Source organism: Nonomuraea sp. NPDC048881 (assembly GCF_040649795.1).
GTDB lineage: Bacteria > Actinomycetota > Actinomycetes > Streptosporangiales > Streptosporangiaceae > Nonomuraea.
Map to the genome: position 1 here is coordinate 1 of NZ_JBEZGC010000019.1, position 56776 is coordinate 56776.

The window sequence follows — 56776 nt, forward strand, 5'->3', positions numbered from 1 at the left end:
GCTCCACCAACGCCATCGAGAGCGTCAACGCCCGCATCCGCAAGGCCGTCCGGGCCCGCGGCCACTTCCCGAACGAGACCGCCGCCCTGAAGTGTACCCCTGCCAACCTCTGAACAATTCAACAACCAAGATCAGCCGTTTAGTTGACACTCCCATCACGAACGATGCGGCTCTGCTGAAGTGAGCGGTTCCACGAGTGTGGGCCTCGTGGGTGTGCCGAAGTTCATGCGCCAGCGAGGAACTTCGGGGATGTTTGGACCGCATCTCTTAATGTGAGCGATGAGGTGCAGAACGATCGGTTCCGGCATCTGCCGGAGCGGCCCGACCCGGCCACGTGGCGGTCCGGCGTAGACGAGGAACCGCTGCCGCAGGTCATCCTCGAGCCGGCGGAGGCGGAAGACATCGGCCTGCGCTGGGTGGCGCCCGAACTGGAAGCGGCACGGCAGATCAGCGACGCGATCGTACGGCGCCGCAATTCCCATGTCTGAACCGGACAAGATGTAGCTCGTTTCAACGACTGAAGCGATCAAGCCCCTGCTCGGTGATGGTCTCCTCCAGCCGGTTATGGGGCAGCGTCCCGGTCTGCGCATCGGTGAGGTGTCCGATGAGCCAGTTGAGTGCGTTCTTCGCCTTTGCAAAGACGTCAGCCTTCGCCTTTGCAAAGACGTCAGCGGATACCTCGGGTCCTCCTCCATACGACCGGCGACGCACGATCGCCCAATACGCACGGATCGGCTTCCCCAAGCCTCGACCCCGGCCTTACGAAATCCGCCTCTTGTGAAGATCCTTTACGCCCAGAGAAGCATTGAGCACTGGGCGATCCAGGCCCGCTTGAATCACCGCCTTGCAGAAACCAACCCGCTCTCGTACGCCGCGATGACCAACTGCGCTCTGTCACGAGCATCCAACTTCGCGAGCAAGCGGCCGATATGTGTCTTGACGGTGGCCAAGCTCAACTGCAAGTGATCAGCGATCTCCCCGTTGGACAGCCCACGAGCGATCAACAGCAGCACTTCCCTCTCGCGCTCCGTCACCCTGTCCAACCCCTGTGGCCGCTGCGCCACAGGGGTCTTCGTGAACTCCTCGATCAAGCGTCGCGTCACCGTTGGCGCCAGCAAAGCCTCACCGCTGGCAACCACACGAACAGCAGCGAGCAGGTCAGCAGGCGGCGTGTCCTTAAGGAGAAATCCGCTCGCACCCGCCCGAAGCGCGTCGTAGACATACGCATCCAGGTCGAACATCGTCACCACAAGAACCCGAGAGACATCCCCGATACGCCGAGTCGCCTCGATGCCATCCATGTGCGGCATGCGAACATCCATCAACACCACATCGGGTCGATGCTCTAAGACGACCGCCACTGCATCAGCACCGGTTGACGCCTCGCCCACCACTGTCATGTCAGGCTCGGAGTCGACCAGCATCGTGAAGCTCCCCCTGAGCAGAGCTTGATCGTCAGCAACGACCACCTTGATCACGACACCTCCTGATACGGCAGACGCGCGAAGACACGAAACCCTCGTCGAGGCAGACTCGCCGCCTCAAAAACTCCGCCGTACATCATGACCCGCTCCCGCATCCCGATCAGTCCGTGGCCGGAGCCGTCCCCGGGCGACACCCGTCTTGCTGGGCCCTCGTCAACCACCTCGATCCGCACCTCGCCTCCGTCCGTCACGACAGAGACCTGACAGCGAGTCGGTGAGGCATGCTTGACCACGTTCGTGAGCGCCTCCTGCACGATGCGATACACGGACAGCTCGACGCCATCGGGCAACCGTCTTGCCTGCGCCGGACCCCCTCCTCGTCGTCCCCCCACTTCATTCGCGGCGACGGCTCCTCCGAACAAGCCTTTATCCGGCACACGGTCACCGGTCCACGGCATGGCCTGTTCCCCATCAAGAGGCCCACCTACTTCGCCAGGCCCCGTTCTTGGCCGTCCCCGTGGCGTGCTTTCAGCCTGACCCCGCAGACCTGGACTTGCCTGGCCGGCCCCATCTCCACCGATCCGGAGATCAAGGTCGATCTCGACCCCAGCTTGCCTGGCCTGCTCCACCAAACCCTCCAGGCCCGCGATACCCGGAACGGGAACAAGATCTGGCAGTTGGGTCGAACGGAGCATGCCTAGAAGATGGCGCATCTCCACCAGAGCACTCCGGCTGGCGGTCTCGATCACACGCAAGGCGTCGTGTGCTTCTTCAGGCCTGTTCGCCAGCACATGATTGGCTACGCCTGCCTTGACCGCGATCAATCCCACGCTGTGAGTCACGACGTCGTGCAGTTCCCGCGCGATGCGTAACCGTTCCTGCGTCACTGCATGCTCAGCCATTCGCTCGGCCTCACGAGCGGCGTACAACCTGCGTTCCCGGACGGCCCGACCGATGGTCCAGGCTCCGCCGAGCGCCGCGATGCCGACCAGCGGTTGATCGATGTGCACCAGCCAAGCTGGCGTGCCCCCGCGCGGCGCGCCGCCTGCGACCACCAGCCCGAAGACACTAATCATGCTGACCACACCGATGGCCGAGGACGGCAGCACGGCCCCGAACCTGTCGGACATCGCCACGATATAGATCGCATAAGCCGGTGCGATGCAGGCGTACCCCACCACGTCAACTGCAAGTGCGAAGACAGCGAGCGTCAGGGTGAAACAGAAGACGGGCACAGGCCACAGCCTTCGCACCGCCAAAGGCAGGCCCAGCCCGCACGGGAGGGCTATCTTCAACCACGGCGGCATCCCAGGCGCGGTGACCGCTGCTGTGACGAACACGAACGCAAACCCCAGCCCCGCTGCCAGATCGAGCACGATCAGCTGACCGCGGCTCCAACGCCTGGCGAAGAAGGGATGGTTCTCGTTCACGCGTTGAACGGTAGCCTCTCGCCGAGCCGAGCACGTCAGCCCAGGGTCTGACCTTCAAGTTCGAACCGTGGTCTGATGCGCCGCCGGCCCGGCATGCCGCATCTTCTTCAGCGTGATCGAACTTCAGCACCTCACCAAGCGCTACGACGCCACGGTCGCCGTGGATGATCTGTCTTTCAAGGTCGAGCCGGGCCATGTGACGGGCTTCCTCGGCCCCAACGGCGCCGGCAAGTCCACCACGCTGCGCCTGATTCTCGGCCTGGACGCGCCGACCTCCGGCCAGGCCCTGGTCGACGGCCGACGATACGCCTCCTTGCGCAAGCCCATGTTCGAGGTGGGGGCACTGCTCGACGCGAGTGCGGTTCATGGCGGGCGCAGCGCCTTCAACCATCTGCTCTGCCTGGCCGCCACCAACGGCATCGGCGCCACACGCGTGGCTGAGGTGCTTGAGCTGGTCGGATTGGCGAGTGTGGCACGAAAGCGCGTGGCCGGCTTCTCCCTCGGCATGAAGCAGCGACTCGGCATCGCTGCTGCGCTGCTCGGCGATCCTGGTGTGCTGCTGTTCGACGAGCCCGTCAACGGCCTCGATCCCGACGGGGTGCGCTGGATCCGCGACCTGATGCGGTCACTGGCTGCCGAGGGCAGGACCGTTCTGCTCTCCAGTCACCTGATGAGCGAGATGGCCTTGACCGCTGAACGCATCGTGATCCTGGGCCGGGGGCGGTTGGTCGCGCACTCCACGGTCAACGAACTGACCGCACGCTATCCCTCGTTGGAGGACGCCTACATGGCTCTGACGGCGAGCAGCGTCCAGTTCGGAGCAGCGAGATGAGGGCGGCCATGCTGGCCGAATGGCTGAAGCTCCGGTCAGTGACGTCCACCTGGCACGCGATGAGCGCGGCGGCTCTCATGGCGGTGCTCGGCGTGGTCTGGACGCTCTACGTCAGCGACCTCGCCGAAGATCGAGGGACGCTGCAGGCAGCCGCGCCGGAACAAGGATTCCTGCCCCTCCTTCAGATGAGCCTCACCGTGCTCGGCGTGCTGGCGGTCACATCCGAATATGCGACAGGGATGATTCGCGCCAGTCTTACCGTCGTCCCGCGGCGCAGCACCTTATTTCTGGCCAAGGCCGTCGTCGTCGGCCTGGCCACGTTGACAGCGGCTCACGTCATCCTTCTGGTCACCTATTCGGCGAGCCGTCTGATCGCCCACGACCACCGGCTGGGCTTCAACGAGACTTCGCTGGCCGACGACGTGCCGATGCTGCTGGCTGCGGCGATCTCGGTGACTGCGCTGGCTCTGGTGGGGCTCGGCCTGGGCATGGCCACGCGGTCGACGGCTGGCGCGCTCATCTCGGTCGTGGCCTTGCTGTTCGTCCTGCCCGGTGTCGTCGTTTACCTACCTGCGCCGTGGAACACGCGTGCCGCATCACTGCTGCTGCCGAACCTGGTTCCCCAACTGGTCGGCGATCGCCTGTCGTCCCGACTTGGAGACGGCCTTCTTCCGCCTTGGGCCGCGCTGCTGGTCCTCCTGGCTTACCCGGTAATCACGCTCGTTGCCGGTTTCATCTCACTCAAGCGGAGGGACGTATGAGTGTTCTGGCCTCGGAGTGGCTGAAGGTCCGTTCGGTCCGCTCTTCCTATCTCATCGTCGGCGTCAGTCTCGGCACGATCCTTCTGGGCCTTGCCTTGGCCTCCATGGCAGCCGGCATGTACGACGACGCCCCCGTGGAGCAGCGTCCGACTGCCCGGATAGCGGATCTGGAGGAGGTTCTGGTGATCGTCCCGCAGCTTTGCGTGGGCATCCTGGGCACATTGGCCGTCACATCTGAATACGCCACCGGCTTGATCAGGACGAGTCTGACGGTCGTCCCTCGTAGATGGCCGCTTCTCGCTGCGAAGGCCGCCGTGGTCGGCGTATTGAGCCTGCTCATTGGCCCGATGGCGGTGTTCGGGACGTATTTCGTCTCACGTTGGGTGCTTGGCGACCGATTCTCCGGCGCATATCTGACCTCGTTCGCGGACAAGCTTCCGTTCCTGCTCGTCACCAGTTCCACGGTGGTCGTATTCGCGCTGCTCGGCTTGGGATTGGGCGCGCTTCTGCGTTCCGCCACCGGTGCGATCGCCTTGTTGGTGGGTCTGGTCTACGTCATTCCGATGATCGTGGGCAACATCCCAGAACCCTGGAGTGAGCGGCTGGGCTCGATCATGATCGGTGCACTTCCCCGCGAGATCACCGGCGACATCATCACCACGTCGGTGTACGGGGCACTTCTGTCTCCGCCTGCGGCCGCCACCGTGCTGGTGTTGTACGCGGTTCTTCCCCTGCTGGCCGCCATCTGGCTCATACGCAGGAGGGACGCTTGAAATGCCCACCCCATGGACCTTGTTGCGATGCACCATCTGCCGTCTCGTTCCACAACTGCGGGTACGGCAGGCTCAGGTGCCTGCCGTACCGCTCAGTGGCTCAGACTTCGAGCACGACGGGAATGATCATGGGTCGACGGCGGTAAGTGTCGCTGACCCAACGGCCGACCGTGCGGCGCACGACCCGGCGGATCTCCTGCATGTCGACCACGCCGTCCGCGGCCTTGTCCTGAAGAGCTCTTTCGATCTGCGGAATGAACTCCTCGAACTGCGCCGGATCAATGCCGGAGCCTCGTGCGTGGATCTCGGGGCCGGCGGTGAGCTTGCCGGTGGCGGAGTCGACCACGACCACGACCGAGATGAACCCCTCGTCGCCGAGAATCCTGCGGTCCTTCAGCGAGGTGTCGGTGATCTCGCCTACCGAGGTGCCGTCGACATAGACGTACCCGGCGTGAACCGCTCCCACGATCTTCGCTCTGCCGTCGACCAGGTCCACCACGACGCCGTCCTCGGCGATCACGATGTGGTCATCGGGAACACCGGTGAGCGCGGCGAGCTTGGCATGCGCCCTCAGGTGCCGCCATTCGCCGTGAACCGGCATGAAGTTCGAGGGGCGAGTCAGGTTGAGGACATAGAGCAGCTCGCCTGCGGCCGCGTGGCCGGAGACGTGCACCTTCGCGTTGCCCTTGTGCACGACACGAGCGCCCCACCTGGTGAGCCCATTGATCACCTTGTTGACCGCGGTCTCGTTCCCCGGCACCAGCGACGACGCCAGCAACACGGTGTCACCCTCGGCGATGCGGATCGGATGATCGCGATTGGCCATCCGCGACAGCGCCGCCATGGGCTCGCCCTGCGATCCGGTGCAGACGAGCACCACATCCTCCGGCGGCCACTGCTCGATGTCGCGCGAGTCGACGATCAACTCCGGCGGCACCTTGAGGTAGCCCAGATCACGAGCCACCCCCATGTTCCGCACCATCGACCGGCCCACCAGGGCCACCTTGCGGCCGTGCCTGGCCGCGGCATCCATCACCTGCTGGATGCGGTGCACGTGCGAGGCGAAGCTCGCCACGATCACGCGCTGCTCGGAGGTGCGAATCACCTCGTCGATGACCGGCCCGATCTCCCGCTCGCTGGTGACGAAGCCCGGCACCTCGGCGTTGGTGGAGTCCGACATCAGCAGGTCGACGCCCTCGGTGCCGAGCCTGGCGAAGCCGCCGAGGTCGGTGAGCCGGCCGTCGCTCGGCAACTGGTCCATGCGGAAGTCGCCGGTGTGCAGGACGATGCCGGCGGGCGTCCTGATCGCCACGGCCAGCGCGTCGGGGATCGAGTGGTTCACCGCGAGGAACTCGCAGTCGAAGGGCCCGAAGATGTGCCGTTCGCCCTCGACGACCTCGACCTTGGCCGGCTGGATCCGGTGTTCCGTCAGCTTGGCCTCGATCAGGGCCAAGGTGAGTCTGGATCCGATGAGCGGAATGTTGCGCCGCTCGCGCAGAAGGTAAGGCACCGCCCCGATGTGGTCCTCGTGGGCGTGGGTCAGCACGACGGCTTCGATGTCGTCGAGCCTGTCCCTGATGTATTCGAAGTCGGGCAGGATCAGATCGACGCCCGGCTGATCGGGCTCGGGGAACAGCACCCCGCAGTCGACGATCAGCAGCCGGCCGTCGTATTCGAAGACGGCCATGTTCCGGCCGATCTCCCCCAACCCGCCGAGCGCGACGATGCGCAGGCCACCGTAAGGCAGCTCCGGCGGGGGGCCAAGCTCAGGATGCGGATGGCTCATGCCCGGCCCCCATGGTCAAATCGTGTTCTCAAAACTCCCGGTTCCTCCCCGTTCCTATACGTCTGTCAACTTCACCCCGCCGGCCACCAGGCAAGCACGCAGCTCGGCGATTTGCTTCTCTGTCGCGGCCACGAGCGGCAGACGTACCGGTCCCACCGGCACACCCACCAAGCTCAGCGCCGCCTTGGCCATGATCGCGCCACCGGCCTTCAGCATGATCCCGTCTACTACAGGGGCCACCTGGCCGTGTACCTCCAGCGCTTGCTTCACGTCACCGCTCCTGTGCAACTCGATCATGCGAGCCAGTTCGGAGCCCACGACATGTCCGACGACGCTGACGAACCCCACGGCACCGAGGGACAGCCAGGCGAGGTTGAGCAGGTCGTCGCCGGAGTAGAAGACGAGATCGGTCGCCGTCATGACCTGGCTCGCGGCAAACAAGTCGCCCTTTGCGTCTTTCACTGCCACGATGCGGTCGTGCTGCGCCAGGCGGATCAAGGTCTCGGTCTTGATCGGCACGCCGCTGCGCCCAGGAATGTCATAGAGCATCACTGGGAGCTCGGTGGCGTCGGCCACGAGGGTGAAGTGCTGATAGAGCCCCTCCTGCGGGGGCTTGCTGTAGTAGGGCGTCACCACCAGCAGCCCGTGGGCACCCACCTCCGCCGCCTGCTTCGCGAGCTTGACGGTGTGGCGTGTGTCATTCGTCCCCACCCCCGCCACTACGGCGGCGCGGTCGCCAACGGCCTCCAGGACGGCGCTGACGATCCGTCGCTTCTCATCGTCCGAGGTGGTGGGCGACTCGCCTGTCGTCCCATTGACGATCAGGCCGTCGTTGCGCTGCTCGTCCACCAGGTAGGTGGCCAGGCGTCGTACGCCTTCGTAGTCGACGTCGCCGTCAGAGGTGAACGGCGTGACCATCGCGGTCAGCATGCGACCGAAGGGCGCTTCGGCGGTTCCAGTTGGCGATGCCATAGTGCGAACGCTACCTGGATTCGGAAAAACGTTGGACGTCGCCACCCCGCTTTGCCTGCCCGACGGAGCCATTTGCCCTCATTCGCAGGCATTTGGAGGAGCAAGGTGACAGGGATGACCGCATGGGGTAACCCGATCTACTTCGCTCGCGATCACCTCGCCAGCAGCCGAGACTCCATCATATCCGCCCACGCCCACCTTTCCCTGGGCGGGGCCGAAGAGGGAAGATCAGCCACCACCCGGCGCCCCCTACTGGGACAGTTCGATCTGGTACCTGATGAAACCTCTGTTCTCGGCCACCTTGTCATACAGGCGGCGCGCGGTGCTGTTGGATTCGTGGGTGTTCCAGTAGACACGGGAGCAGCCGCCATCCCGAGCCCAGTCCGCAACAGCCTCGATCAGTTTGCGTCCCACTCCCTTGCCTCGGACATCGGGAGCGGTGAACAGATCCTGGAGGTAGCAGACGTCGGCGTCAGGGGCCGAGGTGCTGGCATGGACCAGGAAGTGGGTGATGCCGACGAGCCGCCCGTCCAGTCTCGCACCGAAGGCGTGCATCCGAGTGTCTGCCTGGAACTCCTGCCAGGCCCGTCCATACATCTCGTCGGGTTCGACTCTCTGGTAAAAGTCGATGTACGCCCGGAACAAGCTCTCCCACGCATCCCGGTCGGACGGCATGAGCTTGCCAATGCTGATCACGTGGTCTCCTTACAGGCACGGCCTCAGACAGCCGAGCCCAGGGGATGGACCGGGCCGACAACTAAGACGAAGGCGGAGCTCACAACCTAGGGAGAAGGTGGCTCTCTACGACACGGCCACTTCTTCGGGATACCAGAAGACCACTCTTCCTGAGCCGACCACAGCCGAGGGGTATGCGGCACGAAATCCCGCCGCTCTCACCAGCCATCAATCCAGAGAGGCACTCCGACGCTGCACCGCCGCACAACCCCTCGGCGAGAGCACTGAGCTGTGGGAGATCCCGCAGACTGACAACTCCTGCCGGCGCTAAGGCTCTACAGGCGCTTATGGCACTGGAGTGCTCCTGATGACGTTGCGCGTGTTGATGACCTTCTGGGCGTTGGTGGCCCTGCGGGTGCCAGGGGCCTTGCGGGTGCCAGGGGCCTTGCGGGTGCCAGGGGCCTTGCGGGTGCCAGGGGCCTTGCGGGTGCCAGGGGCCTTGCGGGTGCCGGCGGCCTTGCGGGTGCCGGCGGCCGGTGCTGACGGCCGTGCGGGTACCGATGACCCTACGGGGGTGAGCGCTGTCCTCGGCTGCTCTCGGCCACTGAGCACCACAGCTGGGACTCCTGCCGGGGCCGATCACGTGCGCCCGTTCAGCCCGTCACTCTCCGCGATTGCGGGCACGCGCGGCTGCGGCGGTCTCGTGGTCGCGGGCAGGGACAGGGCAACTGGGTGCTGTTTCCGTTCCCATCCGACAGGTTCTTCTCTCAGCGCTCGGCTGTTGCGCGTCCCCGCCGTCCATCCGGCAAGTTGGGTGGGGCATGCCATGAAAAGACAGGAAGCGGAGCTCGACGTACTGAATGAGCTGCGCAAGCGTGCCTCGACGGCTGCATCTGAGTGCGCGCACTGGAAGAGGCCGCCGATATGTGCTCGGGGGTACACACATCGACGACCTCTACCGGAAAATCGGTGTCCCTTACATCAGCGTTACAGGGTTTCTCCGATAATTTTGCGCCATCGCAAAGTTGGGGCTCCAGCAGTCATCGATGACGGTCGGTTACCTGTCGAATACGGCAACATGGGGCAACGCCTCACACGAACCCCCAGGGATGGACTAGTGGCCACCTCAGATCCGGTCTACCTGCGTGTCGTCGAAGACATCCGGCGGCAGATCCTCGACGGCACCCTCCCCCCAGGCGCGCCCATTCCCTCACGGGCGCAACTGACCCGTAAGTATCAGGTCGGTGAGACCGCTGCCCGTCACGCTCTACGCGTCCTTGCGGGCGAGGGTCTCATCATCGGCCGTGTTGGTTCAGGCCATTACGTCAGGGACCGTCCAAATTTGACCCCCTTGCATCGGTGGCGCTTCCTGGACCACCCCGCGCCGTTCGCGTCCGACCTGCAGTCCCAAGGCAGACGCGTGACGTGGGATTGGCACAGCGAACCGGCTGACGCCAGCCCCGACATCGCCAGACGTCTACGCATCGACGAACATTCCACGCTGACCAGAACGCACTACGTCTTTCGCGGCGACGGCAAGCCGATCCAACTTGTCACCGCCTACGAGCCGATGGCGTTCGTCGCCCACACTGAGGAGGAACGCCGTAGCTTGGTCGCGAGAATGTACGCGCATGGCATAAAGATCACCGAGGTCGTCGAGAGCATCCACACCCGGGTGCCCCAACCGGCCGAGAGCGATGCGCTCGATCTGGCGGCAGGGGTTCACGTTCTGCATGTCGAACGTACGCACTGGGCCGGCGAACGTCCTGTCGAAACGAGCGACATCGTCATCCCGGGCGATCGCTTCAGAGTGATGTACAGCATGCCCGTCTGACCGGTTCAGGGCTCCGGGTGGCGCCGCGCCTCGCCGCCTGGAGCCTCATGTACCCACACAAAGGCCCCCTGGGAAGCGACACCTTAAGGAACCGAAGGACCGCAGGCCGGATCGCTATCCGCCTAATAGCTGGCCGCAGGGCACGGTAAGACTCGCCCTGCCCCACCGCCCTCGTGGAGCCCCACATGGGGACTACGCGCCATGAGGCTCCGATGTTCCGGTACTCGGTCGCCTCACAACGAATCCTCTTCCGGCCGCAAATCACCTCCGGCTTTGGCGTGAGGATCGCATCAGACCACGTCAGAGCCCCGCTGCAACCTGAGCCGCGGATCATGAGTCTCGCCTGCTTGTGATCAGCATTGGTGACGGGCCTCCGCGCCACTGCACAGGCTCATTGTTCGTAGATCAAGTCCGGCCATCCGTCGTAGATGGCGGCTTGTGCCTGCGGGCGAGGAACGCCTCACTGCTTGCCCCGTCAGTGCTCGGTGTCCTGCGCAGCCGCCGGGCAGTGGGACGCGATCAGCCGCGCAGCCGCACGCGAATAACCTGGCGACGTCGGTGGTCATCCTCGCGATAATGGCCGACGTGGAGCAGATCGAGGTCGTCGTCGCGCATAACGAGCGCGCGACCCTGCGTGCCGGGGACGTGTTTCTGAAGATCGACGCCGACCAGACGCGCACTGACGTCGAGGTCGAAGCCATGGCCATGGCGCCGATCCCGACGCCGGAGGTTCTGTGGCGCAAACCGCCCGTGCTCGCGCTCGCCACTGCTCCAGGGACGGCACTCGGTCGCCTGGGCGAGCCGTCCGTCGCGTCGCCGGCGGCATGGGCCGCGGTGGGTGCCGCCGTGCGGATTCTCCACGACGCACCCCTGCCACCATGGCCTGGTCAGAGCTTGGACGCGGTCACATCGCGTCTCGACGCCGAATGCGAGTGGCTCGTCACGAATGGTGTCCTTTCGGCCGATCTGGTCACGCGCAATCGCGAGGTGGCCGCGGCTGCGCTCCGGCCATGGAAACCGGTGTTCACGCACGGCGATCTGCAGATCACGCACGTGTTCGTCGACGGCGACGAGGTCACCGGCGTGATCGACTGGTCCGAGGCTGGCCAGGGCGATGCGCTGTTCGACCTCGCCATCTTGACGCTCGGACATGAGGAGCGCCTGGGCGACCTGATCGCCGGCTACGGGGCCGACGTCGACCTCGACGTGATCCGCGGGTGGTGGTCCTCGCGAAGCTTGCTGGCGATCAGATGGCTGATCGAGCACGGCTTCGACCCGTTTGCGCCAGGCTGCGAGGTCGACGTGCTGAAAGCCCGGATGTGAGCAGGACGAGCTGACGGCCAGGAGCGCCGTTCCGCCGCGTCGAGTGAGGCGTATCCGCAAGGGCGTCGTCTTCCTGGCCGACGATGTGATGGCCTCGATGACGGCTAGCAGGCGGTCAACGACATCGGGCTGCCGAAGCACGACTCGAGGCGACGATACGCCTCGACTGCCGAAGGCGTGGGTCGCGAACATGCCCGCGATGAAGCCTCGGGGGTGGTTGGTATGGCTCGCGCTCGGCGGGATCTCCGAATCGACGCTAATGAGGCTCACTGCCCTGTATCGGAATCAGCGCGATAATCACCGCTTCGGCGAGCGAGCCTCCAACGAAGCCATCAACACGGCCCCTGGAACCATGGGCTTGAATGACAGAAATCCGGATATCAGACCTATTTCTTCTACATAGAATCTGATGTCCGAGCATTCTGTCACTTTTCCGGACGAACAAGAGCGGTCGAGAGCAAGCGGTAGATCGTAAGTGGCGCTGCCGGGCGCCCCGGGGCGAGCGCCTAGAGCACCCACCAGCGTCAATGGTCCCAACATCGACGCCGCCGCGTGTTCCAGCTGGCGACCATGCGGTGGCTGGGGAACAGCTCTCTTATCATGCCACGCAAGATCACTCGCTGGCTGGCTCGATCTGCGTCACGGCATTGCGAAGACGGTCATTCTTCGCATTCGTGGATCGCGGTTGCCATCAACGTAGCTCAAGCGCGATATATCCGCCCACTGCGTCCTTATCGGCCCTGGATATCAGAGCCTGAGATTGTCGGTCCTCGTTGATAGAACGGGTGCGGAGGTTGCGAATGCGAGTCAAAGATCTGTGCGAGCGCGATCGGCCGCGAGAAAGGCTCATGTCGAGCGGCGCGGCGGCGCTTGCCGACCGGGAGTTGCTGGCCGTTCTGCTCGGCTCCGGCTTCCGCGGGGCGAGCGCGCTGGAACTGGCCAGTCAAGTCATCGAACACTGCGGCGATCTCGATGCGCTCGGGCGCGCTGATCCGCACCGGCTGCTCAGACTGCGAGGCATAGGGCCGGCCAAGGCCGCGCGCGTGGCGGCGGCCTTTCATCTCGTACGACGTGCGGCGTCGGAACCTGCGCGGATGCGCATCGCCAGCACATCCGACCTGGCGAAGGTCTGCGCCCCCTTACTGCGTGGCCTCGGGCATGAACGCTTCGTCGTGGTGGTGTGCGATACGCGCGGTGGTGTGCTGAAACGTTCGGTGCTGACAGAGGGTGGCGCCGATCACACGACGGTGCCCGTGCGGGAGACGATCTCCCTTGTGCTCACCACCGGTGGCGCCATGTTCGGCGTCGCCCATAATCACCCTGGAGGCTCTCTCGATCCCAGCGAGGCCGATCTGGAAGTCACCGCCCGCCTCGCCGAGGCGGCCCGGACAGTGGGGCTACGTCTCCTCGACCATCTCATCATCACGGATGCGGCTTGGAGGCGGATCTCCATGTGAATCATTTCATCCAGGACCTCCGCGGACGTATTAACGCGGGGCGCCCAAAAGGCCCCTTCCTCCGGCAGTCGAACAGGAGAAACACATGAGGCGGCCATGAGAGCCTAATGGCACGAGTTGCGGCCGTAATGGACGTCGGCCGGCCAACACACTCATTCAGGCGTGGTCCCGCACAGCCGGGAGAGCACGGGACCACGTTCTCCTTTCTTGCGAATAGATTTCGTGGGGCGAGAGGTCGGCGGCAAAGAAGGGACCGCGGCCCCTGAGTCTGCTCGATGGCTGGCAGCACACGGAAGCCTGCACCTGCACCCGTCCGTCCGTCAGTCCGCCAAGGAAGCCTGACGGGTGGCGCCGGGAGAGATCGCATGTCCGAGGCTCGCTTGACTACTCAAAGGACATGGGCCGGATTGTCCATCATCTCTAAAATGGTGACCGTTCGGGTTACAGGTTACTGTTGAGCGCAAGACGGTAGTCATGAGGAAAAGTCGTTGATGGCCTACGTCCTCGTCACAGGTGCTCGAGAATTTTGGCCAATCCTTGCCGATCTGCTGCGCTGGCCATGACGGAGAAGGCACACTGGTTCCTGCGGCCATTGCGGGCCTCCTTCACCCCTTGAATCGTTGCTATTCGAAGGAGCTTGCGATGGCCGTCCTTATTGTCCTGGTGACGAGGGTGAGAGCAGAAAGCAGCCGAGGATAGGGATAAATGCGCCATACGGACCTGACGAATGCGGAGTGGGAACGGCTGGTGCCGTTGCTGCCTGACGGCGACGTTGGACGCCGGCGGCACGGAGACCAGCGAACGCTGATCAACGGGGTGCTGTACCAGGCGCGAACCGGGTCGCCTTGGCGCAGCCTCCCGGATCGGTTCGGATGCTGGATCACGGTCTACAAACGGCAGCGCCGCTGGGCGGCGGACGGAACCTGGGGGCGTCTGCTCAGGGATGTGCAGGCCGCGCAAGGCTTCGGCAGGCACGTGAACGGGGATGTTGTGGTGCACCCTGGCGCTGTGGTGACTTACGACATCGGGCCGTCGGCTGGGGCTGCTCGCGAGCCGGGGTCCGGATCGGTACAGCAGAGAGATCCGGTGTTGGCGAGCTTGGAACTCCGGCTGACCGAGGTGATCAAGATGGGGAAACGTAAGGGTTGATGTGAGGGCGCTGGTGCCGGCAGGCGCCTGTTGGTTGTCTGGGAAGGGGCCTGCCGTCCCGACTTGATCGGCTGTGTGATCAAGGGGCGGCGGAAGACTCGGTGTGGTGCTTCGCCTATGGGATCCATCCAGCCCACGGGCAAGTATCAAGCGTCCGGCTGATCATCGCCTACCTCCGCTCGGAGGGTCACTGGTGGGGGTGAGCGAGCTTGTTCAGTTGCTGACAGGTCGCGCCAATGCGGACAAGGGGCGCGGCGAGTGCGGTGGCGGCCTGGGCGCCTCGGTCGTGGCTTTGGGCGCCGAGCGGCGCGGGGGGCCGCACTCGACGAGGCGGCGAAGACCTCGTGACGTCCTGGTCGACGGTCACTTTGTGTGCAAAATAGTGATCACGAATATTGTGTGTAGCAGTCCGGGCGAGACCCAGCTTCCGCTTTTTACCAACGGCTCGCCTGTACGTCGGGAGGTGGGCCAGACAGCAGGGTGTGATGCCCACGCATTTAGCCAATTCTGCGGTCCCTGTTTCGGGAGGCTGCTATCTCATATCCAACTATATGCCAGGCATGGCAGGACATGACGGTGCTACGTCCGCACTTCTGCGTGCTTCTACAGGCGGGCGAGCGAGGCTGAACGATGGCGTACCTTCGATCTGGCTGCTCATTTAAGCGCTCCGGCCCGACTGCGGCCCTTTGCCGCGGGCGGCGGCAGATTGATCCACCTTATCTAGGTGGTCTTATTTCCCCCGACAAGGCGGGCGGATGGGGATGTTCACTGGAAAAGCGTCGGTGGGCGGAGGAAGAAAACCACTCCGGGGCGCTTGTCGGGGATCGCTTCAGGCAGGGACGTCTTGCCAATATGTGCTCGCAGCAAGTGGGGGCCGGCCGCTGTGGGAGGGCTCCCTTGTCGACCGCTGGTAGGGGGTAGGGGTACTTGAACGTTGAGGTGGAGATCCTCGATCTGCAACTCCGTCTGCAGGCGCTGGAGGCTCGCTCGTGCACGGGTGGGCGGGATGCGGTGTTGGCAGGGCTGGCTACGGCGAGGGCGGAGATCGTCGAGGTTCGCTCAGGGGTCGGTCGTGACTTTGAGATCCTCAACTTCGAGATCGCGCGCCTTCGCGAACGGTTCGACGAGAGCTGCAAGGCCAGCCTGGCGGAGACGTTGACGATGCTTGAGAGGCTACGGTTCCAGCTCGATGATCTCGGGCTCAGACTGGATCGCCTGTTGGCGAAAGATAATGCCTGAGCGGCCTTGAGCCCCCCGGTCTGAGTCGGAGGCTCTTTGTTGGGGTCGCTCGGCTGCTCCAACATTTGATGGCGATGATGCTGGAGGTCATCTTCAGAGCTCGTTTGGACCGGATCGGCCAGGAGAGGCGTCGGGAAATGGTGACGGCCATCCCGTGCTCCTTCTAGGGCCTTGTCCGAGAACGAAGGAGCCAACGTGATGGCCGCGAGGAACAGTGTGCCGTCTTCGAGATGGCGTGCAAAGCCGTTTCGAAACTGTGGCTCCTACTTCTCTCTTCTCGGCCTAGCTTCGGACGGAATGCCAACGCGTCCCTATTAGTCAGGAAAATCGGGCTTGAGTGACAGCTTGTTGGCGAATTGCAGTACAGCGACCGGGCCGTTGAACGTTGCCCAGGATGGCGCATGAACATCTTCAGGGGGCAAAGGGTCTCGGCAAGCCCTGGTGTGCAACTGCAGGCTTGTAGAGGTGCCGCCATCGTGGTTGGCCGGCGCTGCCGGCCAACCAGACAACCGCACGTAAGTAGACATTGTTCGTGTCGCGAGACGAATAGGTCCGCGGGGGCCTACGCAGGGCCGCAGAGCCGCGCTTGAGCGGCACAGGGAGCCTTGGGGGTGCGTTCGAGCGGGAGGGCTGGTTTTGTCAGGCTCTCCCGATAGGTTGCCTCAGGTAGCGAACAACGCGGGGTTCGTGCTGCTGCAGGTAGCGACTCAGGGGCGGGGGCTTCTCTACGCCTAGAGGATGAGCCGAAGGTGAGTGCTGGTCTGGCGCGTGCCCGGGCTATCGGGCGTTGCCGGTCAGCAGACAGTCCCAGAGCAGCTGGGTTCTGAGGGCGGAGCCCCGGAAGGTCTCCTCCAGGATCGGGATGCTGCCATTCTTGCGGGCTCGGCGGATGAAGCGCTGCCCTCCGATCTGGCAGAGCTCGTAGATCATGGGCTCGCAGTGGCAGGTGTATGCCCGGACCCGTACGCGTTCGTAGGGGGAGCGGGTGGGATACCAGCGGATGGCTGTGCGGCCTGGGCGGGGTTCTGGGAGGTGGATGCCCATGCAGGGTTCGTAGTCCAGGGAGAGTACGGCCATGACCGGAGAATACGTCTGGTTGTATCCGATCGTCTATTCAGAAAGATGACTCTGTCTGAGTAGGCAGGAGGATATGGGAGGGCTCGTACACCTTCGTCTATGTTGCCGGTGTGCTGGACTACGACGGCGACACCCACATCTACGTACAGATCGCGGAGATCCTTCGACGGCGGGTCGAGGGGCTCGTGTCTGGGCATCCCGTGCCGAGCGAGGCCGACATTCAGCACGAGTTCGGGGTCGCCCGGACGACGGCCCGCCGGGCCATCCACGTGTTGCGCGAGGAAGGGCTCATCTACACGGTCCAGGGCGAGGGAACGTTCGTCGGCGCGCCTGATGAAGCACCGCGTAAGCAGCGGAAAGTGCCGCTCTATCGGCAGATCGCTTCCGATATGGCCAAGCAGATCAGGGCGGGGCATTTCCAGCCCAAGCGGGCGATCCCGGGTGAGACAGCGTTGGTGCAGCAGTACGACGTGGCGCGGGAGACGGTGCGGCGGGCCATGGCGTTGTTGCGAGAGCAAGGGTGGATCTACACCGTGCCGCAGCGTGGGAGTTACGTGTCGCCGGAAGAGTCGTGGCCCCAGGATTGAGATTCACTCATCTGCTTGTATCCAGACGTCTAAGGTATGAGCATGCTCGACCGAGACGGCCCTGTGCCGATCTATGTGCAGATTGCCGAGATGATCGAGGGTCAGATTCTGAGAGGTGAGCTGCTGGCCGGCGAGGCGGTGATGAGCGAGCTGGCCATGGAGGCCGAGTTCGACGTGGCGCGGTCAACCGTCCGGAACGTGGTGCGGGAGCTGCGTCGGCGGCAGCTCGTGCACACAGTGGCAGGGAAGGGGACGTTCGTCGGAGGCGCCATGGATGGGGTGTGAGACGACGGCACAGGGAACGACGGCACAGGGAACGACGGAGGGGGAAGTACGCGGGAGTTGGGCGGGGCGGTTCGCTGAGGGCGCCGGTGCGGGGTGACGGCGGCGCGAGTTGTATCGCCTTTGCAGCAGGGCTTGAGTCCGAGGGCCTGCGAATGCGTGCCTGGCGGGAGGCGGATGCTTGGCCGGGAGTGGATGCTCGGTCCCAGGGGCGGATGCTTGGCCGAGGGGCGTGGTCGGGGTCTGAATATAGGTGGTTGATGGGCGCGCTCCTCCCAAGCGTGGGTTGAGGGGCGGTGCGGTTGGAGGTGGTTGTTCAGGGGCTGGTTGTGTTTGGGGGCTTCGTGTTTTTGGGCGCGGGGGCTAGGCGGGGAGTAGGCGGTAGTGGAGGCAGACGATTGTGGAGGTGTCGTTCACCTCGTGGCCCAAGGATGACCAGTAGCGCTGGTGGACGTCCCGCCAGTGCTGGATCGAGGTGAATCCTTCGCCTTCCGCCTCGGCGAACTCCCACGGCACTTCGGCGAACGGCACCAGCGCCACTGAGGTGATCTCGATCGTGGCGGCCTTCTCGCCGGCGTCGTTCACGAGGATCAGGTGTTCGCCGACGTGTTCGACCTCTTCGCCCTCCGCCCCGTAGTCGAGGGGCAGGAGACCGGCGGTGGCGGTCTTCGCGCCTGAGAGGGTGAGGTCGGTCAGCAGGGTGCGCACCTTGCCGGGCGTGCCGAGGGCGAGGACTCTGCGTCCGTCGATGCGGGGCCACATACGCGCATTCTAGAAGACGGGGATGATCTCCTCCGGGTCGATGACGTTCACCTCGACGCCTTCCAGGTCCAGTTCGGGAATGGCGGGGAAGGCGATGCCCCATCGTTCGACGATCGCGCGGACCTTCGCCATGGCCACGCGCCAGTTCTCCTTCTGTTCCTCGTACGACAGCACGCCCAGTCCCGCTTCCCTGGCGTGGTCCATCAGGACGCGGTGGTTGTCGAGGAAGTAGGGCGGGAGTTCCCAGAAACCTTCCGGAGGCTCCCAGAGAATCATGGAGAGGAACACGAAACCGGCCCGCAGCTGGCGGGTGATGAGGCTGCGGGTCTCGTCGGTGAGGCCCGGCCATTCGTTCTCCAGAATTGTCATGCAGATTTGCAGATGACGGGACTCGTCGAGGCCGATGCGCTGGAACATCTCGCCGAAGACCGGATGCCGGGTGCCCGTGGCCATGCCTCTGAACAGCGTGGAGGCGGCCATCTCGCCCATCATGAAACTCGTGAACAGGACCGGTAGCGAGTATCTTCCGACGGCGCTGGTGTAGCCGTTCCAGTAGCGGCCGCCGTTGTGATAGAGCCAGCCGATGTTGTTGTGGGCGGCCTTTTCGAGATCGTCTTCGGGGGTCCAGTTCAGGGGGCCGCCGGGCCACAGCCGGGCTATGGTGCGCTGGCAGCACTCCTCATGGTTCATCTCGTCGCGGGTGATGGAGAAGAAGCACTTCCGGACCGGGTCTTCCTCGTGTTTCTCGAAAGCCTGGATGGTTGCGCGGGCGAACACGGCCGGGCCCGAGGCGTCGAAATTGGCGAGGACGGCGAACCAGTACATGATGCCCAGGCGCTGTTCGCGGGTGAAGTCGTCCGGGTCGAGGCCGTCCCATGGGAGGTCGGCCGGGTTCCAGAGTTTGCGCTTGGACTTCTCGTAGATGGCCGCGAGTTTCTCGGTCTCCACGCGCCATTCCATCGGATAGATGTTGGGCTGCGGGATCTCCGGCGCGGGCCAGAAGCCGCCTTCCGGGATCGTGAGGTCCGCCATGGTTGTGACACCTCCCCTGCCATCCTGCGTGGCGGCGTCACGCCATGCAAGCTTCGCCGCGGCCCGGTGCGCACGTCGTCGTGCCAGGCCTTTCCCTACGAGCGGGTGCGCTGCGTGACCGCGACGCAGGCCAGGACGGCGAGTGCGGCGGCCACGGTGGCCGGGCCGAAACGTTCGCCCATCAGGACCCAGGCCCAGATGAGGGTCAGCAGCGGCTGCGCCAGCTGGGTCTGGCCGGCTCTGGCGATGCCGCCTCTGGCCAGGCCGGCGTACCAGGGGATGAAGCCGAGGAACATCGAGATCAGCGCCACGTAGGCGAAGCCGGCCAGGGCGGGGGCGGTCGGCGTGATGGGGGTGGTGAGGGCCAGGACCGCGGTGATCACGGCGGTCAGCGGGAGGGAGAGGACGAGGGCATGGCTGATCACCTGCCAGCCGGGGGTCGTCCTGGTCAGGCGGCCGCCTTCGGTGTAGCCGAGCGCGGCTGACAGGAGGGCGCCGACCAGGAGCAGGTCCGGCCAGGCGGCGCCGGCCTGGCCTCGGGTGAGGGTGAAGGCGATGATCGCGGCGGCGCCGGCGGCGCAGGCGGCCCAGAACAGGGGGCGGGGGCGTTCGCCGGCCCGTACGACGGCGCAGGCGGCGGTGGCGGCGGGGAGCAGGGCGATGACCACGGCGGCATGGGAGGTGCTGGCGCCCAGGTCGAGGGCGAGGCTGCTGAACACCGGGAACCCGAAGACCACGCCCAGGGAGATCACGGCGTAGGAGGGCCAGTGGCGGCGTGGCGGGAGGAGGGGCAGGCGGGCGGCCTTGAGGCAGACCAGGGCGATGAGGCCGGCGACGGCGGCGCGGCCGATGGCGACCAGCCAGGGGTCGAAGCCGCGCATCGCGTAGACGGTGCCGGGGAAGCTGCCGGAAAAGGCCAGGACGCCCAGGAAGGCCAGCATCGTCCCTTGCCGGGCGCGGGCGGCTCCGCCGGCGCCCTTCAGGGCGTCGCGAAGGGTGGGGGCGCCGTTGGAGGTCCCGGCGCCGTTGGAGGTCCCGGCGCCGTTCGAGGTCGCAGCGCCGTTCGAGACCCTAGCGCCGTTCGAAGTGGCGGTGCCTTTGGAGATCTCGGTGCCGTTGGAGGTGGCGGTGCCGTTGGAGGTGGCGGGTCCCTTCAAGAGGGCCGGAGAGAAGGCGGGAGGGGCGGCGGGCTCCAGGGCAGGAGCTGGGGAGGGGGAGGGTGAGGTGCTGGTCCTGTCGGACGGACTGGAAGAGGTGGCCGGGTTCTGAGGGGCGACCGGCTGGTTGTGGGTGGCGGAAGAGCCGGGGGCGGGAGAGCCCGGGGCGGGAGGTGGGGTGGGGGTTGTCTTGGGGCGAGGGGTGGGTGGAGGTGCTACTGCGTTTTGGGCGGTAGCGCTATCCTTATCCTTCATGACCAACGATAGCAGTATCGCCCAGATTGCTGCGATACTGCGGGAAGAGGCCGCCCGTCTGGGGCCTGGTGCGCGGCTTCCGTCCAGCCGGGAGATCATGCGGCGGCACAACGTCAGCCCCGTGACGGTCTCGCGCGCCATCGGCCAGCTCGCCGCCGAAGGGCGGGTGGTGTCGCGTCCGGGAAGCGGCGCGTTCGTGGCGCCGCGGCAGGTGGTGCGCGGTCAGGACCCGCTGGACCTGTCCTGGCAGACGGTCGCCCTCGGCGACCGGGTGGTGGACGACGGGTCGGTGGCGGCGCTGCTCGCGCAGCCGCCCGAGGAGGTGGTGCCGTTGACCGGCGGCTACCTGAACCCGGGGTTGAGGCCGGACAGGCAGCTTGCGGCGGCCGCCGCGCGGGCGGTGCGCCGTCCGGACGTCTGGGCGACGCCGCCGTTGAACGGCCTGCACGAGCTGCGCGGCTGGTTCGCCCGCCAGGCCGGGGGCGACGTGACGGCGGCGGACGCGCTGATCGTCAGCGGCGGCCAGGCGGCGCTGACGCACGCGTTCAGGGCGCTGGCGGCCCCCGGGACGCCGGTGCTGGTCGAGACGCCCACCTATCCCGGAGCGCTGGCGGCGGCCAAGGCGGCCGGGCTGCGGGCGACGGCCGTGCCGATGGACCGCGACGGCGTACGGCCGGACCTGCTCGCCGAGGCGTTCGCCGTCACCGGCGCGCGGGTGTTCTTCTGCCAGCCCACCCTGCACAACCCCACCGGCGCGACGTTGCCCCTGGAGCGGCGCGCGCAGGTGCTGGAGGTGGCCAGGGCGGCGGGGGCGTTCGTGATCGAGGACGACTACGCCCGCTACCTGTCCCCCGCCGCTCCCCCGTCGCTGGCCTCCATGGACGCGCACGGCACGGTCGTCAACGTGGGCTCGCTGACCAAGATCCTGTCCCCCAGCCTGCGGGTGGCCGCGGTCGTGGCCCGTGGGCCGGCCGCGCACCGGCTGCGGGCCAGCCAGCTCGTCGAGTCGTTCTTCGTGGCGCGGCCGTTGCAGGAGACGGCGCTGGAGTTCGTGGGCTCGGCGGCGTGGGGCAGGCATCTGAACACCGTGCACGCCGAGATCGCGACCAGGCGGGACGCGCTCGCCGCGGCGCTGGCGGCCCACGTTCCGGGGGCGGAGGTGCATCTGCTGCCGATCGGCGGTCTGCACCTGTGGCTGCGGCTGCCCGCGGAGGTGGACGAGAACACCCTGGTCGAGACGGCCCGGCGGTACGGGACGCTGGTGAGCCCAGGGCGGATGTACTACCCGTCGGAGCCGCCGGGCCCGCGGATCAGGGTGACGCACATGGCCGCCGCCAACCTGACGGTCCTGGCGGAGGGGGTGCGGAGGCTCGGGCGGGCGCTGGACGCACAGGTCCGGTGATGGGACGCCCGGTCCGGTGATGGGACGCCCGGTTCGGGCGACACGGGCGCGCCCGGCCGCGATCACCGCCCCACGGGCCGCCCCGCCTCAGTCGGTGGGCGGGGATCGACACGCGCGATCGACACGCGCGGAAGAGCGGACGCAGATGGGCGGACGGCTGGCGGCGGCGGGCGGGCGGAGACCGTTGGAGCGGGTCGTCGTACGGGTGGGGGAATGTGTCGGCGGGTGTTCAGCGATGTGTCCGGGAATCGTTCGCGCTCATGGTGTTCGATGCGGGTATGCGGTGACAACACCAAGACACGCGCATACCGGGCGTGGAAGCGGGGTTCGCGTCATCTCCAAGGCTCAAACACCGATACGGTGTAACTCGTGCCTTGTGGCACGAACGGCAGGCGAAGGAGCGGGCCGAGATGGCAGACGTAGGCGTCCGGGCGGCCCGGCGCGAGGATGTTCTCCAGGTTGCGAATACTCAGATCCGCGCCTGGCGCTACGGATATCGGGAGTTCCTCCCGGAAGGCCCACTCGAGCAGATGACGGGGCCGGCGGCCGAGAAGATGTGGCTGCGTCAGTGGGACGAGGCGATCGTCGCCCCGCCCGGCCCCTCGTGCCGGGTGCTGGTCGCGGTGGAGACCATCCTCGACACCGAGGGTTTCCCCGCGCTGGGTGCGGGCGGCAGCGCGGCGCTGACGACCCCGCGCGGCGGCGAGCGGGTGGTGGGGCTGGCCTCGCACGCCCCCGCCGAGGATCCCGACCTGGATCCCAGCAGGGTCGCCGAGATGCTGACGCTGCTGGTCGATCCCGACTTCGTCCGCCGCGGCCACGGCAGCCGCCTGCTCAACGCCACCGTCGACTACCTGCGCGAGGACGGCTTCCGCCAGATCGTCACCTGGGTGTTCGCCGACAACTACGCTGTGCTCGGTTTCCTGGAGTCGGCCGGCTGGGGCGAGGACATGGCCGAACGCGTCCTCGACATGGGCCGTCCGATCCGCATGGTCAGGCTCACCACGGATATCAGCTAGAGGTTCGACAGCATGGCAACCCCCGGTCAGTGGATCGCAGGCGCGCGCCCGCGCACGCTTCCCAACGCCGTAGTCCCCGTCATGGTCGGTACGGGCGTGGCGATCGGCGACGGCGGATTCGTCTGGTGGCGCGCGGTCCTGGCGCTGCTCGTGGCGCTGTCCCTGCAGATCGGCGTCAACTACGCCAACGACTACAGCGACGGCATTCGCGGCACCGACGACCAGCGCGTCGGGCCGATGCGGCTCGTCGGCTCGCGGGCGGCCACGCCCCGGCAGGTCCTGACGGCGGCGCTGGGCTGCTTCGCGGTCGCGGCGGTGCTCGGGCTGGTGCTGGTGGTCGTGACGCGGGCGTGGTGGATCCTGCTGGTGGGGGTCGCGTGCATCGCGGCGGCCTGGTTCTACACCGGCGGCAAGCGGCCCTACGGCTACCGCGGCCTGGGCGAGCTGGCGGTCTTCGTGTTCTTCGGCGTGGTCCCGGTGATGGGCACCGCGTACGTGCAGACCGAGCAGCTGAGCTGGACGGCGTTCCTGGCCTCGATCCCGGTGGGGTTGTTGTCCTGCTCGATGCTGGTGGTCAACAACCTGCGCGACGTCCAGACGGACGGCACGTCGGGCAAGCGCACGCTGGCGGTGGTGCTCGGCGCCGAGCGCACCCGGGCCTTGTACGTGTTGTGCCAGGTGGTGCCGTTCGTGGTGGCGCTGGCGATGATCGCGGTCACGCCGTGGGCGGCGCTGGCGGCGCTGGCCGCGCCGCTCGCGGTCACGCCGATCAGGACCGTGCTGGGCAAGGCCGTCGGGCCGGCGCTGATCGCGGTCCTGCAGCAGACGGGCAAACTGCAGATGGCGTACGGCCTGCTGTTCGCGGTCGGCCTGGCGATCACCCTGTAGCCAGTCACAGCGGTCGGCCTGGCGATCACCCTGTAGCCAGTCACAGCGGTCGGCCTGGCGATCACTCTCTAGCCAGGTACGGCGGTTGGCTTGGCGATCACTTTGTAGCCGGGGCACAACTGGCTCCCAGCACGCTCGTATGTCCCGATAACTCACCAGGTCACCCCCCTACGGTTCACTGTGTGCGCACACACCCAGCGACCCTCAGGAGGGGCCATGGAACAACGCGGGATCGAACTGGTCTCGGCCGGCGAAAGGTACGGCCGCCCGCGTGACCTGCTTTTCCTCTGGTCCGGGACGACGATGGGCATCTTCACCCTCGTCTACGGCATCACGATCGTGGCGGCGTTCCAGCTCAGCTTCACGCAGGCGGTCATCGCGATCGTCATCGGCAACCTGCTGTCGTTCCCGCTGGTCGGCCTGACCAGCCTGCAGGGCCCGGCCACCGGCACCTCCACCATGGCGGTCTCCAGGGCCGCCTACGGCCCCAAGGGCGCCCGCGTGCTCAGCTTCTTCGGCTGGCTCAACATGGTGGGCTTCGAGGCCGGCGGCATGGTGCTCATCACGTTCGCGGCGCTGTCGCTGCTGGAGCAGGCGGGGGTGAGCGACCAGGGGCTCGGGCTCAAGGTCGTGGTGATCCTGGTGGCGGCGGCGATCCAGCTCGTGCTGCCGCTGATCGGGCACGCCGCGGTGATGAAGGCGCAGAAGTACTTCACCTGGGTGTTCGTCGTGCTGTTCGGCCTGATGGCGATCCTGATCGCGCCCAAGGTGGAGCTCGGGGGCGGCGGCGGGTCGGCGGACTTCGCCACGTTCACGATGGCGATCGCGATGATCATGTCGGCGGGCGGGCTGTCGTGGGGGCCGCTGGGCGGCGACTACTCCCGCTACCTGCCGGCGAACTCCTCCAGGAAGGCGGTCTTCGGGTACGCGGCCCTGGGCGGGTTCGTCCCGTACGTGCTGCTGATGACGCTCGGGGCGGCCGTGGCGACCGTGGTCAAGGACAACACCGACCCGATCTCGGGGCTGCCGGGCGCGCTGCCGCAGTGGTTCGTGGTGCCGTACCTGCTGCTGGCGATCGTGTCGCTGTTCGCGGTCAACACCACCGACCTGTACTCCTCGGGGCTGAACCTGCAGGCGGCCGGGATCAAGGTCAAGCGCTGGGTGGCGGTCGTCGGCGACCTCGTGCTCTGCGTGCTCATCACGTTCGTGGCGGTGACCTCGAACAGCTTCAACACCATGCTCAACAACTTCCTCGCGCTGCTGATCATCTGGCTGGCGCCCTGGGCCGGGGTCTACATCACCGACTGGCTGCGCAGGAGGGGACGCTACGACGCCGAGGCGCTGTTCGACGAGCAGGCGCCCGGCCAGGTCCGGTGGCCGGCGATCATCGCGCAGGTCCTGGGCATGGTGGCGGCGGCCCTGTGGATCAACTCGGCCGTCTTCGTCGGGCCGCTGTCGGCGGCGACGGGCGGCAGCGACTTCAGCATCTTCGCGGGCTTCCTGGTGGCCGGCGCGGCGTACGCGCTGCTCGTGCCGCGGCCCGCCGTACGGACTGTGGAGGCATGATGGACCGCGACCTGCTGGACGTGGCGTACGGGCGGCGGCCCGCGGACACGATCATCACGAACGGCACGCTCGTCAACGTGCTGACCGGCGAGCTCTACCCGGCCGAGATCGGCATCGTGGGCGGCCGGATCGCCGCCGTCGAGCCGGTGCTGGAGCGCGGCCCGGACACCGAGGTGATCGACGCCCGCGGCGGCTACCTGGTGCCCGGCCTGATCGACGGGCACCTGCACATCGAGTGCAGCAAGTTGTCGGTCACCAGCTTCGCCGACCTGGTGGTGCCGTTCGGCACGACGAGCGTGGTGTCGGGGCTGGACCAGATCCTCGTGGCCGAGGGGCTGCCGGGCGTCCGGCGTTTCCTGGACGAGTCGGCGGCGACCGGCATGCGAATCTGGTGGGGTGCACCCGCCAAGGCGCCCTACACCGTGCCGGAGTCGACCGTCGGGCATCCGTTCGGTCCGGCTGAGCACAGGATCGCCCACGAATGGCCGGAATGTGTGGGGATCTGGGAGACCGTCCAGGAGATGGTGGAACACTCCGATCCTGCCGTCATGGAAGCCCTCGACCTGGCTCGGGAGCGGCGCCTGCCGGTGTTCGGCTGCGCGCCGCTGTCCGACCCGCGCCGGATCAGCGGGCTGGCGGCGGCCGGGGTGCGGCTCGACCACGAGTCGTACTCGCACGAGGAGATGCTGGAGAAGCTGCGCCGCGGCATGTACGGCATCATCCGCGAGTCCTCCGTCGCCCACTTCCTCGACGAGAACATCAAGGCCGTGGCCCTGGCCGGCGCCCGCAGGCTGGCGTTCTGCACCGACGACGTGCACGCCGCCGACGTGCTGGCGGGCGGCCACATGGACAAGCTCGTCCGGATGGCGGTCGCGGCGGGGGTCGACCCGGTGACGGCGATCCAGATGGCCACGGTGAACTGCGCGGAGATGTACCGCGTCGACCACCTGGTGGGCAGCCTGTCCCCCGGCCGGTTCGCGGACGTCCTGATCGTCGACTCGCTGGCGGACTTCCGGGTCCGCGAGGTGATCGCCAACGGCGTGCCCGCCGCCCGCGACGGCCGGATGGTCACGCCGACGCCCGCCCCCGAGCGCGGCCCGGTCCGGCCGTTCCCGATCGCCCCGGTCACCGCCGGCGACCTGGTGCTGCGCGCCGAGGGCGAGCAGGCGACCGTGCTGACCCTCGGCTTCACCGAGCAGGTCTTCGTCCGCAGGAGGCGCGACGTGACCCTGCCGGTGAGCGACGGCGTCGTGGAGCCGTCCGTGGAGCAGGACGCGCTGCTCGTCACGGTCGTCGAGCGCTACGGCAAGACCGGCAACAAGCCGGTCGCCATGGTCAGCGGCATGGGCCTGCGGGCCGGCGCGATCGCCACCAGCGCGGCGCCCGACGACAACAACATCATCTGCGTGGGCGCCTCCCGCGAGGACATGGCGCTGGCCGTCAACACCGTCGCCGAGCAGGGCGGCGGCCAGGCCGTGGTGGTGGACGGCGAGGTGCGGGCGCTGCTGCCGCTGCCGGTCGGCGGCATCGTCTCCGACCTGCCGGCCGCCGAGATGGCGGTGCTGGAGGAGCGGCTCGACGACCTGGCCCGCGAGCTGGGCTGCACGCTGCCGGCGCCGCTGATGTACCTGTTCTTCCTGTCGATCACCGCGATCCCCGACTACGCCGTCACCGACCTCGGGCTGGTCGACTGCGTACGGCTCGAGGTCGTCGACCCCATCCTCACGGAGGTTTGATCATGAAGGACTTCATCGCCGGTCTTCCCAAGTGCGAGCTGCACCTGCACATCGAGGGCACGCTGGAGCCGGAGCTCAAGTTCGACCTGGCCCGGCGCAACGGCATCGCGCTGCCCTACACGTCGGTCGAGGAGATGCGGGCCGCCTACTCCTTCGACGACCTCCCCTCCTTCCTCACGGTCTACTACGAGGGCATGCAGGTGCTGCGCACCGAGCCCGACTTCTACGACCTGGCCATGGCCTACCTGCGCAAGGCCGCCGAGCAGAACGTGCGCTACGCCGAGATCTTCTTCGACCCGCAGGCGCACACCTCGCGCGGGGTGCCGTTCGACGTGGTGATCCGCGGGCTGCGGCGGGCGCTGATCGACGCCGACCGGCAGCTCGGCGTGCGGGCCCAGCTCATCATGTGCTTCCTGCGCGACTTCCAGGCCGAGTACGCGATGGCGACGCTGCTGGAGTCGCTGCCGTACAAGGAGTGGATCGTCGGCATCGGCCTGGACTCCGACGAGAAGGGCAACCCGCCGGCCAAGTTCGCCGCCGTGTACGAGCGGGCCCGCCAGGAGGGCTACCTGCTGACCATGCACTGCGACGTCGACCAGGACAACTCGATCGAGCACATCCGGCAGGCGATCGAGGAGATCGGCGTCGACCGGATCGACCACGGCGTCAACATCCTGGAGGACCAGCGGCTGGTGGACCTGGTGCTGGCCCGCGGCATCGGCCTGACCTGCTGCCCGATCTCCAACGGGTACGTCACCGACTCCATGAAGGCCGAGGGCATCCGCAAGCTCATGGAGCTCGGCGTGCGGGTGACGGTCAACTCCGACGACCCGGCGTACTTCAACGGGTACGTGGGCGAGAACCTGGTGGCGCTGCAGGAGGAGCTGCAGCTCACCCGCGAGGAGCTGGCCCGGCTGGAGCGCAACGCGTTCGAGATCACCTGGCTGCCGCGGCACCTGAAGGACGCCTACCTGGCCGAGGTCGACGCCTACCTCGCCTGAGAAGTCCCGGGAAACCTCCGGCGGGGGCCGCTTAGAACCCCGCTGGAGGGGCAGGCTGTCTGGTCGCAGGCGTGAGCCGCAGCCGAGCGCGAGGGATTTGTTGAACAGGACCGCTGTTCCGGCCGGAATCGACGAGTTCGAACGGGCACTGGCGCGGAGCGTCGTCGTCGCCGCCCGTGCGATGCCCGACTCTCCGCTGGTCAGCGTGACGTTGTGCACCGAACGCGGCATCCGTTCGGCGGCGTGCGCACACGCCCGCGCCGGGATGCTCGACGGCATGCAGTCGGCGGCCGGGCGGGGACCGAGCTTCGACGCGATCGAGGCCGGGCGCGCGGTCACGGCGGCCGGCCTGGCGGCCGGCGACGCCCGCTGGGGGTCCTTCTGCCCGCAGCCGCACGGGATCCTCAGCCTGCACGCCGAGCCGCTGACCTCCCAGGGGCGGCTGCTGGGCACGCTCAACCTCTATTCGGCGGGCGCGGGCGGCTTCGCCGCGCGGACGCACGTCGCGGCGCAGGTGAGCGCCGCGACGATCGGCGTGCTGTTCGACGTGGCGATCGGCGCGGCCCGTACGCGGGAGGTGGCGGCGCAGCTGAAGGAGGCGCTCGGCACCCGCCCGGTCATCGACCAGGCGATCGGCATCGTCATGGCGCAGCGCCGGTGCACCGCGCACCAGGCGTTCGAGATCCTGCGCAACGTCTCCCAGGACCGCAACCTCAAGGTGCACCACGTCGCGGCGACGATCGTCCGGTCGGTGAGCGGCGGCCCGCCGCAGCGGCCGCGGTTCGAGGATCCGCCGCCCGACGACCACGGGCACCCGGCATAATCGCCCCATGCCCTCCTTTCTCGCCCACGACGGGACCGAGCTGGCCTACCACGTATCCGGGACGGGCGAGCCGCTGGTGTGCGTGCCCGGCGGTCCGGGCCGCGCCTCCCGCTACCTGGGCGACCTCGGCGGCCTGCCCCGGCGGCTGATCCGGCTGGACGGCCGGGGCACCGGCGACTCGGCGATCCCGGCCGACCCCGGGACGTACCGGTGGGACCGGCTGGCCGAGGACGTCGAGGCGCTGCGGGAGCACCTGGGGCTGGATCGCATGGACCTGCTGGCGCACTCGGCGGGCGCGAACGTGGCCGTCCGGTACGCCGGGCTGCATCCGGCCCGCCTGAGGTCGTTGTGCCTGGTCGCGCCCTCACCGGTCGCCGTCGGCTTCATGGCGACCGAGGAGGACTGGCAGGCCGGTCTGGAGCTGCGCGCGCACGAGCCGTGGTACGCCGCCGCCCTGGCGGAGTTCCTGGCGGACGAGGGCGTGGAGCGCCACCGGTTCTTCTACGGCCCCTGGACCGAACGCGCCGCGGCCCATTCCGCCAGTGCCGAGGAGGAGTGCGTCGAGGCCGCGGCGGACGGCTTCTACGCGCCGTCCCCGGTGACGCCCGAGGAGGTCGGGGCCGGGCTGTCCGCGCTGGACGCCCCGGCGCTGCTGCTGACCGGCGACCTGGACGTCCACCCCTGCCGCCTCTACGCGCGGCCCTTCGCCGCCCTGTTCCGCGACGCCACGCCGGTGACGCTGCCCGGCGCCGGGCACTTCCCGTGGGTGGACGACCCGGGCGCGTTCGTCTCCGCGGTGTCCGGTTTCCTGGACAAGACGGCCTGACGCGCAGGGCATGATGGGGGTGGACGCCGGGACAGGAAGGACTCACCACGTGCGGCAGGAACTCGCGGTCACCAACGGGCAGGCCGCCGGGGTGCGCGGCGCGCTGGCGGGCAACCTGCGGCGCACGCGGCTGGCCCGGGGGTTCAGCGTCCGCGAGCTGGCCGAGCTGACCGGGGTGAGCAAGGCGCTGATCTCACAGATCGAGCGCGGCGTGGCCAACCCGACGATCGAGGTGCTGACCCGGCTGGCGGGGGCGCTGGAGCTCACCTTCGCCGAGCTGACCCGTACCCGGCTCGCCGAGCCCGAGGTGCTGCGCAGGAGCGAGGGCCTGCCGGTGGCGGTGGGCGACACGACTGTGCGCGGCCTGTTCGCGGCGGCCGACCGGCGGCGGTTCGAGCTGGCCGAGGGCGAGTTGCCGCCGCTGACGCGCAGCGCCAGGAGCGCCCACGGCCACGGGTCCGTGGAGCACGCCTACGTGGTGTCCGGCGAGGTGACGGTCGAGAGCGACTCGTGGTCGGTGCGGCTGGGCGAGGGCGACGCGGTGCGGTTCGGGGCCGAGGTCGACCACGTCTACTCCACCGGCGAGCGCGGCTGCCGGATGCTCACGCTGATCTCCTACGACTAGCCGGGCCAGCGGCTGCTTCCGTCGGGCACGCTGGCCAGCAGCTCGCGGGTGTAGGGGTGGGCGGGGGCGTCCAGCACCCGGTCCACGTCGCCGGTCTCGACGCATTCGCCGGCCCGCAACACGTACAGGCGGTCGGCGAGCTGGCGGACGACGGCCAGGTCGTGCGTGATGAACAGCAGGCCCATGCCCAGGCGTTCCTTGAGCCCGGCGAGCAGGGTGAGCACCTGCGCCTGCACGGAGACGTCGAGGGCGGAGACGGGCTCGTCGCAGACCAGCAGGCGGGGCTCGCCGGCCACGGCCCGCGCGATGGCCACGCGCTGCCGCTCGCCGCCCGACAGGCCGGCCGGGCGCTTGTGGGCGAGTGCGGGGTCGAGGCCCACCAGGCGCAGCAGCGCGCCGACGTCCGTGGGGCGTCCGTCGGCGGCGAGCGCCTCCTTGAGCGTCGCACCGACGGTACGCGCCGGGTTGAGCGTCGAGTACGGGTCCTGGAAGATCATCTGTGCCGTCCGGCGGGCCTGGCGCACCGCCTGGCGGGACATGCGGCTGGGGTCGGAGCAGTCGAGCCCGTCGAGGGTGACGACGCCCGCGTCGGGGCGTTCCAGGCCGGTGACGCAGCGGGCCAGCGTGGTCTTGCCCGACCCCGACTCGCCGACGACGGCCACGACCTCGCCCGGCGCCACGGTCAGGTCCACGCCGGCCAGGGCCGGCCGCGACGCGCCCGCGTACGTCTTCCGCAGGCCCGTCACCGCCAGCAGCGGCGCGGCGGCGGTGCGCGGCGGCGACGGCACGCCCGGCGGGGGCGGCGGCGCCTCGGGCAGCGCGGCGGCCCGTACGCAGGCCGACAGGCGAACCTCCGCGCCCGGCACCGGAACCAGGGCCGGCACGCCCGCGCGGCACTCCTCGCCCGCGTGCGCGCACCGGTCGGCGAACCCGCAGCGCCCGGCCACCGCGTCGTGAGCCGGCACCGAGCCCGGCACGGACGGGATGACCGGCAGCCGCCGGTCGGCGGGCGGCTCTGCGGCCAGCAGCGCCCGCGTGTACGGATGCCGCTGCTCCTTGCGCAGCTCGGCGGCGCGCCCGACCTCCATGACCCGGCCCGCGTACATGACCACGACCCGGTCGCACATCGAGAACGCCAGCCGCAGGTCGTGGGTGATGAGCAGGAACGTCATGTCCCGTTCGCGCTGGATGCGGCGGATGAGGGCGAGCACCTCGCGCTGCGTGGTGGCGTCGAGGGCGGTGGTCGGCTCGTCGGCCAGCAGGATCCGCGGCGCGGCGGCCAGCGCGCAGGCCAGGCCCACCCGCTGCCGCATGCCGCCGGAGAGCTGGAACGGGTAGCGGCCCGCCACCTCTCCCGGCAGGCCCACCTCGGCCAGCAGCCGCGGCACCTCGATCTTGGGGTCGGCGCCGTCCGGCAGGCCGTCGGCGATCTGCTTTCCGGCCCTGCGCAGGGGGTTGAGCAGCGTGAACGGGTCCTGCATGAGCAGCGAGACCGTGCCGCCGCGCTGCCGCCGCCTGGCCCTGGGGTCGTCGTCGACCCGTCGCCCGTCGATCTCGACCAGGCCGGTGGACTCCAGCCCGGCGGGCAGCAGCCCGAGCAGCGCGCGGACGGTCAGCGACTTGCCCGAGCCGGACTCGCCCACGATCGCCACCGACTCGCCGGCGGCGACCTCGAAGGACACCTGCGACAGCAGCGTACGGCCGGTGTCCGGCTGCCGTACGGTCAGGTCGGCCACCCGCAGCATGGTCACCGGGCCCTCCGCTCGAAGCGTTCGTGCAGCCAGTCGCCCACCAGGTTGAGCGCGGCGGCGGTGACGATCACGGCCAGGCCGGGCGCGATGACCGCCCACGGGTTGGCCAGCAGCTGGGTGCGGTTGTCGGCCAGCGTGCGCCCCCAGTCGGGCGATCCGGCCGGGACGCCCAGGCCGAGGAAGGACAACGACGACAGCGAGACCAGGGCGAAGGCGAAGTTCAGGAAGGCCGAGGCCAGGCTGACCGGGACGATGTTCGGCCAGATGTGCCGGGTCATGATCCGCCAGGACGACAGGTTCTTCAGCAGCGCCGCCTCGACGTAGGGCCGGTGCCGCTGCTCCAGGACCGCGCCGCGCACCACGCGCGTGTCGGTGGGCGCGAACAGCACCACCAGCACGGCGACGGCCAGGCCGTAACCGCCGCCGAGCACGCCCGCCACGACGATCGCGACCAGCAGCGCGGGCAGCGAGAACATCAGGTCGGCCCAGCGCATGACCAGGGTGTCCGTCCAGCCGCCGAAGTAGCCGGCGGCCAGGCCGAGCAGGTTGCCGATCAGCATGGAGCCGGCGGCCACGGCGAACGCCCCCGGCACGGCCGTGCGGGCCCCCGCGACGAGCAGGCTCAGCACGTCGCGGCCCAGGTCGTCGGTGCCGAGCGGGTGGCCGGGGCCGGGCATGGAGATGCCGGTCATCAGGTCCTGCGCGGTGGCGCCGGGGACCAGCCAGGGCGCGAACGCGGCGGCGGCCACGACGACCACGAGCACGGCCAGCGCCAGCGGCACGGCGATCGGGAACCGGCGGATCACGGCACGCCCGCGCGTGCGGGCCGGCGCGGTCACGACGCGCCCCCGCCGAGCCGCACGCGCGGATCGGCCACCGAGTAGGCGACGTCCACCAGCAGGTTGACGGCGGCGATCAGGAGGGTGAGCAGCAGCGCGAGCGCCTGCACCACCGGCACGTCCTTGAAGGTGACCGAGTCGACCAGCAGCGACCCGAGCCCCGGCAGCGCGAACGTCACCTCCACCAGCACGGTCCCGGCGAGCATGCCGGTGACGACGAGCCCGGCCGCGGTCAGCACGGGCACCAGGGAGTTGCGCATGGCGTAGCCGAGCACGACGGGCGCGCTCAGGCCGCGGGCGCGGGCGAAGACCACGTAGTCCTGGTCCAGCTCGCGGACGAGCGCGGCCCTGCTGAAGCGCAGCAGCATCCCGGCCGCCCCGGCCGCCAGCGCGACGGCGGGCAGCGTCAGGTGCCACAACTCGCTCGCGAACCCCTCCCCCGTGCCGTAGACGGGGAACCAGCCGAGCCCGAGCGCGAACACCACGAGCAGCAGCAGGCCGACCGCGAACGGCGGCGCGCTCAGCCCCACCACCCCGGCGGTCACCACCAGGCGGTCGCTCGCCCGGCCCTTGCGCAGCGCGCCCAGCACGCCGAGCGGCAGGCCCGCCAGCGCGGCCAGGAGCGTGCCGTAGCCGGTCAGGACGAGCGTGCGCGGCAGGCGTTCGCCGAGCATCCCGGCGACCGGCTGGCCGGTCCTGATGGAGGTGCCGAGGTCGCCGCCGAGCACGCCGCCGAGCCAGCGCAGGTACTGGACGGCGACGGGGTCGTCGAGGTGGTAGCGGCCCCGCAGGGCGGCGATCGTGTCGGCGGTGGCCGGACGGGTGCCGAGCAGGGTCTGCTGGATGTCGCCCGGGGCCAGGTAGAGCAGGCCGAACACGCCGGCCGACAGCAGCAGCACGACGGCCGCGGTGCCCGCGGACCTGCGCAGCAGGAACCCGGCCCAGCCCATCACAACACCCCGCCCCCGGTCAGCCAGCCGATCACGCGCTCCGCCGCGTCCCTGCGGTGGGCGGGCTCGACCAGCTCGTGACCCTCCCGAGGGTAGAGGACCAGCTGAGTGCTCACGCCCGCCGCCGACCAGGCACGATAGAGCTGTTCGGCCTGGCCGGGAGGGGTGGTGCGGTCGCGCTCGCCGTGCAGGATCAGGGTCGGGGTGGCGGCCTTGGCGGCCTTGGCGGCGTGGTGCACGGGTGAGCGGGCGGCCAGGCGTTCGCGTCCCTCGCTGGTGGCCGGGTCGGCCCCGGCGTGGTAGAGCGGGTCGAAGCCGCCCGCGAGGTTGCTGGCGGTGGAGAAGCTCAGCCAGTCGCTCACGCCGGACATGACGACGGCGGCGCGGAAGCGGCTCGTGCGGGTGACGGCCCAGGCGGTCAGGTATCCGCCGTAGCTCAGGCCCATGACCGCGGTCCGGCCGGGGTCGGCGACACCCGTGGCGACCAGGTGGTCCACGCCGGCCAGCACGTCGTCCAGGTCCGCCGCGCCGACCTGGCCGATGACCGCGCGGGCGTAGTCCTGGCCGCGGCCGCTGCTGCCCCTGGGGTTCGGCAGCAGGACGGCGGCGCCGGCGTGCGCGAGCGGCACGGCGAGCTGGTTGGACTCGGCGGGCGCGAACGAGCTGGACCACAACCAGGTGGGCCCGCCGTGCACCATGACGACCAGCGGCCTGGGTCCCTCTCCGGCGCCGGGGGTGGTGAGCAGCAGGCCGCTGACCGGCAGGCCGTCGCGGCCCGTCCAGGTGATCTCCTCCTGGTGCGCCGCCAGCCCGGCCAGCCCGGCGTTGAGCGCGGTGACCGCACGCCAGTCGCCTTCCCGCAGGACGGCCACGGCGACCTCGGGCGGCTGCTCGGGGCTCTCCCAGCAGGCCGCGGCCACCGTGCCGGTGCGGTCCACGGACAGCGAGGGCTGGCCGTCGCGGCCGCCCAGCGTTCCCCGGGCCGTCCAGCGGCTCAGGACGCGGCCGTCGGCGGCGCTGAGCACCCCGCCGTGCACGCCGGTGCCCGACCAGCCGGTGAACCACAGGGTGTCGTCGTCCAGCCAGCCGAGGTCGGTGACGTCGTCCAGGTCGCCCAGGTAGGCGACCTCCCCCGTGACCAGGTCGGCCCGCAGGACTCGGCCCGAGACGATCGACAGCCCCTCGACCACCACGGCGGCCCGTCCGCCCGGGGCCAGCCGGGGCCGGGCGAGCTGCCAGGACGTACGGTGCAACGTGCGCACCTCGCCGTCCTCGACCAGGTCGAGCCGGGGCCGGTAGTACCCGGCGGGCGTCTCGTCTTCCGAGGTCACGGCCAGGGCGCGGCGTCCGCGCCAGTCGGCGTCCCACACGGTCAGGCCGGGCAGCGCGAGCCGGCGCGGGCGGTCGTCGCCGATCTCGAACCAGGCCAGGCGGCGCAGCCGGCCGCCCGGCGTCAGGACGAAGGGGTCGGACGGGTCGTGCACGCGCAGGCCCAGGTGGCTGCCGTCGCGCTCGCTGCCGGGGTCGGCCAGCCGGACCAGGACGGTGCCGTCGTCGCCGGGGATCAGGTCCTCGATCTCGCCGTCCACGCGGGCCCGCCAGCCCTCGACGGCCAGCTCGGACGGCGACGGCGTGCGCAGCAGCCGCCCGTCGGGCAGCCAGCGGACCGGGCCGTGGCAGTCGCCCGCGGCCTCCATGGCGCCGTCGAGCCCGACGACGTACGCGACGCCGTCGATCACGCAGGCGACGCGGTCGCCGCCGGGGTGCAGCGACACCGACTCGGGATAACGCATCCCGGCCAGCGCCTGATGCACGTCGATGGGGTCGCGCGTGCCGGCCGTCCGGCTCGCGTGGATGGCGTCGGTCATCAGCGTGCGGCCACCTTCGTCGCCCACGGGCCGACGAAGAAGTAGGGCCCGAAGCCCTCGGCGGCGACCGCCCTGCCGAACGCGGTGGCCGCCTCGCCCCACCACAGCGGCTGGTACGGCACGTCCGCCGCCGCCCTGACCAGCGCCTGGCCGAGCAGCTTGCCCCGGGCGGCGTCGTCGGTGCCCGCCTTGGCCTGGTCCAGCAGGCCGGTCACCTCGGCGTTGTCGTACTCGGCGATGTTGGTGCCGTTCTCGCCGGTGGCGCCGCCGTGCAGGAGCTGCTGGACGTACTCGGCGGGGTCGCCGGTGGTGGCGAAGTACCAGCCGAGGTAGACGCCGGAGCCGTGCTTGCCGAGGTCGGCGATCCACTGTTCGAGCGGCACCTCCTTGACCTCCAGCGTGATGCCGATGGTCTTGAGGTTCTCGGCCAGGGTGAGCGCCGCCCGCCCGAGCTGCGGGCCGCTGCTCGGGTAGGTGAGCGTGTCGGCGAACCCCTGCGGCGTGGCCGACTTCGCCAGCTCGGCCTTGGCCTGGGCCAGGTCGAAGCCGTACTGGGGGATGGCCGCGTACAGGGCGGCGCCCTCGGCCTCGTCCAGCACGCCGCCCCACTGGGCCGGGTCCGGGACGGCGGTGGCGACCTTGCCGTGGCCGCGCAGCACGCTCCTGACGATGCCCTCGCGGTCCACGGCGTGGGCGACGGCCCGGCGCACGTGCACGTCGTCCCAGGGCTTCTTGGCCGTGTTGAAGGCCAGCGTGACCAGCGAGCGGTCGGCGGCGGTCAGCACCTGCGCGCCGGGCACCGCCTTCCACTGGTCGATCTGCTCGGCCGGCACGTTGAGCGCGACGTCCACGTTGTCGCCGCGCATGGCCAGCAGCCGGGTGGACTCCTCGGGGATGAAGTCGATCCTGATCTGCCGGAAGGCCGGCCTGCCGCCCCGGTAGGCGTCGTTGCGCTCCAGCGTGACGTGCGAGTCGGGGGCGAACTCGGCCACCTTGTACGGCCCCGTCCCCAGCAGCTTGCCCTCCGGCGTGCCGATGCGCTCGCCGGTGGCCTCGATGAACTTCGCGCTGGTCACCAGCAGTGTGCCGGGCGTGGGCACCCACGCGAACGCCGCGTCGGGGCTCTTGAGCTTGATCGTCACCTCGGCGTCGCCGGTGGCCTCGATCGTGTCCACGTTGGCGTAGGCGTAGGCGAAGGCGGTGGTCGAGCCCTTCCTGGCGTGCAGGTTCAGGCTGGCGACCACGTCGGCGGCGGTGAGCGGGCTGCCGTCGGAGAAGGTCACGCCGGGGCGCAGCTTGTAGACGTAGGTGGTGGCGTTCTTCCTGGCCCAGGACTCGGCCAGGGACGGCTGGAGGCTGCCGTCCGGGCCGACGCCGACCAGGGACTCCTGCACGAGGAGGGCCACGACGTAGTTCATGATGCCCGCCTCCTTGGCCGCGTCCAGCGACCCGATGGAGGAGGGCAGCGCGACGCGCAGGACGTCGAGGCTCTTCTTGGCGGCCGTCCCCGCCTCCTGCTCGGCCGGCCCGCACGCCGACAGCAGGCCGGGCAGCACGGCGAGCGCCCCCGCGAAGGCGGCGGACCGCAGGACAGAACGCCGGGAGACAGGCAGATCGGCCACCGGGGGACCCTACTTTCACACGACCGGTCAACCCGCCTAGCTGCAGTGTCTACCGGTAAACTCCAGTTGGCACATGAGAGTATTCGGCGTCTGCGCCACCAGTCAAACCCACCTAACGAATCGGAAATACATGATCACCGTGTACAGCGCTCCCTGGTGCGGTCACTGCCACCGGCTCAAGGCGCTGCTCTCCCGCGCCGGCATCCCGTACACCGAGATCGACGTGGACGAGACCCCCGGCGCCGTCGACCTCATCGCCGAGCTCAACGGCGGCTCCTGGCTCATCCCCACGGTCGTCTTCCCGGACGGCTCCGCCCTGGTCAACCCGGGTGTGGAGGAGGTGCGGGCGCGGCTCAGCGCATCCTGAGGGCCAGCATGAAGTCGACCCGCTCGTCCCAGGAGTTGAGCGACCTGCCGGTCAGCTCCTCGATCCGGCGCAGCCGGTAGCGCAGCGTGTTGACGTGCACGTGCAGGCGCTCGGCCGTGGCCGCCCACGAGCCCGACTCCTCCAGGTACGCCTGCAACGTCTCCAGCAGGTCCGTCTGGTTGGCCGCGTCGTACGACTCCAGCCGCCCCAGCAGCCGCGACCGGAACGCCCGGCGCAGCTCCCCCGGGATGGCGGCCAGCAGCGTGCGGTGGGAGCTGACGTCGTCGCCGGTGATCACGCTGACCCGGTCGCCGCTCAGGCCGGCCAGCGTGAGCGCGTGCCTGGCCTCCTCGATCAGGCTGCTCAGCGCCGCCGGGCCGGTCGTCACGCTGCTCACCCCGAGCGTGATGCGGCCCTGACCGAGCCCCGCCTCCAGGGTGCGCGCGCCCCTGAGCACGTGGGCCGTCAGCTCGTCGGCCGTGTTGCCCGCCAGCGGGACGAGCGCGACCGCCTCGGCGGGGCCGGTGGCCGTGACGATGCCGGGCGCCAGCGGCCGCAGCAGCTCGTCCAGCACGGGCACGGCGACCTCGCCGCCGCCGCCGTCGAGCCGCGCCGACAGGGCGACGGCCAGCAGGCCGTGCTCGGTCTCCACGTGCAGCGTGTGCAGCCGCGACACCACGCCGGGCAGCGCCGCGTCGCCCGACTCCAGCAGCGTCAGGAGCTGATCGAGCACCCGCCGCTCGATGCGCTGCGCCGCCTCCAGCCGCGAGCGCTCCAGCGCCACCAGCGCGGCCAGCTCGACGACCAGGTCCTCGTTCTCGCCCTGCACCTGCTCCCCCGCGTACGCCAGGAACCAGTTGGCGATGCGGTGCGGCGCCCCCTTGCTGACCGGGAACACCGACAGCGCCGTGCCGTCCTTCTGCGTCACCATCCCGGGCAGGAAACGGGCGGTCAGGAACGTGTGCGCCAGCCGCAGCCGGGCCGCGGCGTCCAGCGGCTGGGAGCCGACGACCACCCGGCCCGTGGGCGAGAGCACCCAGCAGGGCACGTCCAGCTCGCCCGCCACCGCCGTGACGAGCTTGGTGAGGCTGCCGCCGTCGACCAGGGTGCTGGCCAGCCGCCTGCGGGCGGCGTACGCGGGCCGCGGCGGCGTGCCCAGCTCGGCGATCAGCGCCCGCAGGACGTGCTCGGTGACCTGGCTGAACGGCACGTCCACCGGCAGGGTGAGCAGCGGCAGCCCGGCCTCGGCGCAGGCGTCGATCAGGTCGGCCGGCGGCACCTTGAGCGCGGTGCCGGCGACCAGCGCCGCCACGTCCCCGAGCTTGGCGACGAAGTCGCGCGAGGAAGCCGGGCCGGTGTGCCAGGTCAGCTCGGTGAGCACCAGCTCGCCCGCCTTGACGAACATGGCCGGGTCGGGCAGGTCGGTCGTGGCGACGCCGCGTACGCGCCGGTCGAGCAGGTCGTGCCCGGTCAGCACCTTCAGGGCGAGCTGGCCGGCCTGGAGGAGGTCCCTCAGCCGCATGGCCAGCCTTCCCGGCGCCAGGCCGCGTCCCAGAACATCCACTCGTAGCGGGCGGTGGTGAGCGCGCGGTCGAGCAGCCGCAGCCGCTCCTCACCGACCGGCGCCAGCCCGTCCAGCAGATCGAGCACTCCCGCCACGGTCTCCTGGTAGCCCTCGCCGCCGTAGGTGTCGATCCACCAGGCGTAGAGCGGGTCGGGAGAGGACCGGCCGAGCAGGGTCTCGCCGACCCGGGCGTAGATCCAGTAACAGGGCACGATGGCGCCCAGCGCCTCCGGGAACGTGCCGAGCGAGCACGTGCGCACCAGGTACGACGTGTACCCGACCGTCGTGGGCCCGGCGGGCGTCTTGCGCGCGTCGGCCTCGTCCAGCCCGAACGCGGCCAGCAGCTCCACCACCAGGCTGTGCTCCACCTCGACGGTCATGGCGGCGTCACGGGCGAAGCGCTGCACACCGGACGGCTCAGGCGAACGCGCCGCGCACGCCGCCAGCGCCCTGGCGTAGTCGGGCAGGAAGTGCGCCTCCTGCACCACGTAGTGGCGGAACGCCTCCCGCGGCAGGGATCCGTCGGTCAGCCCCGACAGGAACGGGTGGGCCAGGATCTGGTCGTACACACCGCCGACGACCTGCCACAACTCATCACGAAACCGGCTCACCCGCCCAGGCTATCGGCGCATCACGACCCGCGGCGCCACCTCGATGCCCAGCTCGCGCTCGTGTTCCACCAGCGCCCGCAGCTCCGGCCCCCACTCGGCCTCGGGCAGCACCGCGAAGCCGTGCCGCTCGTACCAGGGGGCGTTCCAGGGCACGTCGCGGAACGTCGTCAGCGTGACCGCCGGCGCCCCGACCGCCCGCGCGTGGTCGGCCACCGCCTCCACCAGCCGCCCGCCGATGCCCTGCCGCATGTGGTCGGGGTGCACCGCGAGCTGGTCGAGATGCAGGTTGCCGTCGACCCGGCCGATCAGCGCGAACCCGGCCGGCGGGTCGCCCTCGACCAGCACCGAGGTCGCGTCCGTGACGTCCTCGACCATCGTCGTGCCCGCCGGGAAGACTATGCCGGCCTGCTCGAACAGCTTGTCGGCGGCCAGTTCCACAGAGATCAGCCCGGCCAGCTCGCCGGGGTCGGCCCATCGCACCATGACGACACGGTCTCATGTTTCGGGTGGACCACGCCGCTGGTATTAGTGTTGATGATCGTAGGCCCGGCTGTGCGGAGCCGGGACCCTCTCCTCACGACGTGCCCATGACCCCAGTCACATGCGGTCATGGGCACGTCGTGCAGCGGTCACAGGTCTAGCAGGGGCTCCAGGCCCACGGTGAGGCCGGGCAGCTCGCGCACCCGGCGCACGCCCAGCAGCACGCCCGGCGTGAACGCCGACCTGCTCATCGTGTCGTGCCGGATGGTGAGGATCTCGCCGTCGCCGCCGAGCAGCACCTCCTGGTGGGCGATCAGCCCGGACAGGCGCACCGCGTGCACGTGCACCCCGCCGACGTCGGCGCCGCGGGCGCCGTCGAGGGCGGTGCTGGTGGCGTCGGGCATCCCGCCGAGCCCGGCCTTGCCGCGCGCCTCGGCCACCAGCTCAGCGGTACGCCGGGCGGTGCCCGAAGGGGCGTCGGCCTTGTTCGGGTGGTGCAGTTCGATGATCTCGACGGACTCGAAGTGGCGGGCCGCCTGCTGCGCGAAGTGCATCATGAGCACCGCCGCGATGCCGAAGTTGGGGGCGATCAGGCAGTTGACGCCCGGCGAACGCTCCAGCCACCCGCGCACGGTCTCCAGCCGGCCGGCGTCGAACCCCGTGGTGCCCACCACCGGGTGCACGCCGTGGGCGATGGCCCATTCCAGGTTGCCCATGACCACGTCGGGATGGGTGAAGTCGACCACCACCTCGGCGCCTTCGAGCCCCTCGACGGGATCGTCCTTGTCGAGCGCGGCCACCAGCTCCAGGTCGTCCGCAGCCTCGACCGCCTTGCACACCTCGACGCCCACGCGACCACGCGCGCCCAGCACACCAACCCTGATCACGCCCCCAACCCTATTACGCCCGCCACCCCCTCCCAAGCACCCCCCGGACCGTGAAGGGGGAGAGCGGAATCCCGCTCTCCCCCTTCAAGACGACCCCGGCCGGGGCGAACCCGGTCAGGCGATGGCCTCCGAGAAGTCCTTGTCCCCGTACGGCCCGATGACGGCCAGCGTGAGCGGCCGGTTCAGGACGTCACGGGCGACCTCCCCGATCTCGTCGGGGGTGACCGCCTCGATCCGGGCCAGCACCTCGTCGACCGACATCAGCTCGTCGTAGACCAGCTCGTTCTTCCCGATCCGCGACATGCGCGACCCGGTGTCCTCCAGCCCGAGCACCAGCCCGCCGCGCATCTGCCCCTTGCCGCGCATGATCTCGTCGGCGGTGATGCCTTCGGCCACCACCCGGGACACCTCGTCGCGGCAGATCTTGAGCACGTCGTCGATCTTCGAGGGCAGGCAGCCCACGTAGATCCCGAACTGCCCGGTGTCGGCGTAGGCCGAGGTGTAGCTGTAGGCCGAGTAGGCCAGCCCGCGCTTCTCCCTGATCTCCTGGAAGAGCCGGGAGGACATGCCGCCGCCCAGCGCGGCGTTGAGCACGCCGAGCGCGAACCTGCGGTCGTCGGTGCGGGACATGCCGGTCGTGCCGAGCACCAGGTTGGCCTGCTCGGTCGGCCGGTCCAGCACCCTGACCCCGGAACGGGTCTCGGCGCCCGGACCGCTGGTGCGCGGCGGGGCGAACTCGTAGGGGCCCTCCAGCGCGCCCGCCCGCTCGTACGCGCGGGCGACCAGCTCGACGACCTCCTCGTGCCGCACGTTCCCCGCCACCGACACCACCGTCGTACGCGGCCGGTAGTACCGGTGGTAGTACTCGGCGATGCGCTCCTGGCCCAGGGCGTTGATCGAGTCGACCGTGCCCAGGATGGGCCGGCCGATCGGCGAGTCACCGTAGAGCGCGGCGGCGAACTGCTCGTGCACCACGTCGGACGGGTCGTCGTCGTGCATGGCGATCTCTTCCAGGATCACCCCGCGCTCGGACTCGACGTCCTCCTCGGTGATCAGCGAGCTGGTCACCACGTCGGCGAGCACGTCGACCGCCACGGGCAGGTCCTCGTCGAGGACCCGCGCGTAGTAGCAGGTGTACTCCTTGGCGGTGAAGGCGTTGATCTCGCCGCCGATGCCCTCGATGGAGGCCGAGATCTCCATCGCGTCCCGCGTGGGCGTGCCCTTGAACAGCAGGTGTTCGAGGAAGTGGGTGGCCCCCATGTGCTCGGGGGCCTCGTCACGCGAGCCGATGCCGACCCACATGCCGACCGCGACGCTACGCACGGTCGGCATGGTCTCGGTCACCACACGGAGCCCGCCCGGCAGGACGGTGCGCCTGACGACCCCGGCTCCGTCCTTGCCGGGGTGCAGCGTGGTGGTCATCACGAGGCCTCCTGCTTCGGGGGTGCCGAGAACTGTGGTTGCCCGGTCACGAGTTGCGGTCGTCGCCCTCGTTGGGGCGGCTGGTGCGCACGCGGGTCCGGGTGCGGCGGGGCCGCTCCGGCTTGTCCTCGGCGGCGGCGGAGTCGGCCTCGGGCGCGGGAGCCTCGCCGTCCTCGGCGCCGGCCGCGGCCTTGGCCTCCTTCTCGGCGGCCTCCTTCTCGATGACCTCGACGGGCACGAGGGAGAGCTTGCCCCGGCCGTCGATCTCGGCGATCTCGACCTGGATCTTCTCGCCGACGCCCATGACGTCCTCGACGTTCTCGATGCGCTTGCCGCCGTGCAGCTTGCGGATCTGGGAGACGTGCAGCAGGCCGTCCTTGCCGGGCATGAGCGAGACGAACGCGCCGAAGGCCGCGATCTTGACGACCGTGCCCAGGTAACGCTCGCCGACCTCGGGCATGTGCGGGTTCGCGATGCCGTTGATCGCCGAACGGGCCGCCTCGGCGGAGGGGCCGTCGGTGGCGCCGATGTAGATCGTGCCGTCGTCCTCGATGGTGATCTCGGCGCCCGTGTCGTCCTGGATCTGGTTGATCATCTTGCCCTTCGGGCCGATGACCTCGCCGATCTTGTCGACCGGGACCTTGATCGTGATGATGCGCGGCGCGGTCGGGTTCATCTCCGCCGGGGAGTCGATCGCCTCCTGCATCACGTCGAGGATCGCCAGGCGGGCGCCCTTGGCCTGCTTCAGCGCGGCGGCCAGCACGGAGGCGGGGATGCCGTCGAGCTTGGTGTCGAGCTGCAGGGCGGTGATGACGTCCTTGGTGCCGGCGACCTTGAAGTCCATGTCGCCCATGGCGTCCTCGGCGCCGAGGATGTCGGTCAGCGTGACGTAGCTGCCGCCCTCGCTGATCAGGCCCATCGCGATGCCGGCGACCATCTCCCTGAGCGGCACACCGGCGTCCAGCAGCGCCATCGTGGACGCGCAGACCGAGCCCATCGAGGTGGAGCCGTTGGAGCCGAGGGCCTCGGAGACCTGGCGGATGGCGTACGGGAACTCCTCGCGCGAGGGCAGCACCGGGATGAGCGCCCGCTCGGCCAGCGCGCCGTGACCGATCTCGCGGCGCTTGGGCGAGCCCACGCGGCCCGTCTCACCGGTGGAGTACGGCGGGAAGTTGTAGTTGTGCATGTAGCGCTTGGTCCGCTCGGGGTTGAGCGTGTCGATGTTCTGCTCCATGCGCAGCATGTTCAGCGTGGTGATGCCCAGGATCTGGGTCTCGCCGCGCTCGAACAGGGCCGAGCCGTGCACCCGGGGCACCACGTGGACCTCGGCCGACAGGGCGCGGATGTCCTTGGTGCCGCGGCCGTCGATGCGGACGCCCTCCTTGACGACCCGCTCGCGCATGAGCTTCTTCATCACCGAGCGGAACGCGGCGGAGATCTCCTTCTCGCGCCCCTCGAACTCGGGCAGCAGCCGCTCGGCGGCCAGCGCCTTGACCTTGTCGAGTTCGGTCTCGCGCTCCTGCTTGCCGGCGATGGTCAGCGCGGCGGCCAGCTCGGTCTTGATCGCGGCCTCGACCGCGTTGTAGACGTCGTCCTGGTAGTCGAGGAAGACCGGGTACTCGGCGGTCTCCTTGGCGGCGACCTGCGCGATGCGGGACTGCGCCTCGCACAGCACCTTGATGAACGGCTTGGCGGCCTCAAGGCCCTGCGCGACGGTCTCCTCGGTCGGCGCGACCGCGCCGTCGGCGACCAGCTTGAGCGTGTCCTTGGTGGACTCGGCCTCGACCATCATGATCGCGACGTCGCCGTCGTCGAGCAGGCGGCCCGCCACGACCATGTCGAACGTGGCCCGCTCCAGCTCGGGGTGCGTCGGGAAGGCCACCCACTGGCCCTCGATCAGCGCGACCCGCACGCCGCCGATCGGGCCGGAGAACGGCAGCCCGGCGAGCTGCGTGGACAGCGAGGCGGCGTTGATGGCGACCACGTCGTAGAGGTGGTCGGGGTTGAGCGCCATGACCGTGGCGACGACCTGGATCTCGTTGCGCAGGCCCTTGACGAACGACGGGCGCAGCGGCCGGTCGATCAGGCGGCAGGTCAGGATCGCGTCCTCGGACGGACGGCCCTCACGGCGGAAGAACGAGCCGGGGATGCGGCCCGCGGCGTACATGCGCTCCTCGACGTCGACCGTGAGCGGGAAGAAGTCGAAGTTCTCCTTGGGAGCCTTGGACGCGGTGGTGGCCGAGAGCACCATCGTGTCGTTGTCGAGATAGGCGACGGCGGAACCCGCCGCCTGGCGCGCGAGACGGCCGGTCTCGAACCGGACCGTGCGCGTGCCGAAAGAGCCGTTGTCAATGACGGCTTCAGCGGTGTGGACACCCTCCACGGGGGACCTCCTTGTGGTCGGTCACCCGCGCCCTCTTTTCTCACCGGCACCCTCGTGCCTATGAAGGGACCCGCTCGTCGGACGGCCGCCAATCCGTCGTGCCCGGTGGCACGGTGGCGGCGATCCGTCAGCGTGTCCCCCATAGAAGGTGCAGCGCCGGTCTTCGATCGAAGCGCCCGGTCGTTCGTACCGGAAGCCACTACCGAGGACCGGCCCGCAGGCGTCGCGGGTCGCATGGTGCTGAATCGGACGCGGGGGCTGTGTGTCTCGGATATTCAGTTGTACGCCGACGGCGCGGCGGCTCGCCGCCACGACGCGCCGGTCGTGTGTGCTCCTACCCACATGGGCGGAGCCATATGAGAAGGGAGCGGCGCCGGGCGCCGCTCCCTTTCATGCTATCGGCGCAGACCGAGTCGCTCGATGAGCGAACGGTAACGCTGGATGTCGACCTTCTGCAGGTACTTCAGCAGACGACGCCGGCGACCGACGAGCAGAAGCAGGCCACGACGGCTGTGGTGGTCGTGCTTGTGCGTCTTCAGGTGCTCGGTGAGCTCGCTGATGCGCTTGCTGAGCAGCGCGATCTGCACCTCGGGCGAACCGGTGTCGCCTTCGGCCGTCGCGTACTCACTGATGATGGTCTTCTTGGCAGCGGTGTCGAGGGACACGGCTCTCCTTCGATCTACGGACACGCGCGAATGAGATGAGAGTGCGAACGACCGTGCGTGCCTACAGTCGCCGCGTGAAGGCCGTCATGGGCAGCGCAGCAGCGCCACCGTTACAGAGCCGACATGCAAGGTTACCATCGGAGTCAAGCGTCTCGCGCCCGCGAACGTTCCGCGCCCGCCGCCGCCGGTGTCACGACGTGATGCGGCGGGCGGCGTCGACGTCGGCGTGGATCTGGTCGATCAGCGCCTCGATCGACTCGAAGCGGGTGTTGCCCCTCAGCCGGGCGGCGAACTCCACCGCCACGTGCACCCCGTAGAGCTCCAGGTCGTCACGGTCGAGCGCGTACGCCTCCACGGTACGCGGCACGCCCTCGAACGTCGGGTTCGTGCCCACCGAGATCGCCGCCGGCCACCGCTCGCCCTCGTACGGCGCGGGCAGGTTGGCCACCGGGACGCACTCCAGCCACCCCGCGTAGACCCCGTCGGCCGGGATGGCCGTCTGCTGCGGCGTCTCGACGTTGGCGGTCGGGAAGCCGAGCTGCCGCCCCCGCTGGTAGCCGCGCACCACCACGCCCTCCACCCGATGGGGACGGCCCAGCTCGGCCGCGGCCCCCTCGACGTCACCGGCGACGATCAGCTCGCGCGCGGAGGTCGAGGAGACGCCGTCGAGCAGGGGCACCACCTCGACCTCGAAGTCGTACTTGTCGCCCAGCGTGCGCAGCGTCTCGACGTCGCCGGCGGCGTGGTGCCCGAACGTGAAGTCCGCACCCACCACGACCACCGCCGCCCCGAGGCGCTCGCTCAGCACGCCCTGGGCGAAGTCGTCGGGGCTCGTCCTGGACAGGTCGAGGGTGAACTCCACCACCTCGACGTCGTCGATGCCCAGCTCGGCCAGCAGCTCGGCGCGCCGCTTGAGCGTGGTCAGCCGCGCCCGCCGGGTGCCCGGCCGCACCACCTCGTCGGGATGCGGCTCGAACGTGACCGCCACGCTGCGCGCCCCCCGCTCGCGGGCCAGCTCGACCGTCCGCTCGATCACCTTGCGATGCCCGCGATGGACCCCGTCGTACACGCCGATGGTCACCACAGACCTTCTCGAACCCCGCACGCTAGGCCCCATTCGTTCGTGGCAGATCAATCCGACACAAGCCTGCCATGCACCTCCCGCTCACCTCCAATCGAGGGGCGGAGCGCGGTATTCCCGCAAGTAGGATGAGCCATCATGCCTCGATACGCGCTCCTGATCCTGCCCGCCTTCAACCGGGTCTACGGCGAGAGCTCCCCACGTCTGACCAGGGGCGAGCTGGCCGTCTTCAGCGACCACGCCATCGAGAACACCGTGCTGGACAGCGCGGAGACCACCATCGGCGGCGTCCCGTACATCACGTTCGAGACCGCCGAGCCGCTCTCCGAGCCCGACGTCGCGCTGCTGTCCAACCTGTCCTCCGTCTACGCGGTCTTCGGCGTCGAGGGCGACCTGCTGCGCCCGCTGGCCATGCGCCCCCTCGACCGGCTGAGCAGCGACCTGCTGACCATCCAGAAATACGCCGGCAAGACCAACGAGCACTTCACCAAGCTGCTGCTCAACGTCACCGTGCTCGCCTCCGACCGGCCCATGTCCGGCAGGTTGTCGGTGTTCGACCCGATGTGCGGCCGCGGCACCACCCTCAACCAGGCCCTCATGTACGGCTACGACGCCTACGGCCTCGACGTCGACGGCAAGGACTTCGAGGCGTACACGACGTTCATCAAGACCTGGCTGCGCAACAAGCGGCTCAAGCACACCGCCGAGACCGTGCCGGTGCGGCGGGCGCGGGCGCTGGTGGGGCGGCGGCTCAACGTCACGTTCGGGCTGTCGAAGGAGGCCGTCAAGGCGGGCGACGTGCAGCAGCTGGCCGTGGTCAACGCCGACACGCTCAAGAGCCGCGAGTTCTTCAAGCCCCGCACGTTCGACGTCGTCGTGACCGACGCCCCCTACGGCGTCCAGCACGGCAGCAAGGGCGGCGGCGGCCTGTCCCGCAGCCCGCTGGAGCTGCTGCGGCAGGCCGTGCCGGTCTGGGCCGAGCTGCTGCGCCCCGGCGGCGCGATGGGCATCTCCTGGAACACCTACGGCGGCAAGAGCGCCGAGCTGGCCGCGATCCTCGCCGGCGCGGGCCTGGAGGTCATGGACTACCCCGACTTCGAGCACTGGGTCGACCAGGCGATCGTCCGCGACATCCTGGTCGCCCGCAAACCCGCCTGACAAGCGAAGGCCGCGGCTCAGCCCGTCAACCCGCCCGACGAGCGAAGGCCGCGGCTCAGCCCGCGAACACGGCCAGGGGCTTGGCGATCCGGCCCTGCTCCTCCACCAGCGCCAGCAGCTCGCCCTCCGGCCCGAACACGCCGATCGGCCCGGCCCCGAGCCCGGCCGCGGGCAGCCGGCCGCCGTGGCCGATCACGCGCGCCTCCTCGGCGGTCACGTCCCGGCGCGGGAACGCCGCCGACACCGCCTCGCCGATGGGCAGCACCACGCACTCCTCGGCGAGCTGGTCGATGCTGCGGGCCAGCGACAGGTCGTAGGGGCCGACCCGGGTCCGGCGCAGGCTCGTCAGGTGGCCGCCGACGCCGAGCGCGGCCCCCAGGTCCCGGGCCAGGGCCCGGATGTAGGTGCCGCTGGAGCAGGTGACGACCGCGTCGACGTCCACGACGTCGCCGGCGGCCCTGATGTCGAGCACGTCGAAGCCGTACACGGTGACGGGCCGGGCCGCGAGCGCGACCTCCTCGCCCGCGCGGGCCATCTTGTACGCCCGCTGCCCGTTGACCTTGATGGCGCTGACCTGCGGCGGCACCTGCATGATGGCGCCGGTGAGCGCCTCGACGCCCTTGTGCACCTCGGCCGCGCCCACCTCCGCCGCCGACGCCGTGGCCACGGTCTCGCCCTCGGCGTCGTCGGTGTTGGTCGACACGCCCAGCCGGATCGTGGCCTCGTAGACCTTCTCGGTCAGCGCCAGGTGCCCGAGCAGCCGGGTCGCCTTCTCCACCCCGATCACCAGCACGCCCGTGGCCATCGGGTCGAGCGTGCCGGCGTGCCCGACGCGGCGGGTGCCCGCGATGCGCCGCATCTTGGCCACCACGTCGTGCGAGGTCCACTCGCCCGGCTTGTCGACGATGATCAGACCGCTCTCGGCCATCCAGCCTTCCCCAGCTCTCGTCTGAACTTGGCCATGGTCTCCTCCACGCTGTCGTAGGAGGTGAACCCGGCCGCGTTGTGATGCCCGCCGCCGCCCAGCGCGGCGCACACGGCCGCCACGTCGACCCCGCCCTTGGACCTGGTCGACACCTGCCAGTCGCCGTGGTCGTCCTCCTTGAGCACGACCGCGATCTCGGCCTCGTCGGTACGGCGGACGATGTCGATCATGCCCTCGATCTCCGAGTACGGCAGCCCGTACGCGGCCCGGTCGACCCGCGGCACGTACGTCCAGACCATCGAGCCCTCCAACTTCACCCGGTCGAGCGCCCTGGCCAGAACCTTGAGGTAGCCGAACGGCGAGCGGTCCCACAGCTCGCGGGCGATCTCGTCGGTGTGCAGGCCCGTGGCCACCAGCCGGGACGCCATCCGGTGCACGGCCGGCGTGGTCGAGGCGTAGCGGAAGGAGCCCGTGTCGGTCACCAGGCCGGTGTACAGGCAGGTGGCGATGTCCCGGTCGAGGCTGCCGCCGAGCCGGTAGATGAGCTGCTCGGCCAGCATGGCCGTGGCCGCCGCCCGCGGGTCGATGAGGCTGTGCGTGCCGAACCCGGCGTTGGACGGGTGGTGGTCGATCACGATGACCTCCTCCGCCCTGGCCGCGTTGGGGCTGAGCAGGCCCAGCCGCTCGAACGTGGAGGAGTCGAAGGTGATCATCAACGCCGGGGCCTCGGGATAGTCGGCCGGCGGGCACAACATCTCCTGCCCCGGCAGGAACCGCAGGATCCGCGGGACCGCGAAGTACTGGTCACCGAAGGAGGCCACGACCCGCTTGCCGATCGAGCGCAGCACGTAACCGACGGCCAGCATCGAGCCGAGCGCGTCGCCGTCGGGCGACACGTGACAGGCCAGGGCGACCTCGTCGACCTGGCCGATGAGCTGGACCGCGCGCTCCCAGGCGGCCTCGGGGATGTCCGTGGCCTCCTGGGAGGGCTGCTCGGCTCGGGCGCGCACGTGCGACGTCACGCCTGGTCGTCCTCACCCTCATCGGGCTTCTTGTAGGGGTCGGCCTCGCCGGCGTAGGCCGCGCCCTCGGCCCGGCGCGCCACCTCGGCGTCCCGCGCCCTGGCGGCGTTGATCAGGTCGTCGAGCTGGCGGGCGCTGTCGGGCAGCGGGTCGTGCCGGAACGTCAGCGTCGGGGTGAAGCGCACGCCGGTCTGGCGGCCCACCTCGGCGCGGATGATGCCCTTGGCACTCTCCAGGGCGGCCGCGGTGTCGGACCGCTCCGCGTCGGAGCCGAACACTGTGTAGAACACCGTCGCGTCACGCAGGTCAGCCGTGATCCGCGTGTCGGTCACGGTGACGAAGCCCAGGCGCGGGTCCTTGATCCGGCGCTCCAGCATCTCGGCGACGATCTGCTGGATGCGGTCGGCGAGCTTGCTCGCTCGTGCGGCATCCACCATGTTCGCTCCCCCTCACGCACGACCTGGCCGTGCTGTCGTTCAATCTTCGTCGTTGTAGAGGCGCTGTCTGGCTGACAGCAACTCGATCTCAGGGCGGAAGGCCACCATCCGCTCGCAGGCGTCCATCACCTCTTTGCAGTTACCCGCGGAGGCGGAGATCACCGCGACGCCCACCTCGCACCTGCGATGCAGGTCAAGATGGCCGGTCTCGGCCACCGCGATGGACGGATAACGTCGCTGCAGCTCGGCGATCAGAGGCCGGACGACAGAGCGCTTCTGCTTCAGCGAACGCACGTCGCCGAGCAGGATGTCCAGGGTCAGAGCACCCACATACATCGTGTGAAACCACCGCTTGGCCTGGTGGGGTGGAAGCACGACCGGCCCGCTGCGGTGGGAAGGGGGCCCGGGCGTGCGAGAGGCGCCCGGCGGAGGTTCCGCCGGGCGCCCGGCCGCGGGTCAGACCCGCGGCTTCTCCCGCATCTCGAACGTCTCGATCGTGTCGTCGATCCGGATGTCGTTGTAACCGACACCGATGCCGCACTCGAAGCCCTCGCGGACCTCGGTGGCGTCATCCTTGAAGCGACGCAGGGACGAGACGGTCAGGTTGTCGGCGATGACGACGCCATCGCGGATCACCCTGGCCTTGCTGTTGCGGACGATCGTGCCGGAGCGGACCAGCGAACCGGCGACGTTGCCGATCTTCGGCACCTTGAAGACCTCGCGGACTTCTGCGGTGCCCATCTGGACCTCTTCGAACTCGGGCTTGAGCATGCCCTTGAGCGCCGCTTCGATCTCCTCGATCGCCTGGTAGATGACCGAGTAGTAGCGGATGTCGACGCCCTCGCGCTCGGCCAGGTCGCGCGCCCGAGGCTCGGGGCGGACGTTGAAGCCGATGATGACCGCGTTGTCGTCGGCGACGGCCAGGTTGACGTCGTACTCGGTGATGGCGCCGACCGCGCGGTGCAGGACACGGAGCCTGACCTCGTCGCCGACGTCGATCTTGAGCAGGGCGTCTTCCAGGGCCTCCACCGAACCGGACACGTCACCCTTGATGATGAGCTTGAGCTCGTCGACGCGACCCTTCTCAAGGTCGCTGAACAGCTCTTCGAGGGTGCGGCGACGGCTCGACTTCGCCATGTCGGCGCTGCGCTTGCGCGCCGCGCGCTGCTGGGCGATCTGGCGGGCCATCCGGTCGTCGGTGACGACGATGAAGTTGTCACCGGCGCTCGGCACGGCCGTCAGACCCATGACCAGGACCGGACGGGACGGCGTGGCCTCCTCGACCGGGTCGCCGTTGTCGTCGAGCATCGCGCGGACGCGGCCGAAGGCCTCGCCACACACGATCGAGTCGCCCACGCGCAGCGTGCCGCGCTGGACCAGGACGGTCGCGACGGGGCCGCGGCCCTTGTCGAGGTGCGCCTCGATCGCGATGCCCTGGGCGTCCATCGTCGGGTTGGCCCGCAGGTCGAGCTCGGCGTCGGCGGTGAGCAGGATCGCCTCGAGGAGGTTGTCGATGCCCGTGCCGTTCTTCGCCGAGATGTCGACGAAGAGGGTCGAGCCGCCGTACTCCTCGGCGACCAGGCCGTACTCGGTGAGCTGGGCGCGGACCTTGTTGGGGTCGGCACCCTCCTTGTCGACCTTGTTCACCGCGACCACGACCGGCACGTCGGCCGCCTGGGCGTGGTTGAGCGCCTCGATCGTCTGCGGCTTCACACCGTCGTCGGCCGCGACCACCAGCACCGCGATGTCGGTGGACTTGGCGCCTCGGGCACGCATGGCGGTGAACGCCTCGTGACCCGGGGTGTCGATGAAGGTGACCTTGCGGTCTTCGCCCTCGTGCGTCGTGGCGACCTGGTAGGCACCGATGTGCTGGGTGATGCCACCGGCCTCGCGCGCCACCACGTTGGTCTTGCGGATGGCGTCGAGCAGCTTGGTCTTACCGTGGTCGACGTGACCCATGACGGTCACGACCGGCGGACGCGCGGCGAGGTCGCCCTCGTCGCCCTCGTCCTCGCCGAACTCGATGTCGAAGGCCTCGAGAAGCTCGCGGTCCTCCTCCTCCGGGCTGACGACCTGGATGTTGTAGTCGAGCTCGGCGCCGAGGAGCTGCAACGTCTCCTCGTTGACCGACTGGGTCGCGGTCACCATCTCGCCGAGGTGCAGCATGATCTGCACGAGCGAGGCGGGGTTCGCGCCGATGCGGTCGGCGAAGTCGGACAGCGACGCGCCGCGCGGCAGGCGGATCGTCGCGCCGTTGCCGCGAGCGACCTGCACACCGCCGATCGCCGGCGCCGACATGTTGTCGAACTCCTGGCGCCTCTGACGCTTGCTCTTACGACCACGCGCGGGACGGCCGCCGGGACGCCCGAACGCACCCGCCGTGCCACCGCCGCGGCCACGGCCGCCGCCACCCGGACGACCGCCGAAGCCACCGCCGCCGCCACCGGGACCACCGGTGCCGGTACGGGGACCTGCGCCGCCGCCACCGGGACGACCGGCGAAGCCGCCGCCGCCACCGGGACGACCGCCGCCACCGCCGGGACGGCCACCGCCGCCACCGCCGCCGGGACGACCGCCACCGCCGCCGCCACCGGGACGCGGGCCACCGCCCGGACCGGCAGGACGACCCTGCGGCATCATCATCGGGTTGGGACGCGGCCCACCCGGACGCGGACCACCGGCGCCGGGACCCGGACGCGGACCGGCCGCACCGGGCGGACCGGGACGCGGACCCGCGGGACGCGGACCGGCCTCGCCGCCGCCACCGGGACGCGGCGGACGCGGCATCGCGCCGTCACGCGGCGGACCCTCACGACGCTCGCGCTGACCGGGGCCACCGCCGTCGCGGTTGCCGCCGGGACGCGGCGGACGCGACTGGCCCATGCCGCTGGCGTTGGACGAGAACGGGTTGTTACCCGGACGCGGGCCACGCGGACCCGGCTTGGGACCGGGACCAGGACGCGGGCCGCCGCCTGCGGGCGCACCCGGACGCGGAGCCTGCTGCTGACCGCCGCCGCCACCACCGGAAGGCTGCCCGGGACGAGGCGCCGGACCGGGCTTGGGACCCGGACGGGCGGCGGGACCCGGACGCGGCCCCGGAGTCGGACGGGCGGGCGCGCCGGAACCGGCCGCGCTCTCGAAGCGGGCCTGCGGAGCCCCGGAGGTCTCGCCGCGCGCAGCCTCGGGCTGCTGCTGCGGCTGGTGGGGCATCGGCACCGGCGGACGCGGCTGCGCGCCGCCCGCGGGAGCCGCGGGGCCGGGCCGCGGCCCTGGCCTCGGAGCCGGACCCGGACGCGGAGGAGTAGGGGTCGGCGCCTCCGCGGCGCCGTTGCCGGCCTGGTGTTCTGCCGGACGGGGCGCAGCCTTGGGCGGCTGCGGCCTGTTGGACGACGAACCGCCGCCCCTGGAGGGCCCACCCTTCGATGCGCCCAGAGCTTCGGTGAGCCTGCGGACCACCGGCGCCTCGATGGTCGAGGACGCCGAACGGACGAACTCCCCCATCTCTTGGAGCTTGGCCATGACGACCTTGCTCTCTACGCCGAACTCCTTAGCGAGCTCGTATACCCGGACCTTCGCCACTGCACTCCCTTACTCGGCCCGGGAGGCTGGCTGTGCCGTCCGGACCGTCGTTAACTTGACGTCTTCATCGCCGCGTGCTCATCAGGCGCTCATAGCAATCTGACTCCGCCCATCAACTCGGCGTCCTACATGACATTTCGTGATTCCTCCTCCAGGTGTGCCCGCACTCGCGAGACGTCAAGCGGCCCCGGCACGCGGAACGCGCGCGGGAATGCTCGGCGACGCTCGGCGAGCTCCAGACAGCTCAAGGACGGATGCAGCGATGCACCGCGGCCAGAAAGCCGTCCTCGCAGATCAGGGACCAGATGGTCCTCGATCCGCACCAGGCGGAGCAGCTCGGACTTAGCCGTGCGAACCCTGCAGCCCACACAGGTGCGCTGTGGGGCCGCGTGGCCACCATATTCCAGCTTACCGTGTTGACGCATCTACGGAACCGGCGGCATCCTCGGCTTGTGTGTCAGGCCGGATGTCAATGCGCCATCCGGTGAGCCTGGCGGCAAGCCGGGCGTTCTGCCCTTCCTTGCCGATGGCCAGCGAAAGCTGGTAGTCGGGGACCGTCACCCGTGCGACCCGTCCTTCGAGATCGAGAACCTCGACATGGGAAACACGGGCCGGCGACAGCGCATTCCCGACGAACTCGCCCGGATCCTCGGACCAGTCGATGATGTCGATCTTCTCGCCGTGCAGCTCGGCCATCACGCTGCGGACGCGTGAGCCCATCGGGCCGATGCAGGCGCCCTTGGCGTTGACGCCCGGCTTGCGCGACCGGACCGCGATCTTCGTGCGGTGGCCGGCCTCGCGGGCCACCGCGGTGATCTCCACGGTGCCGTCGGCGATCTCGGGCACCTCCAGCGCGAAGAGCTTCTTGACCAGGCCGGGGTGGGTGCGCGACAGCGTCACCGACGGCCCCTTGTGGCCCTTCTTCACCTGCACCACGTAGGCGCGGATGCGCTCGCCGTGCACGTAGTCCTCGCCCGGGACCTGCTCGGCGTGCGGCAGCACGGCCTCGATCTTGCCGAGGTCGACCAGCACCACGCGTGGGTCCTTGCCCTGCTGGATCACGCCCGAGACCAGCTCGCCCTCGCGGCTGGCGAACTCGCCGAAGTTGATCTCGTCCTCGGCGTCGCGGAGCTGCTGCAGGATGACCTGCTTGGCGGTGGTCGCGGCGATCCGGCTGAAGTTGCCCGGAGTGTCGTCGAACTCCCTGACGACGTCGCCCTCGCCGTCGAGCTCGGCCGCCCAGATCGTGACGTGGCCGCTGCCGCGGTCGAGCTGGGCGCGCGCCTTGGGCGCCGCGCCCTCGGTGCGGAAGTAGGCGATCAGCAGCGCGTCCTCGATCGCCTTGACGACCAGGTCGAAGGAGATGTCCTTCTCCCGCTCCAGGCTGCGCAGGACGCTCATGTCGATGTCCACGAGGCTTCCCCCTTAGCCTTCGTCGCCGTCGACGTCGTCGGTGTCGTCGATCCGGCGGAACTCCACCTGCACCCGGCCTCGGGTCAGGTCCTGGTAATCGAGCCGGCGGGCGGAGCCGGCGACGTCGAGGTCGACGCCGCTCTCGTCCGCCGCCAGAACGCGGCCCTCCACCACGGTGCCGTCTCTCATCTCGGCCTTCACCAGCCGCTTGGCGGCACGGCGCCAGTGGCGCGGCTCGGTGAGCGGGCGGTCGACGCCCGGAGAGGAGACCTCAAGGGTGTACGCGGCCTGCCCCATCACGTCGTCCTCGTCGAGCGCCGTGGAGACGGCCTGGCTCACGTCGGCGATGTCGTCGAGGCTCACGCCGCCGTCGCGATCGACGATCACGCGCAGCAACCGCCGCTTGCCCGCCTGGGTGACGGTGACGTCCTCCAGATCGAGGCCCTCCGCGCCGACCACGGGCTCCAGGAGCTTCATCAGGTGGTCGCGGGATGATGCGCTGCCCATATCGACCTCCCCTATTGTCATGTCTCAGCCGGGCGGACCTCGCCACTGGCTCTCCGCCGTCTGGCTGCGCAGCCAGCGACGACAGTTGACACCCTATCTGTACGGAGGCACGGAGAGAGCGCCACTCGTCGTGGTCGAGTGGCGGAGCGTCGCCTGACGGCGTTCCCGGGCACCAGCCCGTACGATGCTATCTGCGTCCGCAGTCACCTGGAGCCGTCGCCGTCGGCGCCCCGGTCACTGGGGTCCCTCGTCACCGGGTCCGTAGTCACCGGAGGTCCAAGCCCGTGCGCCCGCGTCACCTCTCCAGGCGAGCCGTGCTGGCGGGCGGAGCGGCCGCCCTGACGGCCTGCAGCGCCTCGGGTCCCGCCGGGCCCGCGACCCCGGCGCCCGACTCTCCCGAGACCGTCCTGCTGCGGCAGGTGGTCGCCGACAAGGAGCGCACGGTCGCCCTCTACTCGGCGCTGATCGCGGGCGGCGCCGACTCCCTGGAGCCCTTCCGCGCCCGGCACCAGGCGCACCTGGCGGAGCTGCGCAAATACCTGCCCGCCGGGC

The 56776-nt window shown here is 69.5% G+C and carries 55 protein-coding genes and 1 pseudogene (1 of these 56 cut by a window edge); 25 read left to right on the forward strand and 31 right to left on the reverse strand.

Annotated elements, in window-relative coordinates; all coding sequences use genetic code 11:
- A pseudogene (locus AB0C33_RS41320) lies at positions 1–95 on the forward strand (transposase); the annotation flags it as partial.
- Between the two features lie 177 nt (positions 96–272).
- Positions 273–488, forward strand: a complete 216-nt coding sequence (locus AB0C33_RS41325) for a hypothetical protein (protein ID WP_358298348.1) — start codon at positions 273–275, stop codon at positions 486–488.
- A gap of 22 nt (positions 489–510) precedes the next feature.
- On the opposite strand, the gene AB0C33_RS41330 is transcribed toward AB0C33_RS41325, so the two are convergent.
- From AB0C33_RS41330 to AB0C33_RS41340, 3 genes are all read right to left on the reverse strand, one after another.
- A complete protein-coding gene (locus AB0C33_RS41330) occupies positions 511–744 on the reverse strand; it encodes a hypothetical protein (RefSeq protein WP_358298350.1) in 234 nt (77 codons plus the stop codon).
- 92 nt (positions 745–836) lie between these two features.
- Complete coding sequence (locus tag AB0C33_RS41335; RefSeq protein WP_358298352.1) at positions 837–1478, reverse strand: response regulator transcription factor; 642 nt, start codon at positions 1476–1478, stop codon at positions 837–839.
- Positions 1475–2854 carry a histidine kinase gene (locus AB0C33_RS41340; protein ID WP_358298354.1) on the reverse strand — a complete coding sequence of 460 codons (1380 nt, stop codon included), beginning with the start codon at positions 2852–2854 and terminating at the stop codon, positions 1475–1477. The genes AB0C33_RS41335 and AB0C33_RS41340 overlap by 4 nt, the downstream gene beginning before the upstream one ends.
- Positions 2855–2966: 112 nt before the next feature.
- On the opposite strand from AB0C33_RS41340, the gene AB0C33_RS41345 reads away from it, so the two are divergent.
- The 3 genes from AB0C33_RS41345 to AB0C33_RS41355 are packed head-to-tail and all read left to right on the forward strand — an operon-like array spanning position 2967 to position 5220.
- Entirely contained in the window at positions 2967–3686 is a 720-nt protein-coding gene (locus tag AB0C33_RS41345) for an ATP-binding cassette domain-containing protein (RefSeq protein WP_358298356.1), read from the forward strand.
- Between the two features lie 8 nt (positions 3687–3694).
- Positions 3695–4447: an ABC transporter permease gene (locus tag AB0C33_RS41350; RefSeq protein ID WP_358298358.1), complete on the forward strand. Its 753-nt coding sequence runs from the start codon at positions 3695–3697 to the stop codon at positions 4445–4447.
- Complete coding sequence (locus tag AB0C33_RS41355) at positions 4444–5220, forward strand: ABC transporter permease subunit (RefSeq protein WP_358298360.1); 777 nt, start codon at positions 4444–4446, stop codon at positions 5218–5220. The genes AB0C33_RS41350 and AB0C33_RS41355 overlap by 4 nt, the downstream gene beginning before the upstream one ends.
- A 100-nt stretch (positions 5221–5320) precedes the next feature.
- Here the strand turns inward: AB0C33_RS41355 and AB0C33_RS41360 are convergent, their stop codons facing one another.
- The 3 genes from AB0C33_RS41360 to AB0C33_RS41370 all read right to left on the reverse strand — a co-directional run bounded on the left by AB0C33_RS41360 (position 5321) and on the right by AB0C33_RS41370 (position 8674).
- Positions 5321–7006 carry a ribonuclease J gene (locus tag AB0C33_RS41360; protein WP_358298362.1) on the reverse strand — a complete coding sequence of 562 codons (1686 nt, stop codon included), beginning with the start codon at positions 7004–7006 and terminating at the stop codon, positions 5321–5323.
- Between the two features lie 54 nt (positions 7007–7060).
- Complete coding sequence (gene dapA, locus AB0C33_RS41365; RefSeq protein WP_358298363.1) at positions 7061–7978, reverse strand: 4-hydroxy-tetrahydrodipicolinate synthase; 918 nt, start codon at positions 7976–7978, stop codon at positions 7061–7063.
- Positions 7979–8227: 249 nt separating this feature from the next.
- Positions 8228–8674: a GNAT family N-acetyltransferase gene (locus AB0C33_RS41370; RefSeq protein ID WP_358298365.1), complete on the reverse strand. Its 447-nt coding sequence runs from the start codon at positions 8672–8674 to the stop codon at positions 8228–8230.
- Between the two features lie 1096 nt (positions 8675–9770).
- Between AB0C33_RS41370 and AB0C33_RS41375 the strand changes: the two genes are divergently transcribed.
- The 5 genes from AB0C33_RS41375 to AB0C33_RS41395 all read left to right on the forward strand — a co-directional run bounded on the left by AB0C33_RS41375 (position 9771) and on the right by AB0C33_RS41395 (position 15655).
- The gene (locus AB0C33_RS41375; protein WP_352320788.1) at positions 9771–10487 is read left to right on the forward strand and encodes a GntR family transcriptional regulator; all 717 of its coding nucleotides are present in this window, start codon (positions 9771–9773) and stop codon (positions 10485–10487) included.
- 576 nt (positions 10488–11063) lie between these two features.
- Entirely contained in the window at positions 11064–11810 is a 747-nt protein-coding gene (locus AB0C33_RS41380) for a phosphotransferase (RefSeq protein WP_358298367.1), read from the forward strand.
- Positions 11811–12610: 800 nt separating this feature from the next.
- On the forward strand, positions 12611–13267 hold the full coding sequence (radC, locus tag AB0C33_RS41385; RefSeq protein WP_358298369.1) for a DNA repair protein RadC: 657 nt from the start codon (positions 12611–12613) through the stop codon (positions 13265–13267).
- A 705-nt stretch (positions 13268–13972) separates the two neighbouring features.
- Positions 13973–14416, forward strand: a complete 444-nt coding sequence (locus tag AB0C33_RS41390) for a transposase (RefSeq protein ID WP_358298371.1) — start codon at positions 13973–13975, stop codon at positions 14414–14416.
- 927 nt (positions 14417–15343) lie between these two features.
- Entirely contained in the window at positions 15344–15655 is a 312-nt protein-coding gene (locus tag AB0C33_RS41395; protein WP_358298373.1) for a hypothetical protein, read from the forward strand.
- Between the two features lie 777 nt (positions 15656–16432).
- Here the strand turns inward: AB0C33_RS41395 and AB0C33_RS41400 are convergent.
- On the reverse strand, positions 16433–16732 hold the full coding sequence (locus AB0C33_RS41400) for a hypothetical protein (protein ID WP_358298375.1): 300 nt from the start codon (positions 16730–16732) through the stop codon (positions 16433–16435).
- 110 nt (positions 16733–16842) lie between these two features.
- Between AB0C33_RS41400 and AB0C33_RS41405 the strand changes: the two genes are divergently transcribed.
- Positions 16843–17319 carry a GntR family transcriptional regulator gene (locus AB0C33_RS41405; RefSeq protein ID WP_358298377.1) on the forward strand — a complete coding sequence of 159 codons (477 nt, stop codon included), beginning with the start codon at positions 16843–16845 and terminating at the stop codon, positions 17317–17319.
- A 42-nt stretch (positions 17320–17361) separates the two neighbouring features.
- On the forward strand, positions 17362–17604 hold the full coding sequence (locus tag AB0C33_RS41410) for a GntR family transcriptional regulator (RefSeq protein ID WP_358298379.1): 243 nt from the start codon (positions 17362–17364) through the stop codon (positions 17602–17604).
- Between the two features lie 360 nt (positions 17605–17964).
- On the opposite strand, the gene AB0C33_RS41415 is transcribed toward AB0C33_RS41410, so the two are convergent.
- From AB0C33_RS41415 to AB0C33_RS41425, 3 genes are all read right to left on the reverse strand, one after another.
- A complete protein-coding gene (locus tag AB0C33_RS41415; RefSeq protein WP_358298381.1) occupies positions 17965–18363 on the reverse strand; it encodes an ASCH domain-containing protein in 399 nt (132 codons plus the stop codon).
- Between the two features lie 9 nt (positions 18364–18372).
- Positions 18373–19395, reverse strand: coding sequence for a hypothetical protein (locus AB0C33_RS41420; protein WP_358298383.1), 1023 nt, complete (start codon positions 19393–19395; stop codon positions 18373–18375).
- Between the two features lie 95 nt (positions 19396–19490).
- On the reverse strand, positions 19491–20552 hold the full coding sequence (locus AB0C33_RS41425) for an EamA family transporter (protein ID WP_358298385.1): 1062 nt from the start codon (positions 20550–20552) through the stop codon (positions 19491–19493).
- 253 nt (positions 20553–20805) lie between these two features.
- Between AB0C33_RS41425 and AB0C33_RS41430 the strand changes: the two genes are divergently transcribed.
- The 10 genes from AB0C33_RS41430 (at position 20806) to AB0C33_RS41475 (ending at position 30693) form a co-directional block, all read left to right on the forward strand.
- Positions 20806–22209 carry a PLP-dependent aminotransferase family protein gene (locus AB0C33_RS41430; protein WP_358298387.1) on the forward strand — a complete coding sequence of 468 codons (1404 nt, stop codon included), beginning with the start codon at positions 20806–20808 and terminating at the stop codon, positions 22207–22209.
- Between the two features lie 213 nt (positions 22210–22422).
- Positions 22423–22575, forward strand: a complete 153-nt coding sequence (locus AB0C33_RS41435; protein WP_358298389.1) for a CGNR zinc finger domain-containing protein — start codon at positions 22423–22425, stop codon at positions 22573–22575.
- Between the two features lie 164 nt (positions 22576–22739).
- Positions 22740–23228 carry a GNAT family N-acetyltransferase gene (locus AB0C33_RS41440; RefSeq protein WP_358298391.1) on the forward strand — a complete coding sequence of 163 codons (489 nt, stop codon included), beginning with the start codon at positions 22740–22742 and terminating at the stop codon, positions 23226–23228.
- Between the two features lie 12 nt (positions 23229–23240).
- Complete coding sequence (locus AB0C33_RS41445) at positions 23241–24116, forward strand: 1,4-dihydroxy-2-naphthoate polyprenyltransferase (RefSeq protein WP_352320764.1); 876 nt, start codon at positions 23241–23243, stop codon at positions 24114–24116.
- 216 nt (positions 24117–24332) lie between these two features.
- Positions 24333–25682: a cytosine permease gene (locus AB0C33_RS41450; RefSeq protein WP_358298393.1), complete on the forward strand. Its 1350-nt coding sequence runs from the start codon at positions 24333–24335 to the stop codon at positions 25680–25682.
- Positions 25679–27418: an adenine deaminase C-terminal domain-containing protein gene (locus AB0C33_RS41455; protein ID WP_358298395.1), complete on the forward strand. Its 1740-nt coding sequence runs from the start codon at positions 25679–25681 to the stop codon at positions 27416–27418. Before AB0C33_RS41450 ends, AB0C33_RS41455 begins: the two co-directional genes overlap by 4 nt.
- A gap of 2 nt (positions 27419–27420) precedes the next feature.
- Positions 27421–28419 carry an adenosine deaminase gene (locus AB0C33_RS41460; protein WP_358298397.1) on the forward strand — a complete coding sequence of 333 codons (999 nt, stop codon included), beginning with the start codon at positions 27421–27423 and terminating at the stop codon, positions 28417–28419.
- A gap of 100 nt (positions 28420–28519) precedes the next feature.
- A complete protein-coding gene (locus tag AB0C33_RS41465) occupies positions 28520–29242 on the forward strand; it encodes a GAF and ANTAR domain-containing protein (protein WP_358298399.1) in 723 nt (240 codons plus the stop codon).
- 7 nt (positions 29243–29249) lie between these two features.
- Positions 29250–30068 carry an alpha/beta hydrolase gene (locus AB0C33_RS41470; RefSeq protein WP_358298401.1) on the forward strand — a complete coding sequence of 273 codons (819 nt, stop codon included), beginning with the start codon at positions 29250–29252 and terminating at the stop codon, positions 30066–30068.
- A 49-nt stretch (positions 30069–30117) separates the two neighbouring features.
- The gene (locus AB0C33_RS41475) at positions 30118–30693 is read left to right on the forward strand and encodes an XRE family transcriptional regulator (RefSeq protein WP_358298403.1); all 576 of its coding nucleotides are present in this window, start codon (positions 30118–30120) and stop codon (positions 30691–30693) included.
- On the opposite strand, the gene AB0C33_RS41480 is transcribed toward AB0C33_RS41475, so the two are convergent.
- From AB0C33_RS41480 to AB0C33_RS41500, 5 genes are read right to left on the reverse strand one after another with little or no spacing between them, the layout of a single operon-like run.
- Complete coding sequence (locus tag AB0C33_RS41480) at positions 30690–32438, reverse strand: ABC transporter ATP-binding protein (protein WP_358298634.1); 1749 nt, start codon at positions 32436–32438, stop codon at positions 30690–30692. The genes AB0C33_RS41475 and AB0C33_RS41480 overlap by 4 nt on opposite strands.
- Positions 32439–32440: 2 nt before the next feature.
- Positions 32441–33283 carry an ABC transporter permease gene (locus tag AB0C33_RS41485; protein ID WP_352365305.1) on the reverse strand — a complete coding sequence of 281 codons (843 nt, stop codon included), beginning with the start codon at positions 33281–33283 and terminating at the stop codon, positions 32441–32443.
- A complete protein-coding gene (locus AB0C33_RS41490) occupies positions 33280–34233 on the reverse strand; it encodes an ABC transporter permease (protein WP_358298405.1) in 954 nt (317 codons plus the stop codon). The genes AB0C33_RS41485 and AB0C33_RS41490 overlap by 4 nt, the downstream gene beginning before the upstream one ends.
- Positions 34233–36101: a prolyl oligopeptidase family serine peptidase gene (locus AB0C33_RS41495; protein ID WP_358298407.1), complete on the reverse strand. Its 1869-nt coding sequence runs from the start codon at positions 36099–36101 to the stop codon at positions 34233–34235. The genes AB0C33_RS41490 and AB0C33_RS41495 overlap by 1 nt, the downstream gene beginning before the upstream one ends.
- Positions 36101–37723 (reverse strand): ABC transporter substrate-binding protein, encoded by a 1623-nt coding sequence (locus AB0C33_RS41500; protein ID WP_358298409.1) that lies wholly within the window; start codon positions 37721–37723, stop codon positions 36101–36103. The genes AB0C33_RS41495 and AB0C33_RS41500 overlap by 1 nt, the downstream gene beginning before the upstream one ends.
- Positions 37724–37853: 130 nt before the next feature.
- On the opposite strand from AB0C33_RS41500, the gene AB0C33_RS41505 reads away from it, so the two are divergent.
- Positions 37854–38090 carry a glutaredoxin domain-containing protein gene (locus AB0C33_RS41505; protein ID WP_358298411.1) on the forward strand — a complete coding sequence of 79 codons (237 nt, stop codon included), beginning with the start codon at positions 37854–37856 and terminating at the stop codon, positions 38088–38090.
- On the opposite strand, the gene AB0C33_RS41510 is transcribed toward AB0C33_RS41505, so the two are convergent.
- The 8 genes from AB0C33_RS41510 to AB0C33_RS41545 all read right to left on the reverse strand — a co-directional run bounded on the left by AB0C33_RS41510 (position 38077) and on the right by AB0C33_RS41545 (position 47219).
- Positions 38077–39612, reverse strand: coding sequence for a helix-turn-helix domain-containing protein (locus AB0C33_RS41510; protein WP_358298413.1), 1536 nt, complete (start codon positions 39610–39612; stop codon positions 38077–38079). The two genes, AB0C33_RS41505 and AB0C33_RS41510, sit on opposite strands and share 14 nt — an antisense overlap.
- Complete coding sequence (locus AB0C33_RS41515) at positions 39603–40265, reverse strand: TenA family protein (protein WP_358298414.1); 663 nt, start codon at positions 40263–40265, stop codon at positions 39603–39605. The genes AB0C33_RS41510 and AB0C33_RS41515 overlap by 10 nt, the downstream gene beginning before the upstream one ends.
- A 9-nt stretch (positions 40266–40274) precedes the next feature.
- Positions 40275–40748, reverse strand: coding sequence for a GNAT family N-acetyltransferase (locus tag AB0C33_RS41520; protein ID WP_358298416.1), 474 nt, complete (start codon positions 40746–40748; stop codon positions 40275–40277).
- 146 nt (positions 40749–40894) lie between these two features.
- Positions 40895–41632 (reverse strand): 4-hydroxy-tetrahydrodipicolinate reductase, encoded by a 738-nt coding sequence (dapB, locus tag AB0C33_RS41525; RefSeq protein ID WP_357988077.1) that lies wholly within the window; start codon positions 41630–41632, stop codon positions 40895–40897.
- Positions 41633–41746: 114 nt separating this feature from the next.
- Positions 41747–43054, reverse strand: a complete 1308-nt coding sequence (locus AB0C33_RS41530; protein ID WP_358298418.1) for a pitrilysin family protein — start codon at positions 43052–43054, stop codon at positions 41747–41749.
- A gap of 46 nt (positions 43055–43100) precedes the next feature.
- Entirely contained in the window at positions 43101–45437 is a 2337-nt protein-coding gene (locus AB0C33_RS41535) for a polyribonucleotide nucleotidyltransferase (RefSeq protein ID WP_358298420.1), read from the reverse strand.
- A 395-nt stretch (positions 45438–45832) separates the two neighbouring features.
- On the reverse strand, positions 45833–46102 hold the full coding sequence (gene rpsO, locus AB0C33_RS41540) for a 30S ribosomal protein S15 (protein WP_090945762.1): 270 nt from the start codon (positions 46100–46102) through the stop codon (positions 45833–45835).
- 190 nt (positions 46103–46292) lie between these two features.
- Positions 46293–47219: a bifunctional riboflavin kinase/FAD synthetase gene (locus tag AB0C33_RS41545; protein ID WP_358298422.1), complete on the reverse strand. Its 927-nt coding sequence runs from the start codon at positions 47217–47219 to the stop codon at positions 46293–46295.
- Positions 47220–47321: 102 nt separating this feature from the next.
- Here AB0C33_RS41545 and AB0C33_RS41550 point away from each other — a divergent pair, with 102 nt between their 5' ends.
- Positions 47322–48341 carry an SAM-dependent methyltransferase gene (locus tag AB0C33_RS41550; RefSeq protein ID WP_358298424.1) on the forward strand — a complete coding sequence of 340 codons (1020 nt, stop codon included), beginning with the start codon at positions 47322–47324 and terminating at the stop codon, positions 48339–48341.
- Positions 48342–48396: 55 nt separating this feature from the next.
- On the opposite strand, the gene truB is transcribed toward AB0C33_RS41550, so the two are convergent.
- From truB to rimP, 8 genes are all read right to left on the reverse strand, one after another.
- The gene (truB, locus tag AB0C33_RS41555) at positions 48397–49269 is read right to left on the reverse strand and encodes a tRNA pseudouridine(55) synthase TruB (RefSeq protein WP_358298426.1); all 873 of its coding nucleotides are present in this window, start codon (positions 49267–49269) and stop codon (positions 48397–48399) included.
- The gene (locus AB0C33_RS41560) at positions 49251–50288 is read right to left on the reverse strand and encodes a bifunctional oligoribonuclease/PAP phosphatase NrnA (protein WP_358298428.1); all 1038 of its coding nucleotides are present in this window, start codon (positions 50286–50288) and stop codon (positions 49251–49253) included. The genes truB and AB0C33_RS41560 overlap by 19 nt, the downstream gene beginning before the upstream one ends.
- Positions 50285–50725 carry a 30S ribosome-binding factor RbfA gene (rbfA, locus tag AB0C33_RS41565; protein ID WP_358298430.1) on the reverse strand — a complete coding sequence of 147 codons (441 nt, stop codon included), beginning with the start codon at positions 50723–50725 and terminating at the stop codon, positions 50285–50287. The genes AB0C33_RS41560 and rbfA overlap by 4 nt, the downstream gene beginning before the upstream one ends.
- Positions 50726–50764: 39 nt before the next feature.
- The gene (locus tag AB0C33_RS41570; protein WP_352320823.1) at positions 50765–51061 is read right to left on the reverse strand and encodes a DUF503 domain-containing protein; all 297 of its coding nucleotides are present in this window, start codon (positions 51059–51061) and stop codon (positions 50765–50767) included.
- 120 nt (positions 51062–51181) lie between these two features.
- Positions 51182–54304, reverse strand: coding sequence for a translation initiation factor IF-2 (gene infB / locus AB0C33_RS41575; RefSeq protein WP_358298432.1), 3123 nt, complete (start codon positions 54302–54304; stop codon positions 51182–51184).
- A 125-nt stretch (positions 54305–54429) separates the two neighbouring features.
- Positions 54430–54729 (reverse strand): YlxR family protein, encoded by a 300-nt coding sequence (locus AB0C33_RS41580; RefSeq protein WP_352365338.1) that lies wholly within the window; start codon positions 54727–54729, stop codon positions 54430–54432.
- The gene (nusA, locus tag AB0C33_RS41585) at positions 54713–55717 is read right to left on the reverse strand and encodes a transcription termination factor NusA (protein WP_358298434.1); all 1005 of its coding nucleotides are present in this window, start codon (positions 55715–55717) and stop codon (positions 54713–54715) included. Before nusA ends, AB0C33_RS41580 begins: the two co-directional genes overlap by 17 nt.
- Positions 55718–55729: 12 nt before the next feature.
- Positions 55730–56224, reverse strand: coding sequence for a ribosome maturation factor RimP (gene rimP, locus AB0C33_RS41590; RefSeq protein WP_358298436.1), 495 nt, complete (start codon positions 56222–56224; stop codon positions 55730–55732).
- 284 nt (positions 56225–56508) lie between these two features.
- Here rimP and AB0C33_RS41595 point away from each other — a divergent pair, with 284 nt between their 5' ends.
- A protein-coding gene (locus AB0C33_RS41595; protein ID WP_358298438.1) for a hypothetical protein crosses the window boundary here: on the forward strand, positions 56509–56776 show its 5' portion. The gene runs 248 nt beyond the window's last position; only the first 268 of its 516 coding nucleotides appear in the window; the start codon lies at positions 56509–56511; its stop codon lies beyond the right edge, outside the window.

Bases quoted from the DNA above. Each gene is read 5' to 3' on its own strand.
- AB0C33_RS41355 (WP_358298360.1), top strand. From the start codon at position 4,444: ATGAGTGTTCTGGCCTCGGAGTGGCTGAAGGTCCGTTCGGTCCGCTCT.
- AB0C33_RS41505 (WP_358298411.1), top strand. From the start codon at position 37,854: ATGATCACCGTGTACAGCGCTCCCTGGTGCGGTCACTGCCACCGGCTC.
- AB0C33_RS41570 (WP_352320823.1), bottom strand. From the start codon at position 51,061: ATGTATGTGGGTGCTCTGACCCTGGACATCCTGCTCGGCGACGTGCGT.
- AB0C33_RS41550 (WP_358298424.1), top strand. From the start codon at position 47,322: ATGCCTCGATACGCGCTCCTGATCCTGCCCGCCTTCAACCGGGTCTAC.
- AB0C33_RS41530 (WP_358298418.1), bottom strand. From the start codon at position 43,054: ATGACCACCACGCTGCACCCCGGCAAGGACGGAGCCGGGGTCGTCAGG.
- radC (WP_358298369.1), top strand. From the start codon at position 12,611: ATGCGAGTCAAAGATCTGTGCGAGCGCGATCGGCCGCGAGAAAGGCTC.
- AB0C33_RS41415 (WP_358298381.1), bottom strand. From the start codon at position 18,363: ATGTGGCCCCGCATCGACGGACGCAGAGTCCTCGCCCTCGGCACGCCC.
- AB0C33_RS41435 (WP_358298389.1), top strand. From the start codon at position 22,423: ATGTGTCGGCGGGTGTTCAGCGATGTGTCCGGGAATCGTTCGCGCTCA.
- AB0C33_RS41455 (WP_358298395.1), top strand. From the start codon at position 25,679: ATGATGGACCGCGACCTGCTGGACGTGGCGTACGGGCGGCGGCCCGCG.
- AB0C33_RS41360 (WP_358298362.1), bottom strand. From the start codon at position 7,006: ATGAGCCATCCGCATCCTGAGCTTGGCCCCCCGCCGGAGCTGCCTTAC.
- AB0C33_RS41480 (WP_358298634.1), bottom strand. From the start codon at position 32,438: ATGCTGCGGGTGGCCGACCTGACCGTACGGCAGCCGGACACCGGCCGT.
- rimP (WP_358298436.1), bottom strand. From the start codon at position 56,224: ATGGGCAGCGCATCATCCCGCGACCACCTGATGAAGCTCCTGGAGCCC.
- truB (WP_358298426.1), bottom strand. From the start codon at position 49,269: ATGGCCGAGAGCGGTCTGATCATCGTCGACAAGCCGGGCGAGTGGACC.
- rbfA (WP_358298430.1), bottom strand. From the start codon at position 50,725: ATGGTGGATGCCGCACGAGCGAGCAAGCTCGCCGACCGCATCCAGCAG.
- AB0C33_RS41460 (WP_358298397.1), top strand. From the start codon at position 27,421: ATGAAGGACTTCATCGCCGGTCTTCCCAAGTGCGAGCTGCACCTGCAC.
- AB0C33_RS41470 (WP_358298401.1), top strand. From the start codon at position 29,250: ATGCCCTCCTTTCTCGCCCACGACGGGACCGAGCTGGCCTACCACGTA.
- AB0C33_RS41510 (WP_358298413.1), bottom strand. From the start codon at position 39,612: ATGCGGCTGAGGGACCTCCTCCAGGCCGGCCAGCTCGCCCTGAAGGTG.
- AB0C33_RS41430 (WP_358298387.1), top strand. From the start codon at position 20,806: ATGACCAACGATAGCAGTATCGCCCAGATTGCTGCGATACTGCGGGAA.
- AB0C33_RS41380 (WP_358298367.1), top strand. From the start codon at position 11,064: ATGGCCGACGTGGAGCAGATCGAGGTCGTCGTCGCGCATAACGAGCGC.
- AB0C33_RS41490 (WP_358298405.1), bottom strand. From the start codon at position 34,233: ATGGGCTGGGCCGGGTTCCTGCTGCGCAGGTCCGCGGGCACCGCGGCC.
- AB0C33_RS41440 (WP_358298391.1), top strand. From the start codon at position 22,740: ATGACGGGGCCGGCGGCCGAGAAGATGTGGCTGCGTCAGTGGGACGAG.
- AB0C33_RS41450 (WP_358298393.1), top strand. From the start codon at position 24,333: ATGGAACAACGCGGGATCGAACTGGTCTCGGCCGGCGAAAGGTACGGC.
- AB0C33_RS41580 (WP_352365338.1), bottom strand. From the start codon at position 54,729: ATGCGTCAACACGGTAAGCTGGAATATGGTGGCCACGCGGCCCCACAG.
- AB0C33_RS41390 (WP_358298371.1), top strand. From the start codon at position 13,973: ATGCGCCATACGGACCTGACGAATGCGGAGTGGGAACGGCTGGTGCCG.
- AB0C33_RS41350 (WP_358298358.1), top strand. From the start codon at position 3,695: ATGCTGGCCGAATGGCTGAAGCTCCGGTCAGTGACGTCCACCTGGCAC.
- AB0C33_RS41420 (WP_358298383.1), bottom strand. From the start codon at position 19,395: ATGGCGGACCTCACGATCCCGGAAGGCGGCTTCTGGCCCGCGCCGGAG.
- AB0C33_RS41495 (WP_358298407.1), bottom strand. From the start codon at position 36,101: ATGACCGACGCCATCCACGCGAGCCGGACGGCCGGCACGCGCGACCCC.
- dapA (WP_358298363.1), bottom strand. From the start codon at position 7,978: ATGGCATCGCCAACTGGAACCGCCGAAGCGCCCTTCGGTCGCATGCTG.
- AB0C33_RS41410 (WP_358298379.1), top strand. From the start codon at position 17,362: ATGCTCGACCGAGACGGCCCTGTGCCGATCTATGTGCAGATTGCCGAG.
- AB0C33_RS41520 (WP_358298416.1), bottom strand. From the start codon at position 40,748: ATGGTGCGATGGGCCGACCCCGGCGAGCTGGCCGGGCTGATCTCTGTG.
- AB0C33_RS41400 (WP_358298375.1), bottom strand. From the start codon at position 16,732: ATGGCCGTACTCTCCCTGGACTACGAACCCTGCATGGGCATCCACCTC.
- AB0C33_RS41445 (WP_352320764.1), top strand. From the start codon at position 23,241: ATGGCAACCCCCGGTCAGTGGATCGCAGGCGCGCGCCCGCGCACGCTT.
- AB0C33_RS41545 (WP_358298422.1), bottom strand. From the start codon at position 47,219: ATGGGGCCTAGCGTGCGGGGTTCGAGAAGGTCTGTGGTGACCATCGGC.